The organism is Pseudomonas kilonensis, from assembly GCF_001269885.1.
In the GTDB taxonomy this organism is placed as follows: Bacteria; Pseudomonadota; Gammaproteobacteria; order Pseudomonadales; family Pseudomonadaceae; genus Aquipseudomonas; species Aquipseudomonas kilonensis.
Genome location: NZ_LHVH01000024.1, coordinates 569,304 through 624,201, shown reverse-complemented (window position 1 = coordinate 624,201; position 54,898 = coordinate 569,304). Strand labels below are relative to the sequence as shown.

Below are 54,898 nucleotides of genomic sequence, written 5' to 3'. Positions count from 1 at the left end.
ATCAGTACAACGACAGTTATGGCGCTCGCTCAAGACGCAATTGATGCCATCAGAGCTTCCGTAGATCTATCTAGAGTCGAAGCTCGATCCGCGTAGCTGACATCGACAAAGGCAGACCCCGTAGCCTACGGGGATCAGGAAAATGTGTTGGCCGGACGGTTACGTCCAGGCAGCAGCAAGGAGACGTTTTAACGAAAATTCTCTCGGAGTGGATCGGTAACATGGAAGCCTCTGCGGAAGCGCTCGAAGCTCTTCGTATGGCGGCACCTCGACACTTGCCTGCCGATTATTACCAGCTATTAGCGTTCAGCGATGGAGGAGAGTGCCCGTGTTCGGCCCCTCCCTTCAATTTCTGCCTTGATTCGGCGGACACTGCCTCGGACGCTGAGCTGATAGCTATTCTTGATAGAATCGCGCCTAGTCTATTTGTTTTTGGAAGCGATGGCGGAGGACAATTGTTCGCGTTCGATCTGCGTGGGTCGTTGCCCTGGCCGATAGTTACGTTTGATGGCGTGGATCCAGATGCAAGCATAGAAATCGTGGCAAGCAACTTTGCTGAGTTTCTGAAATGGGTCGACTAAGTGAACCCTCACGCGCATTATGGGCCAAGTCCTATAAGTTAACGCTCTGTGAGTGATAACCTACGAGCTCTTCTATAAATGATATTGGATACAGTTATGACAGGCTGTTTGAGGACGCTCGGAGCTAGCCTCGCTAACAGAGTAGTGATCCCCGCCGCTTGGGTATCGGGGCTTGCGACGATAGGATTCTTGTGGGGCATGATAGAGTTTTCGTCCGGTAAGCTTACAGTCGAAGGACGTCAGCTCTTCCTGGCTTCTGTTTCTATTTTTTGCCTCGCCATATGGCACTTGATACGGCGCAAGAGACGAGCAAAAGCACTTGTAGCATCCATCAACCTAAAAGAAGGCCTGAGCCTTGACGATACTCAGTTGCTCGGCTATCCAAGCCCCATATTTCTTGCCTTTGACCTCTCCAACAAGAAACTCGCTCAATGCCAAAGCGCCACCGGCGACTATCAAATTCGAGACTTCACGTGGGTAACAGGCTGGCAGTGTGAGTGGCAACGGATTGACAGCAGGGTGTCGGGCGGGGTTCTTCAAATAGTCGATGGGGCGGGCATGAGCGTTCCAGCCGACGAGATTCGGCGTAGATTCATAGGATTCTCACTGGTTTTGACGGTTGCCGATACAAGTCATCCTCCCCTCCGTTTTCTAATGAACCGGAGCGCAGCTGAAGGGTGGTGTACCCGGTGCAATGTACTTTTTAAGTGCTAAACACGAAGCATCGCACCAGAAGATAATTATCTTTAGAGCTCGCGGCAGCGCTGATGATGACGGAATGAATGCAGGCGCCTGATGCGGAAGTAGCTGCTCAATCTCACCTGACGGAGCAGGCAAGGTCTGCATCCCGTCGATGCTGCGAAAAAGGGGAAAAACGGGGACAGACCACGATTATGATACGGATCGATTACAAGTGAGCCCAAATCGTGGTCTGTCTCCAGTTTCTCCAGTTTTTTCTTGGCCGCGAGAAAAATGAGAAGTGTAATCGAGTCAGCAACAAAAAACGCCAGCGGCGAACCGATCTGGCGGCTTACCAAGGGCTAGTTGCCTTTGTTTTCGAGCATTTTTTCGATGTATGAAACATCCTTCAAAATCACTTCAAGCGGCCATTCATAGGCGTCTTTAGCTTCGCCACCTTCACATCCGCCCGCCGGCACCTCTATGAAGAACTTTGCAGCACGTTTCAGCGCTTCCTCATTGAACCCCGGCGTTTGCTTAAGTGCATGGGTCAGCGAAAGCAGTGCCATGAGTACGCCTTGCTCAAACGGTTTAACTTGATAAGCCACATAGACCTCCTCGGTGATAGACGCGCCGAAATTGGCGCAATCCCAGTCCTTAGGCTTGCAGGCAAAGGACCGGGGCACTTGCCTTAGACGATCAAGCGATCTAGATGGCAATCCCACTAGCAAAATTCTCGATCAGTTGCGAAAACTCTGTGTCTGCAGTGGTGTTTTGAATGGTGAAAGCGAAGGTTGTTTTGTCTTTCTCGGAGTAATGGATGTTCAGCATCACCTCATTAACATTGTACTGAACGCCATATTGGATGGCCTTCTCGCTCTTGAAGTCTTTATGAGACTTGATGTAGTTCACGAGCTGTAGCTCGTGTTCTCGCTTGATACGCATTTTATTGATTACCCGTAAGAGACATACCAAGCGGGTGCCTGGTGGCTGTAGGCTACTACGATTGGATCCATTCATTCTACTGGTATTCCATCCACGCTGGATGCGTGGCCAGGGCGTTGGCCGCGGGGGAAAATGGGAACAGACCCTGAGGGATCCCCACAAATCTACTCCAATACCCGCGCCTCTTGATGTACCTCTGCTCGCAACGCGTGCTAAAGCCTCTCCAAGGTACTTCGAGTGAGAAAGCCGGGACTAGACACCGTTATGGAATCTCGATGTAGCTCACATCGGTGTAACCCGAGCCAATGCACAATGTCTTAAAAGTCTGCGGAGTTCTGTCGCCCAAAGGCTGATCCTTTAGTGGAATGTTGAATCTCTGCGCAACTAATAGCCATTCATCGTCTTCATAGAAGTGATCGGCTTGTTCTACGAAGGTCTTTCTTTCACCGTCTTTGGTGTAGCTAATTTCAAAATTACGTACATCTGGCATAACTCACTCCTTGGTAGAGTCTGGTCGGTGACACGACTGATCAATGTAGTTTGAAACCCGCGGAGGGCAGGGGAGCACTCCGATTTACCTTAGCAGGGGTAACCCTCGGGATGGCCTGGACCTTTTGCCTTTCTGCTTTCCCGCCTTTCCTTGAAATAGCAACCCACGTGCATAGTCTGATCTCTACTCGTCTGACTGACCGTTACCTACCAGCCGCCGGATCATTCCGAAACTGAAAGAATTCAGGCAGGCAAGGGTTCGCCGAAATTATTGTAGTGTCGACTGAGCTCTACTGCATCGGGATCCGTCTGGTGCGCCAGAATACACTCGACGCAATGGGGTGCGGCAAGAAGTGTAAGCCGCTTGAGCTGCTGGGGAGCTCATGCGGCCTATTTTCGGCCGAGAAGAAGTCTTTGTAGGTGCTTGACCATGATGGCCAATTGATCGTAAATTAACCTTATATCGATTTGCGCGCGATCGCGATGCAGGCGATTTCAAGCTTTTTGGGCTGATAGAATGCCCATCACTATTAGATAAATTTCGAGCGAACATGGAAGATAAAGACCAAGTGGTACTGGTAATTGGCTCGGAAGAAGATGCATTTCACTACTTGAAGCTCGCAAGTAATGGCGAATTTGCTGGGAGGGACGTCTCCTTCGAATTTAATAACTGGCCTCGCCTTGATATAAATATTAAGGGTGGTCGCTACAACAGCACCCTTCCTACCGGAGTGATGAAAGGTCTCATTGAGTATCAAGGAGTGCTTAATCGCGCTTTTGCTCTCTTGGGAGATCACCCAACAGCTAAGTCTATCTCGGAAAGTGAGCGTCAAAATCTCGAGGTTGTTTTTGAGGTGTCGGAGGGTAGTTCTGATATATCTAGTTTAATTCCCGATCAACTTTGGACAATAGCGGAGCAGGCAATGTTAACTATGTCGGGAACTGAGTTGGTTATAGCTGTGCTCGGTGTTGCCTTGATCATAGGGCTAACAAAGTTAGGGCTGTCAAAATTGAAGTGCAATGCGGAGCTTGCATCCGAAAAACTAAAATACGATTTCGCGAAAGATATAGTTGAGCAGAACGTTAAGCTGAGTCAGGTGAACTCTGACTTAAATAAAGCGATGCTCACAGTCGTCAAGGGCGCGCATGACGCTAATTTCATGCGTATCGGAGGTATAACGCTTGACGGTGCGGAAATTGAGAGTCTTACCAAAAGAAAACGCTCTTCGACGGAAAAGCGACGTATTGATGACTTGTTTCTCGTCAAAAAACTTCAAACCACCGATACCAAGTGGAAGATTCTTTTTCAGCATGATGCATATGGTTTTATCAAGGTTGATTTGTATAAGACCCAGGAGGCTGACAGAGTTTTTGACGATATACAGGATGCCTTCCGTAATAGCAGGGCCGTATCTCTTTATATGCTTGGGGCCTTTAAGGGCGATAATCTGGTTTCGGCGACTATCGTCGGCTCCCCGACTTTTGGGCTACTATTTCAGGACGAGAATTATTGATGATTGCTCATGAGCGTTGAGAGGTCCATTGTTGCGGTTCTTTGGGGGAATGGATCTTACCTAACCTCTGTGTGATAAGTGGGAACAGATTAGTTTATGCTGCTCTGAAAACTCTTATGGAAGAAGGCGTAGGATTCTGGTGGCGATTAGCAACTGATTTGTAAAAATAAATCTGTTCCCGTTCGTCGGTCCGGTCCGACCGCTCGGGCTCATTTAATGAGATACACCTTCGTGTCCTAGTCAAACTCTTTATCGGCTACTGGATCTAGCATCAGCCAACAACTTGTTGAGTTTTTTCCAATGGGAGCGCAACTGTTTCCTTATTGACTGGGAATCCATAATGTTCGCAGCCCTGAATCCGTAGGAAATGAAGTTCCTGCGCCCAAGGTAGCTATAACCCCGATAGATAGTACGCAGGAATAGCTCTCGGGGAATCTCCCCCCTTTCGGCTCGGAGTTTATTGCAACGATCCATTGCTTTCTTACTTGCCCAGATACGCTTGCGAAGTTTTTATAATATCTAGTTATAGAGGTTGAGCGAATATGTACCCCGTTGTCCATCAAACGAAAAGCCCAGGTAGTGAACCGGCTTATCAGCTTGAGGTTTACCATCGGCGTCAATTTTGAATTGCCGAATTTCGGTTTTTTTTCTCCTGTAGATTTAGTCCCAGCCTTCTAATCTCATCATACACAAACTCATAGATCTCATCTTCCTTTTCCAAATCACATATGATGAGTACGTCGTCGCAGTGGCGATAGAAAATTGCCTCTGTCAAGGATAATTTTTAAAGTAAGGCGAGGTCGAACTCCAGCATGTAAATGTTGGATAGGAGGGCGCTTATTGGAGACCCTTGCAGAATGCCTCGCGACTCAGGGTTGCTAGCAAGACACCCTCCACCTCTCACCTCTCACCTCTCACCTCTCACCTCTCACCTCTCACCTCTCACCTCTCACCTCATCACGGAAGCGCTTAGCCGAGCAGAGACGCTTATCTTTAACTCGTGGGTTATGGATCGACACACGGAGCTTGTTATAAAGGGCGATTTTATCGATGCGAGAGCTTTTGGTGATCGCCTTGAAAACCGCAAAATGATCAGCCGGAAGCTAAGCTTTTCGACTCCTAGTGGGAAAGCGGGGACAGACCACGATTACGGGGTGGGCTAATTACAGATGAACTCAGGTTGTGGTCTGTCCCTAGTTTTTCCGTGGATTATCCCCGATTTTTTTGACTTGTTTATCTCGTGCTCGATCCGCAGCAAGAGCCGATTTGCATGATTCAAGAACCTCTATTGCTGTTTCGAAAGTGTAGCTGGCAGTAATATAGGTTGCCGTCGTATCTGTATTGTTCGAGATATCTATGTTTAATTTGCCATTTTTTGCTGTTACGTTAAACGCTGAGTTGAGGAGTGGAAAGAATTCTGCAATGTACTCAAGAATGCTTTCTTTGATGAAATTGTCAAGAGGGGTTGTATCAATATTTTGGAGGGTGTTAAGGGTGTCGTTAGATTGTTTATTGGGTGTTTCTATTTTGATACGGGTTTCTTTTTTTACGCGTTGTTCGGGGTTTGTGTTATTGCTTGCTACGTCTGCTATTATTTCGGCTACGGAGATTTTTGAATCAATGTTGGTTGGGTTGTCGTCGAAGTCATTGCTTGGATTGTCGGTCAGTGTTTTTGTTGTGGTGGGGTTGTTGTTTTTTGGTTGTAGCTCTGAAATTATTTCTTTCAGTCTTGTGTTTTCTAGGGTTTTTGAATCAATCTCAGATTCGTATTTTAGTTGATTTTCAAGAGACTCTCTTCGAATTTTACGAGCTTGCTCTTTTGAAATAGGACTTTCATCATCGATAGATTGTTGGATTTCTTTTAGGCGGCGCTGTGTCGTTTTCACATGTCTATAAATGGACTCTGCTGGTATGGGGTATACAAATATCAAGAGGAGGCTCGTTATTAGTGGGAGTGCAATGCCATGGATTACTATGCTTTGAGTGTTTGGAAATATATTTAAATCGATGTAGATTATTTTTTCGTGGGTCTGTAGGTTTGATATAAGTATAAGTAGGAATTTGTAGTTCCAGCCGCACCAGGAGATAATGAAAGAGCTCAAAAGTGGGCTGCTTACTCGCTCGTAAAGCTGTGCTTTGATAGTTGTAGTGAAATCTTCAATCAAGTCTGTTGCTCCATTCGGGATAAAACGGGTACGGATCACAATGTGAAGATGGGGTAGCAAATAGAATGTCTAGGCCTGCCCCCAAGTTTCTCGTATATTTTCCAGTCTTTGGTTTTTTAGGCAAAAGACTGGAGTCCATTATTTCAAGCCTGTCCTTGATAGAAGGTGATTGTCTCTTTGAGAGAGTCTGAGAATTCATAAATCTCATCGAGCGAATTGATAGGGTATCGAGTTTCGTTTTTTTCTTTATCAAAAATGCCTAGATATTTTTGGGTTCTATTAAAGTGGAGCCTTGCAATAGGCTTTCGATTATTATCGTCCAATAAAATCCCAAAGTAGCTCTGAGTGTCTCTGTGCGCGATTCGTTTCGAGTCGATTACTGTGCGCACTATCGCCTTTATGATATGGAAACCCTCCAGCTCCTCCATCGTAGTAAGGACTCTATCCTCAGGCGTATCATTTGTTTCGGGCTGACTCTCGGATACAACCCGCTCAGCTGGAGTCGGTAGCGGAACGCCTCTGATTGCGGACTTCAAACGATCGTTGATTTGATCGTTTAGGAACTGAGATGCGGCTTTTTTGGTAAGAAGCGCGAACTGCTCTCTTACTTTTTGAGTGATCACACCTTCATAGATTCGAGAAGCAAAGAAACGCACAAAATCGTCGTCGGGCTGGCTGAGCTGGGAGGCCATTTCCCTTTTTATCTGCCCTACGTACTTTAATTCACCTGCTGCGTTAATGATTGATTCAACGTCAAATGCTGATTTGGTGAGCTTTTGCAGCTCTGGTATCACGTGTTCGTCGATATCTAAAAGGTCTATCTCCAAAAATGGTTTTTCATCCATTTTGTTGGGCGCGTCTAAATCGGTGAAGAATCTGTAGAATCTGCCGTTCGTTAAGATTGATATTCTGGCGGTAGTGACATGGAAGTATCTGAACAACTGGCTCGCGTGATTTATGTTCAACGATTCGCCAACTTTTTTAGTCTCAATAAGAATCTGAATTTGGCCATTTTTTAGGATCGCGTAATCAATTTTCTCACCTTTTTTTGTACCAATGTCACATATATATTCGGGCACGACTTCAGATGGATCGAAAACGTCATAGCCAAGCACTGTGTGAATGAATGGCATTACAAAAGCGGTCTTAGTTGCTTCCTCAGTTTGGATTGTTGAGGCTAGCTGATTTACCTTCGCCGACATTGCGCTCAAGCGTTCTATAAATTCCATTTCTCAGCTCCGTAGCCATTTTCCCGAATGGGCCAATAGAGGCTTAACGCTACTACTTGTTAGGTTCGCTCGATACTGGATTTTTATCCAAGCTGGATGCCCAAACAGTTTAAGAGCGACAGAGACGGCCAGGAGGGAGCCAAGGTAGCGCTGAGCGCTCCGGCGCCAAGGAAAACGGGGACAGACCACGATTGTGGTACGGTCCGATTACAAGTGAACTCAAATCGTGCTCTGTCCCCGGTTTCCGTCCAATTCTGCTCAGATAGATTCCGCCCGGTTCTGAATCAGAAAGACCATCACCTTCAAATACCTTCAGGCACTGGTATAGCTCGGCAATCAGACTGTCCTGCCCCACGGGCTCTGGCCTACTGCCACTCCCTCATACCCAGTAAGGGCGCTGGCCTGTGCTATCTATCAAAAGCACGAATCTGGGCTACGCTGAGGTTCGGTCAATCGACCATACATCATGACGGGCGAATTCTAATGTCAGAAATTATAAATAAGGAAGATAAACCAGTTGATGGCGACCTTTTATGTGAGCAGGGAAAAGAAAAAATATTTAAAGGAGGGAGGTGGGTCGAGTCAGGTAGGCTTTGCGTTGATTCTGGCTCTGGGAATACCTATCAGACTATATCTGAAGACGGGCTATCTACAGGGCTATCTTCGGATATCGAGCTGCCCCAGCCGGATGGCGGAGGTGCCGGTAGGCTAACTTGCTGTAGGTACATCCTTGGTGCACCATTTGGTTCGGCACGGCTATATAATTCATGTGCAGGATGCAAAACTGTAACCATTTCATATGGTAATGGCGATATTAGGGATTATAGCGTCCAAGGTAATAGCCACTACGATATTGTTTTGGTGCATCCGAACTCGCAGTTGGCTGGCGAGCGAGACTGTTGAGAAAATCCGTCTCACTTTTCACCAATCTAGTGTTTTGAGGGGGGATGCGAGCTTCTCATCCCCTCTGAACCCCTTTTAAGCCACGGAGGAAACTCCTGCGGAGCTGGGTAATCCAGCCAGTCGCTGATGTAACTCTAGTGGTCCTCCTGACATGGTGGGCGCGTTGGTTCGCGTCCAATCGCGCCTACCAAATAAAATCCGCTCTGCTAGGCGGTCTAGAAGGGCTCACCGAAAGGTAGGCCCTTTTTGTTGTCTGCGATTTGCAAAGCTTTTGCAAAATCCACCTCAGAACGTCAATTCGGCGCCCTGTAAATGCCCTGCAATGAGCTGAGGGATCACATCAAAGTGGCTAGATATGCCTCCGCAATTTGTCGTCGCAGTTCTTGCCTTTGATTAAGATTGATCAAGTCGAGCTGAAATAGACGGTTGCTCCATATGTCGCACTCACGGAAGAAGCGATTTCTGGACCTGCGGTTTGCCACTTGGGCAATAGCGAGGATTGCTTCTGCAAACTTTCTCATAAAGTTTTCTCTGTCGGGTGGTTGAGCCCCCATGGTCAACGTATTGGACTGTCGGTTTCCCGACTATTTCTATCTGACGGTGTTCGAGGATTCGTGCGTTTCATGAAGGTGATCCAATGCGTCCTCGAGCATGCCCTAGAGATCGTTCGATAGGACTGCCTTCTCACTCACCCATGCAGGCAGTTTTCTCAGGGGCAGGCCAGTTTTTACGAAGATCAAAAATGAACACGAGCTAAGCAGTTGCTTCAGCTTTCGGCGAGACCGTCCCATGTACCAGTTGCGTAAGATGATCGCTCGTGCGCTCTAGGGATGGTCAGAAAACGGGGCAGACCATGGTTACGAAGCTGGCCGATCGTAAGTGAACTCAATATCGTGGCTGCTCTCAGTTTCCGCGAGAGGCATTGACGCAAATTCCTACACAAACCTCGGAAACCAGCGCATTGCAGCATCTGGAAAGGCAACTTATTGTCTCTCTGTCGCCCAGATGGCGATTCGGGTTTGGCGACTCGATTGAATGAAGCGCAGAAGCTCCTGCTACACTGCGGGGCTTTTTTGCAGTTGCAGACTGCTTTATGGCAGCTGTGTGCGGGAGACTTTCGAGTCTGCCGGTTCGCTTTCATTCCCGGTTCGCCAACCCGAGCACAGCTGCCACCCCATTCGTTTGGCGACGTTTGAGTGGTAGTCCTTATCAATTGAATGAAGGTACTACTCATGACCCGATACATGCCCATCACCGGCATCGACTGCATCCCCGCAACCCTGCTCATCGACACTGAGGCCCCTCTAGACGTCCTGTTCGAAACCGCCGATTACCGCATCCGCACGGTGACCCAAGTCTTGGAAAATATCGCGTTTCGCTCGGACATCAGCTCAGACACGGTAGTGCTGACTGATTTTTGTAAATTGCTGACCACATCGTTACGCGATGGCTGTGATGTCATGGATGTGATCGGGCGACGATTGCGGGCACAGGTGGCGGAATAATGAAAACGGGCGACTAATCAGTCGCCCGTTTCATAAAGCTTGGGAGAAAATTCAAGAGGGTAGGGCATGTGTGTCCCGATTGACTGCAGGGCATGGGTAAAGAAGAGGCCAAGTCAAAGACCGTGGAAAGGAACCCACACTCAGGCTGGTGAATGATCAGCCGCATGCCCAGGCTGCGCATGAAGATCAATGCCTAGCGCATGAATAACCTTGAGTACGGTATCGAATCTCGGCTTTGATCCGGGTGCGAACGCCTTGTACAAGCTTTCTCGCCCCATGCCAGAGTCCTTAGCGATCTGCGCCATGCCTCGGGCCTTGGCTACATAGCCGATCGCCCGGAGAAACTCCTCGCTATCACCATCAGCCAGCACTTGAGAAAGGTATTCGCTGATGGCTTCGTCGCTATCGAGCAGTGCCGCCATGTCAAATGTTGTCAGGTGTTGGCTCATGTTCAAATCTCCTTTGCCAATTTCTTCGCTCGCCGGATATCAGCATTCTGTGAAGACTTGTCACCACCAGCCAGTAGCACGATGACCACTCCACCGCGCAGGGTGAAATAGACCCGGTACCCAGCGCCTACATCCACACGCAACTCTGAAATACCATCACCGACAGGTTTCACATCACCCAGGCCCTTTTTGGGGCGGCTTCGCCACCCAGCGGGAGCAAGCTCCCTCGCCACGGGTTTTGTGGCGTCGCGGCTCAGGCAGCCAAAGGCCAACCAATGCGCGCTGCACGGCGCAGGCTCGCCTTAACAACCAAACGATGAAACGGGGCAATAACGAAGATGTAGGTCCGGCCCAGTCGGTTGTGGCACTGGACCACGGTTGAAAAAACCAGTTGGCGACTGCCTTCTGGCTCTGCCTCTTCAGAACACAGGATCGATATCCGGAAGTCGAGGTGCTTGTCGTCCTCTCCCAACACGATTTCAGTCTGGTTCGTGCTGTAGACCTTGAAGATTTGAATCCGATGAGCAAGTGTCGCCAGATGTCTGGCTGTCTTGAGACCAAAACAGGCAACGACAGTGTCTCGGACTTTCATGAGCCATCCGATCCAGGATGGCTGGTGGGAAAGGATGAATCGCGCAAGCAAGTCTGGGTCGCTGGATGTGCCCGCAGGGAGCTGAATCGCAAAAGCGTCCGCCAGGTTCGTCGACTTGTAAAGGTGGGTGACGCCGGACCTCGAGGGGACCGGCACGGACTTAATAAGCTCAAATTCTCGGGGCATCGGGGATCTCTCCTGAGTTCTAACTACCAATTAGACGACCTGCCATGTCGCGTTTCTTGTTGGGCGGCGCCAATGTCTCCTTGTCGGATACTGAGCCCGATCAAGACATCATAGAACGCTTGTTGCCCGGCGGGCAGAACAGGGAGCAACGTCGCACGGCGCTTGTCGGCATCGAACCAGGATTCAACCAACCATCCCACCAGATAGAGCGCCGAAAGGCATCCGCCAGCAGTTGCAACGTTGCCCTGGCATACGAGAGGCTGGTCCACGGGCTCAAGTCCCAGCGCTTGCAAGCCCGATCGTGCATCGGGGTGTGTCGTTGCTCGGCCGCTGAGCAGCCCAAGCCGTTGAAGGATGAAAGCGCCGGCGCATAGGGAGCCGATTCGCTGGCGTCTGGGGTCAAGTTCAAACGACGGCAGGAAATCCGGGGCGGCCAGTGCAGCGGGTACTCCTTCCTTGCCGCTGACGAACAATACCGCGTCGGCACTATTGGCCTCGGAAAGCGGACCGTGCACCGAAACAGGCAGGCCGTGGGCCGATCGTACGACAGGGCTGGAACCCAATATTCGGACGTGCCAGTCCTCCGTGTTGCGGCCTAAGATGTCCCACATCAGGAATAGGTCGATATCGGTGAATTGGTCGAAAGCAACCAGAACGATTTTCTTCAAGGCGAGCTCCATGAAAAGTGCTGGCGTGCAAAACGCAACGGCCATCTTTGCTGGTGTTCGCAGCGTATCGATCGGTTGCGCGCCATACACAGTCTGTATGGCGCAAAATAGGGAGCGAAATAACGGATGGAAAAACTAACGCGTCACCATTGGATCGCGGCTGGTTTTGAGGCCCTCGACCAGACAGGGCATATTGGCGTGTCAGCCGAGAGTCTATCGCGCCGATTGAATGTGACCCGCGGATCGTTCTATCACCATTTCCGCAATCGCGAAGATTTTGTCCGCACCTTGTTGGCCGCTTGGGAAGAAGACTACACGGAGCGCATGCTCGCTTTTGCGGCGCAGGGTCGTAGCGCGGGCGAAATCTTGAAACGCTACTTGAGTATTGCCGCTGAGAAACAACCCGGACGGGAAGTTTCCATCCGAGCCTGGTCGCTGCACGATCCGTTGGTAGGCGAGTTTCAGCAGCGTGTTGACACACGACGGTTGGACTTCGCGGTACGGACGTGCCGCCGCTTGGCCCATAGGCCAGGCGAAGCAGAAGTGATGGGGCAGGTGGCCCACCTGTGCCTGATTGGGGGGCAACAGGCAGGGCTGCGGCGTGATGCCGCTCGCTTCAACCGTTTCATGCATCGAGCCTTTTCGCTTTTCGAAGGGGCTCTTCCACCTTGGCGGTCTAGGTCATGAGAAGAAATGAGCATGGGGAGTCCTGACCTGATAGCGTTGTGGACGGGTCATGGGTGGGGGCCGCGAATGGCCAAACCATGTGTTCCGATGTCTATTCGGGATGAGGACCGTTAATGCCGTACAACTACACGAACGGCCGGTACTTGGTCTTCAAAGGCCGGGGCAGCGATGGGGCGCCCTTGGGCCGGATTCACCAGGACGGAATAGTTCGAAACCTCCTGGGTGAGCCGCTGTATTACATAAACATGGACGAACATGCGTTCAGTTCGGTCGATTTTATTTTTCAGGGCGGTATACAAAAATGTCGCGGCACGTTTTATGTGCTCAGCGACAAAGTTCTTTTCACATTTTCCGAGATGACGGTTAAGCCACTGGGAAACGAGACCGAGGAGCAGGCGCTTCACAGGGAGTTCAAAAAGAGGGCGCTAAGTTTGGCAGGGCAGATCGTCCAGGCGAAAAATGAGATGGTGCAGGCACGCTTGGATATGGCTTGGTCCAATTTAAATCTTTTCCGCCGTTTCCGTGCCTTCCTCACGAGCCGAGCCCGCAGGGAGCGAGCCTCACTAGGGTGGCGTTGCAGTGGGTTGGAAAGTGATCATGAGCTCAAATTGACGTCTGTCCCTGTGTCCTCCAGTGAGTTCAAAATCATAATCTGTCCCCAGTCTCAGCAAAGAGCGGCAATCAATGCCAAAGAAACTTCAGGAAAGCAAAGCAGCGACTGCTGCTGACATTGAGCGCTCTATCCAGGCACTGAACAAGATGGCAGAACGCCTCTGGGGCGACGGTCGAGAAGCTGAGGCGAAAGCCCTGCTCGACGCCTTGGATGCTTTAAACAGGGCGCTCGACAGGATCAGGATTGGGGAAAGTCGCAGGGTTCTTCATTGAGGTTTGAAGGAAAAGTGAGGAAAACGGAGTCGGCGAACCTTTGGCGCGCAAAGAAAAGCCCGACTGGGGAGGCCGGGCTAAAAGGGTTTCACTAGGAGCTGAGATGACCATAGGCGCTCGGCTGTGAAAGGGATGTGAAAGATTGCGTTCAGTACGAGTTTTAATATCGTGTCTGTCCCTGGTTTCATTAAAGAAATGTTGATCCAGCTGTCGACGCGGCGAGCGAGTGAGATCGAGCAATCGCTACCGCATAACCGGCGGCTGCCTACACTGGATAGCTCACTCATCGAAGGACATGGAATGCTCATCGTCTTCAGCGGCCTTCCCGGCACCGGAAAAACGACTATCGCCAATGATCTCGCCGCTACAACAGGCGCCGTGTACCTGCGGATCGATACGATTGAGCAGGCGATTCGAAACTCGGGCGCTCTTGCGCGAGACGTAGGGCGCAGTGGTTACATGGTCGCCAATGAGCTTGCGCGGAGTAATCTTCGTTTGGGCCGCACAGTCATCGTTGATTGTGTCAATCCCGTTCTCGAAAGCCGAATCGCGTGGAGCGAAATCGCCTCACAGGCTGGTATTCGATTGGCAAACATCCACGTGATTTGCTCCGATAAAGATGAACATCGGCGCCGGGTCGAAACAAGGATGGTTGATATTCCCGGGCTGACGCCACCCACCTGGCAGTCGGTACTGGATCACGAATATGAGCCGTGGGATGAAGCTACGTTTTGCATAGACACAGCTCTGATCTCTCCGGTGCAAGCGGTCGCGATGATCATCAATCGACACGGTGTGTGCTGACTGATTTTTGTAAATTGCTGACGACATCGTTACGCGATGGTGGTGATGTCATGGATGTGATTGGAAGACGACTGCGGGCGCAGGCGGCGGAATTTTTGGAATTGCTGTCAGCCGGGGGAAGCGGAAGGAAAGGGCGGGGCGATTTCCTCTGTTCTTCCGCGCTGAAGGCGTCACGGGGGGCGGTTATGCTCGGGACGGCCACAGATTCAAAAAAACGGAGGCAGATCACGTTTATGAGACGGGTCGATTACAGCTGAGCCTGGAATCGGGGTCCCCAGCTTTTCGATTCGTCCTTCAGCACGATCCGCTGAGCTTTGTGCTCCGCCGGTCGAGGATCGCGAGCTCAAGGCCGGATCACCGTACGTGTCCGGTAAGCCATCTGGCTTTTTCCGCGTTGTCGTTATGACAACCAACCGACAGGGCGGTCATCGAATATGCCTATCGGGAAAGTTCGCATGCCATTACTACCATTCCAATTTCAACCCGGTCAGTTTTGAAAGGGATTTCACCGATTTCTTGGAAACCGAAACCTTCATAGAATCGCCGCGCATTTGAGTTGGTCTTGAGTACGTCAAGCCACAGCAAGCGTTCTCCGCGCTCTATCGCTCGGCGGCAAATGAAGTGCAGGAGTTGTTTCCCATATCCTCGTCCTGCTTCGGACTTAAGAAAGTAGATTTTTTGAAGCTCCGCGCCCAATTCGCCAGTTAAAGGCGCAGGCGTTGACCAGTTAACTTTGGAAAATCCTACGACCCTACCGCTTTCGTCAGAGGCTATAAGCCACAAATGGCAAGCGGAGGATTCGAGTGATTTGCCGAGCGAGGTAGGAGAAAAGTCTTGATTAAGGAAGACCTGCATGCCAGAGAGGGACCAGATGTCCGAAAAGTGCTCTTGGTAGGTCTCACAGCCGATTTCACGTAGAACATCTAGGTCGGCTGTAGTTGCTTCACGAATATTAATCACATTTCTCACCAGATTATTTGTTCAATGGCCATCGCGATTGCGCTGCAGCCACTCATCGACGACTTCTCCGAGCGTTTTAGGTACGCCATTACCTATCCAGGCCATAAAGCCTCGGTCAAATTTAAACTTCGCGCCGCAGTGCTCCAGCATGAATCTGCGGACATTCTGTGTGTTTCGGTAATGTTTGCAAACGCTCGTATCTCTTGTGAGCGGCTCGCTGTGCCAATTAAAACTCATGGGGCGGGCTCCATGCTGGGTGGTCTGATTTATCAATTCATGGCATGGGAGGCTTGGCGTCTTGCAAGCGGTATCCACACGTCCACGTAGCCCTTCCCTCGGGAGGGTTCGAAATCAGGACTGTACTCTTCGAACTCAGGCGCGTCGGCAAGCTCGTATTCGGATTCAGGCAACCAGTGAGTGAAAATGGTGAAGAACGTCTGATGGATCGTCGAGATATGGCCTTGGTGTCGAAACACGGCATAGTTTTGCTGCGGCACCCTGAAATACCGAAAAGCCGGAGCAAGACCGTCGACGCTGGACACCTCGGTGCCGGCAATGTACTCAAAACTACCATCCGGTTCAGGATTACAGCACAGGCCATAGCTCCCGTTGTTGACCTGATTGGGTACCTGTCCCAGGTAGGGGGAGAACGCTTGCCACAAACCGACGATGCCTTCGTTCTTATCGAAGGTAAAGCGATCCCCCAGGCCCGCGATGACAAACTCTGCTCTAGTTTCAAAGCGAGGTTCAGAGAGTGTTATGAGCTTCCTTTCTTTCATACGTAAAGGCTCTACCAGCGAGAGATGTTCATCCTCGTGCCCACGCACCTGCTTCGGCGTGAACCCAAACAGATCGCAGAAGGCGCGTGTAAAGGCTTCATGGGAGCCGTAGCCAGCATCCAGCGCTACTTGCAGGATATCCGGCGCACCTCGACGCAAGGTCAATGCCGCTTGGCTCAAACGCCGTGCGCGGATGTAACGCATCACCGACCAGCCCGTCGACAGCGCAAACAAACGGGCCAAGGCAAAGGGAGACATGTTGCAATGGCGCGCGACACGTCCCAGATCGAGTTGGGATCCCAGCTCCAGCTCGATATACCACAGGGCCCTTTCGATACTCAGCATGACGAATCTCCATGAGTGCTGAAGCAACGTTATCAAATGGAGGGGGACAGGATTTGATCGTTCTTGCGGTTTCTGCTTTAGACTCCTTTCTGAAACCGCCGATTACCCCATCCGCACCGTGACCCAAGTCTTGAAAAATATTAGTCGCCAAATTTCTTGGCTAGTGGCAAATTGACGCTATTCGTTTTGTGAGGTTTGAGGTAGACGGTCTTTTTACTGAAAAAAATGTGGATTGCTTTCTGTTTTGGTGCTCGCGTTAAATAAAATCAAAGGATGGAAAAATAATGAAGTTTTCTTTGTTGGGTGGTATCTGGCTTCTATCATTCAGCGTGTTTTTTGCCGGGTGTGCATCTTCAGTTTCGTATCCGGCTCCAACTTACAGTTCTGAGCAGCTACCTTATCCCACCCCGGAATACAGGACTGAAGTTTTTGCGCCAGTGAAGGTCAGCTATGCAACAAATAGAAGAAAAGCGCCGGATGGCAGTCTATTACCTGAGTTGAATGTGTCCGGTGACCCCCTGTCTTATGGTCAGGAGACCGTTCTGATTCCTTTTAAACGGGATCTAGGAAGCTTTAAAGACTCACATAGCCCTGCATTTAAGATGTTAATGGAGTTTGGGCTCGTGGATGAGCAGGATGATCCAATTATCACCTTGCTTAATGACAGCTCGCTAACGTTGACTGAGGCTGACTTCTTTAAGCAGTTCAAACCAGCGAAAGGTTTTAAAAGCGGTGATGTATTGCTTTTCGTACATGGCTTTAATGTGAAGTTTGAAGACGCTGTGAAGCGTGCAGCTCAAGTTTCTTACGATATTAATCCTGATTTGCAACCGGTGGTGTTCAGCTGGCCTTCTATTGGGGATCCGTTAAAGTACAATCGCGATTTTGGTAGGGCGTTGGACTCCGTTGATGACTTCGAAAAATTCATGTTAAAGCTGGTGGCCTCTACGCAGGGAAAGAGAGTTCATGTCCTGGCTCATAGCATGGGGTCAAAAGTAGTCATTCCTGCACTGGCTAGACTCTATTCTACTCATCCAAAACTGTTTGATAAGAAACTGGGTAATATCATACTGGCTGCACCTGACTTTCCCAGGGAGACGTTTATTCTAAAATATAAGGCCGCGTTTAGTAAGTTTGGCCGTGCGACAATCTATATGTCGTCGGAGGATAAGGCGCTCAAAGCTTCCTCTAGCACCTATCTTGCTGATCGAGGAATGCTTGGCTTTAGTGGCCCTGAAGGATTTTTCTTTCCCGGAATTGACTCTGTTGATATAACTCGTGCGGGAGGTGTTGATGATCTTCTTGGGCATTCAAACTATGGTAGTTCGGCGCGTGTGCTAGTGGATATGCACGATATGATCGGAAGTAATTTGAGAGCTGACAAAAGAAAAGGCTTTATCATTGTGCCACCTTACAAGTATTTTTTTCTCCAGCCGTAGTGGTTTTGGGGGCTGGGAAGCGTGGGCAGAAACTTGCAGAGTCTAAACCACTAGCTAACAACGTACCCTAGGCTGCAAGCGTCCCGATTCGTCGGGACGTAGGCAGAACTCATTCAACCAATACTCCGCCCCAACAACCACTCACTAAACCCCCGCACCGCCGCCTGCCGCTCCCGCCCCGGTACACACACCAACGTATACCGCGCACCCGCCAAGCGAACCTCAGGGCGATAATCAACCAGCTCCCCACGCGCAACAGCCTCAGCAACCAGCACATTGCTGGCGAGTACCAGCCCGTGCCCGGCGATCGCCGCCTGCAGGGCATGTTGTTCCTCGTCATAACGCCGAAAACGCGCGTTCTCCAGCCAGCCCAGGGTCTCGGCCTTGGCGCACCATGCAGGCCAGTCGACCGCCACTTTTGCGCTGCTCAGCCACGGCACGTCGATCAGCTCGACGGGCGAGCCTGCTGCAGGCGGTTGCCAGCCGGGGTGGCAATAAACGCCAAAGTACTCGTCCAGCAAAGGCTGTTCGAACAGCTGAGGGTCAGGCGTGAAGAGGGCGCGGATCGCCAGGTCGATGCTGGCGTCACGCTGCAGGTCGACCACGTCGTTGCTGGTATGCAGCCTGACGTCGATATCCGGGTATAACCGATGAAAGTCCCCGAGCCGCGGTATCAGCCACAGGCTGGCGAATGCCGGCGTCGTGCTCACCACCAGCGATTGTGCAGCACAAGGCGGTGACAGCACCTGCAGACCCTGTTGGATATCAAGCAGGGCACGGTGCATGAAAGGCTGAAGGCGCTCGCCGTCGGCGCTCAGGCGCACGCTTTGGCTGGAGCGTTCGAACAGCCGCACGCCAAGGAAGGCTTCAAGGCTTTTGACCTGATGGGAGATCGCTGCCGGGCTGACATTCAGTTCCTGGGCCGCTGCCTTGAAGCTGCCCAGCCGTGCAGCGGACTCGAAGCCGCGCAAGGCGGTGAGGGGCAGTTTGGCGAACATGGGGGGAGGTTACTCAGGTTGAGCGTGGCTCAATTTAGCTCAATTGTGCGCGGTGGCTCAACTTGCCAGGCTGTGGTTTTCCAACCCCGCGAAGGAGTCCACCGATGCAAGGCACGCCCCGTAAAATCCTTCAGGCCATCCTCTACGAAGCCGGCGGTGTGCTGTTCGTGGCACCGGCGCTGGCGCTGACCTACGGCCAGGGTATGGGCTATTCAACCCTGCTGTCGCTGGTGATTTCCGCTGTCGCGCTGGCTTGGAACATGCTTTTCAATGGCCTGTTCGAGTGGTGGGAACGTCGCCAGCGCAGCCGCCATCGTAACTGGCTGCGACGACTGCTCCATTCGCTGGGATTTGAAGGCGGCTTGACGCTGATCCTGACTCCGGTGATTGGCGCGTGGCTGGGCATCAGCCTGTGGCTGGCGCTGGTGACCAACCTGGGGTTGTTCGTGTTTTTCTTTTTTTACGCGCTGGTTTTTCAATGGGGGTTTGATCGAGTGTTTGATGTTCCGCTTTCGGCGCAGGCCGATCAGGGGGCTGCCTCTAGCACCCGCTGAGTCATTGGCATGAACATGTACGGGCGGAACGTTAACGGGAATCCAGGTTGGCACCTGCCTGGCTGTCCCTTATTGTCTTTCGAGTCGCTAATAGCACCAGCCATAAAAAAGAGAGCAGCCATACATAGAATCCGTAGCTGTAGCCCGTGACAGTCACGCGTCCGTCTCCATCATTCCACATGTTCGTATACAGGTACGACGACAGACCGAGGAGTGTGGCGCACAAGGCGCTGATCAGGCGTCGTCTCGCCCTCTTGTCTGAGAAAAATGCCACGATGAAGAATAGATTGGCCAGCCAAGCGGCACTGCCATGCAATAGTGCTAGAAATCCGAAGCAGAGCGCTTCGTAGCCGTAGGTGACGCTCTCAAATTCCCATACTTCATTTCGAGTGTTGATGGCTGGCAGCATGAGGCTGACGGCAAAAAGGGCCAAGCTTAAGTCTCGAGCTTCTAATCGAAATGGGTGGAATTTCATCAGCTCTCCCTGCTGTAGAAAAGTCATCGTCCGACAAAGGCTACACCAAGAACGCCATTGCTCACATTTGAGCTAGGGGCAGCTCACCAGATGAGCCTTTCCTGGCCGAAAGTCGTTACAATTCGGCTCGACGCGGGGTATTCGCAACGCGCTGCATTTCAGTTGAATAAGGAAGTCCTACGTGAAACGGAGTTTCTCCCTGGCTCTTGTCGTCCTGGCTATAACGCTAGGTGGCTGCGCCGCCAACAAGCCGGCCAACGACCCATCCTTGGTGGGTTCATGGAAAGGCCTGCGGGCAGAAAACGGCAAATGCCAGTTCCTTTCCTGGAAAAATGACTTCAAGCCCGACGGTCGTTTCACCATCACCTTTTTCCGGGATGCCCAGCAGACTCAGCCGATTCAAACCGAACATGGCACCTGGTCCGCTGCCAATGGCAAGAATGAATTGAGAACCGATGGCGTGCGTATGCCAGATGTCTACACGTACAAGTTGACCGATGTCGACACGGTGCGTTACGTAAGTTTGGCGTCAGACCCTTCCGGCGATTGTCAGGAAGATTATGACTTTATTGAGCGCCGCATTCGCGGTTGAACCCATTTGGGGCGCCTCGTTTAAATCAGCATTCTAGAGGGATCTCTTATGCACTCATTTTTCGCCAAGACTTTTGGCGGTCTTACGACCAGCTACTACATCCGCCAGTTTCTTTTTGGGTTGGTGTTCACCGTGATGATCATCTCCCTGGCGGCCAACAGCCCCGCAGGAATCGGTGCGAAGCCTGGGTTGATCGTGTTGGCGATCATCAACACGTTGCTTTATCCGTATTCTCGGTTCGTCTACGAAAGCGTTGTCGGCTACATCATGGGCAACAATGTTTTTTTCGTGAATGCACTGTTCATGCTGATGGTGAAGGCTTTCACCATGGCCATGTGCTGGTCGTTCGCGATTTTCGTAGCGCCGGTGGGGTTGGCGTACCTGTTCTGGCGCAACAGCCGTTCGGTCGTTGAATAGGTCAATAGCTCAACGCGTTTGCAGTTGAAAACTGGTGTGGGTAGGGCAAACGTGAACCGACCATGATTATGGGTAAATTCATAATCACGGTCGGTGCCCTGTTTCCCTAAGGGCTCGACACCTTTCACAGGGCTTGGATCGCGACTGTAGATAAAACTATGCAAAGGTTGTCATTCTTCGTCAGAGTGTTGTTTGCATGTTGCCTTCTTGTCGCCACGGCTAATCACATCTGTGCAGCTGCTTTACATGGTTTGCTCTGGGACTACGGATACGGACCTGGCGCTTATTTGGCGAGCCGTATTTTTTGGGGAGCACTTACATTTTTTGACCCGCTCGCAGCTCTGCTCCTGTTTCTCAAGCCAAGAGTCGGAATCGTGCTTACGGCTGCGATCATCTTGGTCGACGTAGCTCACAACACTTTATACGTCGCATTGAAGCAGCAGTGGCTGGAGCCGTTCTACCTGTCCCAGGTGGCGTTCCTTATCTTTGTATTCCTGCTGTCCCCCATCGCTTGGCGCGGCTTTATTCCAGACGCTGTAATCACCAGTCCAGCTTGAACGTAATTCACTCGTCCGCTGCGTCGACGGGCGCGCGAGAACCTCCTTCAGGTACACATACGGGTCGTGACCATTCAGTCGTCCATGCAGACTGGATCAAACTCATGGCCGCTGCCCATCTCCCGCAGTAAGCACCCAGCGAGGCGCCTCCCTGATGTGCATCAGGGGTGGTGTCCTTTTAGGCTTGCTAAATTATTCGAGGTGGTAAGCCAACCAGAGATGGTGCGTTCCGTCGGTGTCAATCGTGATCCCTCCTGACCCGGATATTCCTTCCAAACCATCCGTACCACTGCCTCCAACTATGCAGAAAAACTCGTCTGCACGATCAGTTCCGGTAGTGGAGGCGGAATGAATAAAGTTAAAGGAACCCTCTACGCCATTCACCGTGCCCTTGAAGCTCTCCAGTGCGATGTAGCTGCCCCTTCTTGACGCTTGGTCGAACGCCGCAGTAAAGGATGTTGAAGAAATACCATCGATAGCTCCCGTATAGGACTTTTCCATGAAGCTGATCGACACGGGTAAGCCTGTTGCAATGTTGGGCGTGGGCGTCAGGTCAGTGGGTTTGAAGTTCTTGGTGGAAAAAGTCGCTCGCGCTTCCATTCGGATCAGTCCTGTTCCATATGAGTTGAGCGGTCATTCTAATGCAAGGGCACCCTCACGTTGAGAGCGTCAGGCAGAGAGCCAGTTCTGTGGTAGCAGCTTCCCGGCCTTCATGAACAACGTGACATTGCGCCTGGTTGTTGCTGATCGTCAGTCACCAGCGGGCGCCGGTGCTAGAAGAACTCATCCAGAAGCCGATAAAAATAAATTCGATCCTGATCGGCTTCGAGCACTGCATATCGCCGCAGAAACGGCGCGACCCATTGTTCGCCCAACTCCTCGGCAATGTCCCGAGTTGCCAGCGCCAGGTCCTGATATCGATCCGCGACGCCCAGCCGACCGCAATCAATGAAACCCGTAAAACGACCGTTATCGACGATGATATTGGGCATGCACGCGTCGCCGTGGGTCACGACGAGATCTTGTTCGGCTGGTTGACGGTTTAGCAATTTTTCAAAGAGTAAGGCGGGGGCGAGTCCCTGGTGTTCTTCGTCCAATTCCTCCTGATCGACAAGCCCGGCTTCCATTCGGGCTCTGGCCTTGGCAATGCGATGGCGGGCGCTATGGTCGAAGGGGCAATCGGCCGGGTCGAGTTGATGGAGTTGGCGCAGGGCGTCGGCCATGACGTTGACCTTGGCCGCCTCGTCGATGGGGGCCGACAGCAGGTCCACCCCCGGCACGGCGCTTAACAACAGCCAGTCCCGATCTGTTTCGTGGGCTTCATCAAGGACATGGGCGCAAGGGGTGCCGGTAGAGGCCAGCCAACGCAGCCTTGCCGCTTCGTCGCGTAGTTCGCTTAGCGCTCCGGCAGGTTCCGTCTTGACGAACAGGGCGGGGGCGCCGGGGGCATCCAGGCGAAAGACCGCGGCATCCGAACAGCCGACGGTCATTGGGCGCCAGCTGTGATGTTTGAAGCGCTCCCGCCAGCCGCTCGGCAGTTTCGCGATCATCTCTTCGTGTAACGGGGTTGCGGTTGATTCGTCCTGGGTGTTCACCACTGCTCCTTGGAGGGTCTGGATCGACCGTTATGAAACCACACATGGGTCCGCCGGGGCAGGGTGTCATTGGTCGGCGACTTGTCTAGACCGGGGGTTTATGCTGGGCTAAGGGTTGCCACACAGATTGTTGGCGACTACCCTGAAAATGTTTGGATTGTTACGAGAAGTTTCAAGCGTGGCGATTTTTGGTCAACCCACTTAAGGATGAGGTGAACACAATGTTTTCTCATGAAGGTGCTGCAATAGAGGTATTGCTCTTCATTTTTGGCTTTGCCGGGTTTGCCATGGCACTGTGGTTTGTTCATGCCTATTTTGAGCGGAAGGCTGAAAGTAGTGTAAAAAAACAACATTCAGGTCGTTGAGGCAGTTGAGCTTCGGCTGATGTTTCTTCGTAGACGTCTGCCGAACCTGCCTTCCTGATGGCCACGCTCAGGGTGATGGAGTCCATCTATTGAGATGCACTCTCCCGTGGGGCAAACTCCTGTCGCTTCATTGGCCGATAACAGGAGTTTACGGATGCCATTTCCACTGATGGAACAGAATGCCTTGTTGGCCCTAAAAGGCGTAGGGCCGGCCGTTATCGCTCGCCTTGAGCAGATGGGCATTGATTCGCTCGCGGTGCTCGGCAAAGCGAATGTTTGTGACATCCTGGCTCAGGCATCGGCTGCAGTGGGTTCGACTTGTTGGAAGAATAGCCCCCAGGCTCGGGCTGCCATTAACGCGGCCATTGAGTTTGCAAAGAGCTCTCAGTTGAGCGCACCAGGTGCGTAAAGCTGATCGCTTATTTCAATTGGTGAATCTGATTCGTGTCCATCAGCCAATCTCTGCTGAACGACTGGCGAACCGAATTGGCGTTTCCGTTCGCTCGATCTATCGATACATCGATGACCTTTCCTTCAGTGGAATCCCAATCTATGGGACCGCCGGTGTGGGATATGCCTTGGATGCCGACTTCGAGATGCCGCCTTTAACGTTGAACAGGCTCGAGCTGGATGCGTTGATGCTCGGTATGGAAATGCTTTCAGCCTCCGCCGATAACGATCTGAGTGCTGCTGCAAGGATGTTGTTGAGCAAAATCTCAGCGTCTCTGGTCCATCACAAGGTTGACCCCAGCACGGCAAAAATCAGGGCACTTGGAACAACACCTTCCTCCACGCGTGGTCATCTGGCAACGCTTCGAAATGCCATCGAAAACACTCAGACACTGAAAATAACGTATACCCGTTTGGACGGTGCGGTTTCGCAACGCCTCATTTGCCCCCTTGGCCTTTTCTACTGGGGAGGAAAGTGGACAGTTGGAAGCTGGTGTTGCACCAGGGTGGCTTACCGCGATTTTCGGGTCGATCGCATCACCTCCATCGCTGTTGCCCAACAACCGCCACCCGACAATCCTGCCCTGGACCTCCAAGCGTATATGAAGCACCAGGCAAGTCAGTGGAAAGCGATCATCGCTACTGACACTACGCTGTCAGTATGAGCCACTAATAATGGGGACTCCTTAACACGCGGAAGGTCATTCCTATGCAGCACTCGTCTCATGTACTCGAACTTGCCATTTTCAAGGTCAAACAGGAATGCGTTGCGCAAATGCCTGGGCTCCGTGCAGGGCTTCGTGAAACGTTAAAGACCTTTCCTGGTTTGATCGAGTACCGTGCCTACTGCCCTATGGACGACGATCGAGTCTTCGTGGATTTAGCCGTGTGGGACAGTCTTGAGAACGCACAAAAAGCGGCAAAGGCGTTCAACGATGGAGATCCGAGATTCTCTGGGTATATGTACGCCATTGAAAACCTGACGTTCATGAGTCACCTCGTTCCAGAGATGAGTTGACCCTCGACGGACTGCCAGAGCGGGGTTCATGGAAAGGCCTACGGGCAGAAAACGGCAAATGCCAGTTCCTCTCCTGGAAAAATGACTTCAAGCCCGACGGTCGTTTCACCATCACCTTTTTCCGGGATGCCCAGCAGACTCAGCCGATTCAAACCGAACATGGCACCTGGTCCGCTGCCAATGGCAAGAATGAATTGAGAACCGATGGCGTGCGTATGCCAGATGTCTACACGTACAAGTTGACCGATGTCGACACGGTGCGTTACGTAAGTTTGGCGTCAGACCCTTCCGGCGATTGTCAGGAAGATTATGACTTCATTGAGCGCCGCATTCGCGGTTGAACCCATTTGGGGCGCCTCGTTTAAATCAGCATTCTAGAGGGATCTCTTATGCACTCATTTTTCGCCAAGACTTTTGGCGGTCTTGCGACCAGCGACTACATCCGCCAGTTTCTTTTTGGGCTGGTGTTCACCGTGATGATCAGCAACTGAAAAATGGTGAGAGTAGTCGATGCCTTGGATGCTTTAGGCAGGGCACTCGATAGAATCAGGATTGGGGAGGGCCGCAGGCATTTACTCAGTTTCTAGTGGTCTGTGCCCAGTTTCCCAGATGCCTGGCTGTGGAGAGGAGTAGAGGGTGGATTGGACAGACTCATGGCAAAACAGTAGCTTTTAATCCCAACTCAAAAACTCCACCATCAGGGATGGCTATGTCGCTCAGACTTGTTTCGCTAATGGCAGCCGTCTCCCCGTTGCTTGTGGGCTGTATCTTTCTGCCCATGGGAGCAGAGGAAAAGGCGAAGTATGCCGAATATCATCGTGCTACCGAGTCTCCTGCGACCTATGAGGCGATGGACTGCAATACGTTGTTGATTACTCGGGACAGCTATGACCAGTACCCCACGCCTCGAACAGAAAAAATCAGGCAAGTGATTCATCAAGTGGTCGCTCAGCGAGACTGCTCCCGCAGCAGCGCAACCCAGCCAAGCATCGCCGCCAGTCCTGCTCCCACTGCGACGGCCGCGCCTGCCCCGATACCTGCCAAAAGCATTGCCGCTCCCGTGCCCGTTGCGGCTGGACATTTAGGGGCGCATCTCGGCGTGGTCACACCTGCTGTTGTAAAAAGCTTCGGTTTGCCTTCCGAGAAAGGGGTGCTGGTGTTTGGCCCGGAAGCAGGTGCCGATACCGCGAAAATGGGGCTCTTGGCGGGGGATATCATTTTGGAGATCGCCGGTGCGGCGGTGAACAGTCCTTCCGAGGTCACAGCCATCATCGGTCGCATGACGCCAAGTGACAGTGCCTTGATAAAGGTCTGGCGCTACCGGGCCGTGACTGACGTTCGGGTCGTTGTTTCTGACGGGAGTACGGCGCACTGATGCAAGACATGTAACTTATGTCGCCCGTTTCACAGGGCTTGGAGTAGAGTGCGGATCGCTCTTCTTCCGGCCCGTATTCGTGAGTGAACGCATGAAATTGTTCCCAGGCATATTGGCCGTTGTGCTGCTGGCAGGTTGTTCGACGCTCTCTGAAACCTTCGATGATCGTCCACGTTGTGGTCCCCATCCGTATTGCGGGTCCTCCACCGATATTGAAGTGATCAAGGCCGCAACGGATGAAAACGCCGGAGTGCTTCGTGCCTTGGTGCCATTGGCATTGATTGACCTGCCGTTCAGCTTGGTCGCCGATACGCTAATACTGCCGTATACCGTGTTTGCTGAAGAACCGACTCGGAACTAATCGGACCCGCCCGAAGACTTCGCAGGTCCGTAGGCTGGGTTATCCAAATTCCCACGACTCAGAAACAACAAACCCGCACACTCATGACGAGGTGCGGGCTGTTGATGACCCAAGCCTGCAATCAGAGACGCATGCCTTTGAACGGGTTCCAGCCTTGCTCGCCTTTCACTTCCTTGAGGTAGTAGGCGTAGTTGGTCATGAGCGCGTACATCATCGACAGGGCGATGCTCAGGCCTGTACTCAACGGCCGGGGAAACTCCATGCCGATGATTGCGAAAATTACGCTCAATGCGATATTGATCGCCAGGAAAATACCCAGCAGGGCAAGGTTCTTCTTCCAGAGGCCCAGGACGAACAGGTAGATAGGGCCGAAGAAAAACGCGATCACGTTGGCGTTGATGAGGATTTTCTTCTTGGCGCCAGGCAGCGTCTTGACGGCTTCCTTGTAGCGCGGGTCGTTTGGCGCGCCATAGGTTTCAAAGAAATCAAAGCGTTCCTGCCACTTGGCGCTGTATTTACCCGTGCTTTGTACTTGTTCAGTTGTGCTCATTTTGCAAGGCTCCTGCTTTCCATTAGTAATTTTTCTTTCTTCCAAGAAATCCTGTGCTCTATTTCTAGCGCATTGATTGCTTTGATCTTTGACGAAGGGCGCGAGTGAATCGCCTGAGGTGCTTATTTTGCCGTTTTATGGCCCTTGGTGTGGAACATTCCGCACTGGCCGCTTGAGCGGTCGCCTGGTCTGTGACGTGTTTCACTCTATTTGTCTTTCAAGAGCGCTCACGACATCCATCTATGCTGTGATGGCAATATGATGCTATTTCGGGTTGAATGACGCCGTTTTGAATAGGGAAATGGGGCAAGGTACGCGTTTGGCGAGGGCTTTACGACTGTTTACCTTTGCAGGTGAGTGGTTGACTTTTATTCAGGGAGTGAAGTGTTGTGTATAAAACCACGGTTGTTGTGTCGAGTCTGACTGAGTACATCGACGCAGTTAAGAAACTCAATAAAGAATCCGGTACGGTCCACGGCTCGGTTTATCGAGGCCAAGGCAACGCGAACTGGGAATTAATGACTTCTCTGGCCCGCAGCCCCAAAACCAGATCAGGGGATTTGATCTCCAGGGCTACCAAGGCCTTCAGAAAATTCAACGCCGAACGTCACGCCTACCATCAACTGTCCTCCCACAATGATTGGGATGTGCTCGCGCTTGCGCAGCACTACGGTATGCCCACTCGCTTACTGGATTGGTCGTTGTCGCCCTTGGTTGCGCTTTTTTTCGCACTGGACGGCGTGAGGTACAAACGGATTCCTCTGATCGAAAGTGCTGGCTTGATGGCTGATTACAATGAAAACGATACGATTCCTGTCGATATGGATAACAGGGTTGGCGTCGTTGAAAATGACGCGGCGGTGTATGTGGTGACACCTCGCGGACAAGGAGGTGACCACACGTGGGTGGAAACCAACGCCTTGCCGGAAGACGTTTTTTCGAACGTCCCCGATGCTCGTGAGGACGGCTTCTGTTTTTACACACCGAACTATATGAATGACCGGCTCAGGTCTCAAAGCGGGTTGTTTAGCATCGGCTATGAGGTAGAGGACAGTTTTCCAGCGTCTGAGGCGCACAAAATCATCATAAAGAAACAGAGCGTGGCAACGCTGTTTTCCGAGCTGTTGCTGATGAACGTCGGTTCAAAGCTGGTTTATGGCGATCTGGAAGGGTTGTGCAAGGATTTGACGTTTTCCTGTTTTGGCGGTTTTGCCACGCGCAATCTCTAAGGCTCGGCGGGTTGAGTTGCCCTTTGATCCGCCAAAAAGTTTTCGACATGGAGATTCAGCCCCATACTCTCGGTTTTTGCACCGCTGATACCCAGAAGAGGCCCAGTTTTGTCGAATGTTGAACCCCACCTGCACGCGCTGACGTTGAATCACATCTACGACGGTTTCAAACAGCTGATCCCCATCTCTCTTTTCGTCGTCGTGTTCGGCGTTGCTTTCGGCCTGGCGGCTGCGCAAACGGGCTTGAGTGATACGTCTGCCGTGCTCATGAGCACGCTGGTCTTTGCCGGCGCTTCTCAATTTGCCGCGCTGGATCTGTGGGGGCAGCAAGTGCCGGTCGTTCCGCTGATGATCACCGTCTTCGCCATCAACGCCCGGCACTTGTTGATGGGCGCGACGCTTTACCCGTGGCTGCGGGAGCTGCCCGTTGCCAAACGCTACGGTGTCATGCTGGTTGTTTCGGACGCGAACTGGGCCATGGCGATGCAGGCGTTCAGTCGGGGCAAGCCGGGGCTCGGGCTTTTATTCGGCGGCGGCATTGCACTCTGGGTCGCGTGGATCCTGGGCAGTTGGCTGGGGCTTCATTTTGGCAGCGCCATTGAGAACCCGGTCAGTTTCGGGCTCGATATGGTGATGGGCTGTTTCTTGTTGGCGATGGTCGTGGGCGGGAAGAAAAACCTGCGCATGTTCATCATCTGGACCGTGGCGGCCTGCTCATCGCTGTTGGCCTACTGGTACTTGCCGGCGAACAGTCATGTCGTGGTCGGCGCTTTGGCGGGGGGCATTCTGGGCGCGCTGTGGATGGAGAAAAAACAATGAGTATTGAAACGGCGGGTTATGGCACCTTGGTTGTCATATTGATAATGGCTGCGGTGACATTGGCGACTCGCTGGGGCGGTGTTTTCGTGATGTCGTTCGTGCCGATCAACTATCGGGTGCAGCAGTTCATCACGGCCATGTCCGGTTCGGTGTTGGTGGCGGTGTTGGCTCCGCTGGCGGTTAAAGGTGACAACGGCGCACGCCTGGCTTTGCTGACCACGGCAATCGTTATGCTGACACTGAAAAAACCGTTGCCGGCAATTGCGGCCGGCATACTTGCAGCGGCTTTAGCCAGGCAGTTCTGAAAGGTCGAGTCGCCCGCGAACAAGCGAGCGACGAAACCCCATCAACACCCAGGTCAAAAACTCAGCGCCGCCGCTTCCCCAAACGAGTGATCCTGTACCCCTGCCATAAAGTGCAGCGACATCTCCTGTGGTGCCTCGATGGGTGGAATTTCAAAACTCCCCACCACCTGACCCTGAAGCGCACTCAGCCGCATCGACTCTTCTTCCTTTAACTTTGCCATTCTCGCGTGATTCGCTGCGATTTCGTTGAGAGTTGACACGGTACATCTCCGTTTGCTGACCAAGCATTGATTAATTTGCCGCCGCGTCAGAATTACGTCGTTCTTGGCTGCTGAGACAGGCCAGTGCAAACCCTGAGCCAGACGTGGCCGCTTGTTGGCCCCGACACTCGACAGGTGACGAATGGCGGGGCAGACGTGTATTGACGCCGGCAACGTTGCAACCATGCCTCAACAATAAGTCACTGATAATACAAACCGCTCCCCGGCAGGGTCAGTCGGTCTCGGCGCTGTAGGCGCTTGACCGGTGTGTCGAATGCCTGTGCACCACAACCACCCCGGCTCCGATCAGGCTGGTGACAACCGCCAACAACAGAATCACCTGCTGCGTTCCAACCGGCGCGGCGAGCACCGCGACCAGCAGGCCCGCGAGCGGTTGCGACAGGTTGTTGAGCAGCGTGATGACGCCGACGGTCTTGCCGAAGTCCTGGGGCGGAATCACTTGCTGGCGGAGGGTGCGGAAGTAGACGTTGAACATTTTGTCGAAACCGGCGATCAGCAAGAAACCGACGACGTAGCCCCCTGTGTTCGGGCTGAGGGCGGTGATGAAGGCGCCGACGGCAATCAGCGTGTAGGAGAGGGCGCCCAGTAGTTTCAAGGGCAAGGTCACCCGGGCCAGGAGAAACAGGATGAGGATGGTGGTCACGGCACCGGCGGCCTGCAAGCCTGCGTAGTCATCCTTGCCGGCGCCGTAATGGCCGATGACCATGGCCGCTGAGGTGGCGAGGGTGACGCCGATGATCAGGTTGACGCCCACCGCCAGGCTGATGATCTTTTTCAGTTCCGCCAGGTTGCGAATGTGGCCGAAGGCGATGCGCAGCGGGTTCAGCCAGAGGTCGTGATGCTGCTCGAAGGTTTCCAGGGTGACCGAACTGATGCGTTGCCAATACAGCATCGCCAGGTCCGCGAGCAGGAACAGCCCGGCAATCGCCAGCACCACCCAGTGCCACGCCCACACCTCAAGCAGCAGCGCAGCGATCAGCGGGCCCAGCACCAAGCCGGTCTGGTCGGCGATTTGCGAGTAGGACAGGGTCTTGGTGTAGGTGTAGTGCTTGAAGATGTACGGCATCACCACTTCGCGGGCCATGATGCCCTGGGTGGTCAGCACGCCGCACAGGGCCGAGAGCGCGACGATCCAATAGATCCCGCCGAAGACGCCATAAAGCACGACCGCCACCCCGCAGGCCACGGCGCGATAGACCTGGCTGATGTGCAGGATGCGAATCGGCGAGAACTTGTCGCACAGCGCGCCGCAGATGGGGAACGCCAGATAGCGTGGCAAGGATTCGACGAAGAAGGCCAGGCCTGCCCAGGAGACGCTGTTGGTGGTCTGGAAAACAATCAGCGGGACGATGAACAGCAAAATCTGGTCGGCCAACCGGGAAAGGAACATAGAGACGAAAAAAGCCAGGTAATCCTTGCGCATGAAACTCCTTGATTGCTGTGTTCAGGTGTATCCGGTCCAGGCAAGCGGCGCGCAGTGTGATATGGAACTAATATCACCGTTAGTCTCTATATCTTTACAGGGGTCACCCCTTTTTTGAGAGAACTGCCATGTTCAAATCGCGCTCGTTGATTGCTGCAGTGACCTGTTTCGCCCTGGCGGCTGGCCCTGGCATTGTTGTCGCGGACCCGGGCAACGGCAAGGGAAATGCTCAATTCGATCAAGGTCCCGGTCAAGGGCAGGGAGGCAAAGGCGGACAGGGCAACAAGGGCGGTCAAGGAAATCCCGGTAACAAGGGCAACCAGGGCGGCAAAGGCAACCAAGGCGGTGGCGGTGGCGATTGGCATAACGGCCCGAGCCTTGACCGCGGCGGCATCCTCGGTGTGATTGGCGGTTATCGCGATTACTGGAGCCCCGGCCCGGCGTTGCCGCCAGGCATCCAGAAAAATCTTGCACGGGGCAAGCCGTTGCCACCCGGTATCGCCAAGAAGCTTGATGGGCGACTGCTGGGGCGGTTGCCGCACTATGACGGTTATGAGTGGCAACAGGTCGGCACGGACCTGATCCTGGTGGCGATCGCCACTGGCATCATCTATGAAGTGCTCAATGGCGCGTTCGACTAAGTCGGAGTAATGCCAATCAGTTAAGCAAAACACCTGTGGGAGCGAGCTTGCTCGCGAAAGCGGTGGGTCAGCTTGCGATGCTGTTGGCTGTGCCGCCGCCTTCGCGAGCAAGCCCGCTCCCACAGTTTTTCCGGGTTGTTCTCGGGTATCGCATTCAGCACAAATCCCCTGTGGGAGCGAGCTTGCTCGCGAAAGCGGTGGGTCAGCTTGCGATGATGTTGGTTGTGCCGCCGCCTTCGCGAGCAGGCTCGCTCCCACAGTTTTTCCGGGTTGTTCTCGGGTATCGCATTCAGCACAAATCCCCTGTGGGAGCGGGCTTGCTCGCGAAAGCGGTGGGTCAGCTTGCGATGCTGTTGGTTGTGCCGCCGCCTTCGCGAGCAGGCTCGCTCCCACAGTTTTTCCGGGTTGTTCTCGGGTATTACATTCAGCACAAATCCCCTGTGGGAGCGAGCTTGCTCGCGAAAGCGGTGGGTCAGCTTGCGATGCTGTTGGCTGTGCCGCCGCCTTCGCGAGCAGGCTCGCTCCCACAACTGGATCGGAGTACGACTGGGAGAACCAGGTCGGCTCAGTCAGGCCGCCTCGCGAGCAAGCTTTGCTCCCACAGGTCCTGCTCAAACAAGTCTGATGGCGGTACGACCGGGAGAACCAGGTCGGCTACTAGGCCGCCTCGCGGTGGACGTTGATCTCGGCGCCCCGTTAACCACGATGGCTGAACGCAGGTATTGCGTAGTGGGCATCCCGGCATGGATGCCGGGATAGCCGCGCTGGGCCATGGATGGCCCTTCGCGGCGGGTCCACGGAGCAATGCCGGAGTGAGGGCACACCGAGCCTAGGCGAGGTGCCGAGTGGTGGGGCAGAAGCGTTTTGCTTACTTTTGCGCTTCTCAAAAGTGAGCCGCCGTCAGGGCGGAACCCTAAGTGGCCGTTACCGCAGCAATGGATATGTACTCAATCAACAAGAGCAAGCCCACCCACCCCCACAGGTTTCGCATCAGCTTTCAAGTTGCCGCAGCCGTTTGTACAAGGTATTGCGGCTGACCCCCAGCCGTCGCGCCAGGTGTGAAATATTCCCGCCCACGGCCTGCAACTGACGGTTCAGGTCCTCGGCATCGTTGAGGTCCACCGTCAGCGGCTCAGGCGTTTCCACCGGTTCCATTTCAAGGTCGACAAAGAAATCGTCGGGCAGGTGTTCCGGGCGGATCGGCTGTTCCTCGGCCATCGCCAGGGCCACTTGCAGCACGCTGCTGACCTGTCGCAGGTTGCCCGGCCAGGGGTGGCGTTCGAACAGATCCAACACCTCGCGGCTCAGGCCGGCCCATTGGGTCGGTTCGCGGTGGTGTTCCCAGAGACGTTTGAACAGGGCCTGCTTGTCGCTGCGTTCGCGCAGGGGCGGCAGTTCCAGGGTCAGGCCGCCGATGCGGTAGTACAAGTCTTCGCGAAACCGCCCCAGTTGCACCTGTTCACGCAGCGAGCGGTTGGTGGCGGAGATGATGCGGATGTCCACCGGGAACAGCTCGGCGCTGCCCACCGGTTGCACGCAACGTTCCTGCAAGACCCGCAGCAGCCGGGCCTGGGTCGGCAGGGGCATGTCGCCGATCTCGTCGAGAAACAGCGTGCCGCGGTCGGCCTTGCGGATCAGGCCGATGCTGCCTTTCTGGTTGGCACCGGTGAAGGCGCCTTTTTCATAACCGAACAATTCCGACTCCACCAACTCGGCGGGGATCGCTGCGCAGTTGACGGCAATAAACGGCTGCTTGCAACGCGAACTGGCCTGGTGCAGGGCTTTGACGAAGACTTCCTTGCCGACGCCGGTCTCGCCATGGATCAGCAGCGGAATGTCCTTCTCCAGCAAACGCTCGGCCTGGCGCACGGCTTTCTCCACACGGCTGTCACCGAAGTGCAGGGTGTTGAGGCTGATAGCGTTGCTGGCGGAGGCTGGCGCAGGTGCTGTTTCGGTGAACACGCGAGCCTTGATCGACACCTGGCTCGGGCGCCTGAGCAAGCACTGGAAACGATTGCTGCCAGACGCTTGCAGGGCGAACGGCAGGCCGTCGGGCTGGTTCAGCAGTTCCAGCAGCGAGACCTTGAACAGGCTTTCGATGCTGACCCGTGACAGGCTCAGGCCCAGCAGGTTGTCGGCCCGGCGGTTGGCGGACAGGACCTGGCCGCTCTCATCGAAAATCAGCAGCCCGGCCCATTGGCTGTCGAGGTTGTTCAGGCCGGTGTTGAAGGTCAGTTGAAAGTGTTCACCGCGAAACAGGTTGAGGATCAGCCGGTTCTCCACGGTCTGGCTCATCATCTTGACCATGCCCAGGGTGTGGGACGGCGGCAGGTAGCTGTCGCTGGAGACGTCCAGCACGGCGATGACCTTGCGCTCGGCATCGAAGATCGGCGCGGCGGAGCCGGTCATGAAGCGATTGGCCTTGAGGAAGTGTTCATCGTGTTCGATGTGCACCGCCTGTTCGCAGGCCAGCGCGGTGCCAATGGCGTTGGTGCCGGTGCAGCGCTCCATCCAGCTCGCCCCGGCGCTGAAGCCATGGGCCAGTTTCGGCTCGATGAAACGCTGGGTGCCCCAGGAGGTCAGCACTTGGCCCTGGTTGTCGGCCAGCATGATCAGGCAGTTGGAGTTGCTCAGGATGTTCTCGTAATACGGCAGGACTTCCTGGTGGGTGGTCTGCACCAGCGAATGCTGGCTCTCCAGCAACTGGGCGATGCCTTGGGCGGGCAGCTGGTCGAAGGCCGGCACGCTTTGATGGTTCAGGCCGAAGGCGCGGCAACGGGACCAGGAGGCCTGGATGATGGCCTCGTGGGACAAGGCTGGGGCAGGTGCGGCCATGGGGCACTCTCGCAGGAGCTGTTTTTATTGTTGTGGCAAGTCTCGCACAGACTCCTTGTGCTGGGGCAGGCCTGAATACCACTTCATACACAAACCCTTGTGGGAGCGGGCTTGCTCGCGAAAGCGTCGTGACAGTCGATATTTGTACTGACTGACACACCGCCTTCGCGAGCAAGCCCGCTCCCACAGGATCGCAGTCAGGCTAGCCGAAAACGTTCTTTCAGTGTTGTTCAAAATTGTTCATTGTCAACCCGCGTGTTGTTCAGTTGTTCATTCATGGCTGTTCACTTGTGTTCATCAACGAACGTATTTTTTCAGCGGATCAATGGAAATATCAATCTGATCAAAGGCTTGTGATTTATGGCACGGCTTTCGCTTTCTAGCTCGGGTCGCTTGACTCCAATAATAAAAAGGCCGAGCCATGTCATTAAAGCTTGAGCACATCTGTCGCACCGTCGAAGGCCAGACCTGGATCGACGATGCCAATCTGAGTTTCGAACCCGGATCCTTCAACGTCCTGTTGGGCCGCACGCTGTCCGGCAAGACCAGCCTCATGCGCCTGATGGCCGGTCTGGACAAGCCCGACAGCGGCCGCATCCTGATGAACGGCGTCGACGTCACCAATCGCCCGGTGCGACTGCGCAACGTGTCGATGGTTTACCAGCAGTTCATCAACTACCCGACCATGACCGTTTTCGAAAACATCGCCTCGCCGTTGCGCCAGGCCGGTGTGTCCGAGGACGTCATCCAGGGCAAAGTCCTGGAAACCGCAAAAATGTTGCGGATCGAGAAGTTTCTCAAGCGCCATCCACTGGAATTGTCCGGCGGTCAGCAGCAGCGCACCGCCATGGCCCGGGCCTTGGTCAAGGACGCCGAGCTGATTCTGTTCGACGAGCCGCTGGTGAACCTGGACTACAAGCTGCGTGAAGAGCTTCGCCAGGAAATGCGCGAATTGTTCCAGGCCCGCCACACCATCGCTGTCTACGCCACCACCGAGCCCAACGAGGCGCTGGCCCTGGGCGGCACCACCACGATCCTGCATGAGGGCCGGGTGATCCAGAGCGGAAAATCCTCATCGGTGTATCACCAGCCGCAAACCGTGCTGGCCGCCGAATTGTTCTCCGAACCTCCGATCAACCTCATGCCAGGGCGCATCGTCGGTAACGAGGTGAGCTTCGCCAATTTCGTCCATTTCCCGCTGAACGTCGATCTGCGCCCGGTGGGCGAGGGTGAGTTCCGTTTCGGCGTGCGCCCCAGCCATATTTCCCTGGTGCCGAGCAACGACGACGACCTTGAACTGGCGGTGACTGTCGAGGTGGCCGAGATCAGCGGCTCGGAGACGTTTTTGCATGTGCGCAACGAACATTTCCTGCTGGTGCTGCACTTGCCAGGGGTGCATGAGTACGACGTGGACGCGCCGATCCGCATCTACATTCCGACCCATAAACTGTTTGTCTTCGATGCCCAGGGCAAGCTGGTCCAAGCCCCAGGGCAGCGTATCGCGAGGGTTGCCTGATGGCCGAAATTCGTTTGCAGAACCTCGCCCACAGCTACACCAGCACCCCGGCGGGCCCCGAGGACTACGCGATCCGCGAGATGAACCACATCTGGGAGCAGGGTGGCGCATATGCGTTGCTCGGGCCATCAGGTTGTGGCAAGTCCACCTTGCTCAACATCATCTCCGGCTTGCTCAGCCCTTCTGAAGGGCAGGTGATGTTCGACAGCAAAGTCGTCAACGACCTGACCCCGGAGCGCCGCAACATCGCCCAGGTGTTCCAGTTCCCGGTGGTGTACGACACCATGACGGTGTTCGATAACCTGGCGTTCCCGCTGCGCAACCAGGGCATGGCCGAGGCGAGGATCCACACCAAGGTGCAGGAAATCGCCGAGGTCCTGGACCTGCAGAACCTGCTGGACAAAAAGGCCCGCAACCTCACCGCCGACGAAAAACAGAAAGTCTCCATGGGCCGCGGGCTGGTGCGCGACGATGTGTCGGCGATCCTGTTCGACGAGCCGCTGACGGTGATCGACCCGCACCTGAAATGGAAACTGCGGCGCAAGCTCAAGCAGATCCACGAGCAGTTCAACATCACCATGGTCTACGTCACCCACGACCAGTTGGAAGCTTCGACTTTCGCCGACAAGATCGCTGTGATGTACGGCGGCCAGATCGTGCAGTTCGGCACACCCCGGGATTTGTTCGAGCGCCCGAGCCACACCTTTGTCGGCTACTTCATCGGCAGCCCGGGAATGAACCTGATCGAGGTCACCGCGCAGCCCGGTGGCGTCGGCTTCGGCTCGACCCACCTGCCTCTGTCCGAAACCCTGCAACAACGCGTTGCCGAGGCCCAGGGCAAAACCCTGAAGGTTGGTATCCGCCCCGAATTCGTTCATGTCTGGGACGGCCCCTATGACGACGCGATGCGGGCTGACGTGGTGCACGTCGAAGACCTGGGCACCTACAAGATCCTGACCCTCAACCTCGATGGCGCGCCGATCAAGGTCCGCCTGGCCGAAGACAAGCCTGTGCCCGAAGGCACCGCGTACATCAGTTTTCCGGCCCAATGGCTGATGGTCTATGCCGATGAGTATTTGCTGGAGCCGTTGAGCGAGGTGCAGCCATGAACAAGGTGCAGAACAACAAGGCCTGGTGGCTGGTGTTGCCGGTGTTCCTGCTGGTGGCTTTCAGCGCCGTGATCCCGATGATGACCGTGGTCAACTATTCGGTGCAGGACATTTTCGACCAGTCCAGCCGCTACTTCGTCGGCGCCGACTGGTACCGGCAGGTGCTGCTCGATCCACGGCTGCACGACTCGCTGCTGCGCCAGTTCATCTACTCGGCGTGCGTGTTGCTGATTGAAATTCCCCTGGGCATCGCCATCGCCCTGACCATGCCGACCAAGGGCAAATGGTCGTCCCTGGTGTTGATCATCCTCGCGATCCCTCTGCTGATTCCCTGGAACGTGGTGGGCACCATCTGGCAGATTTTCGGCCGCGCCGACATCGGCTTGCTGGGCTCCACCCTCAACGGCCTGGGCATCAACTACAACTATGCGGCCAACACCATGGACGCCTGGGTCACCGTGTTGGTGATGGATGTCTGGCACTGGACTTCGTTGGTGGCGCTGTTGTGCTATTCGGGGCTGCGGGCGATTCCCGATGTGTACTACCAGGCCGCGCGGATCGACCGGGCGTCGAACTGGGCAGTGTTCCGGCACATCCAGTTGCCGAAGATGAAAAGCGTGCTGTTGATCGCCGTGATGCTGCGCTTCATGGACAGCTTCATGATCTATACCGAGCCGTTCGTACTCACCGGCGGCGGGCCGGGCAACGCCACCACGTTCCTCAGCCAGACCCTGACGCAGATGGCCATCGGCCAATTCGACCTGGGCCCGGCGGCGGCGTTTTCCCTGGTGTACTTCCTGATCATTCTGTTGGTGTCGTGGCTGTTCTATACCGCCATGACGCACTCCGACGCCAACCGTTGAGGCCCGCACCATGAGCAAGAGAAAGCTGATACCCCTGCTGATCTACATCCTGTTCCTGCTGGTGCCCATCTACTGGCTGCTGAACATGTCGTTCAAGAGCAACACCGAGATCCTTGGTGGCTTGACCCTGTGGCCGCACGATTTCACCTTCCACAACTACAAGGTGATCTTCACCGACCCGAGCTGGTACACCGGTTACCTCAACTCGCTGTACTACGTGAGCCTGAACACGGTGATTTCCCTGGGTGTCGCGTTGCCGGCGGCCTATGCGTTTTCCCGCTACCGGTTCCTGGGGGACAAGCACCTGTTCTTCTGGCTGCTGACCAACCGCATGGCCCCACCGGCGGTGTTCCTGTTGCCGTTCTTCCAGCTGTACTCGTCCATCGGCTTGTTCGATACCCACATCGCCGTGGCCCTGGCCCACTGCCTGTTCAACGTGCCGCTGGCGGTGTGGATCCTCGAAGGGTTCATGTCCGGGGTACCGAAAGAAATTGACGAGACTGCCTACATTGACGGCTACAGTTTCCCCAAGTTCTTCGCCAAGATCTTCATCCCGTTGATCGGTTCCGGCATCGGTGTCACGGCATTTTTCTGCTTCATGTTTTCCTGGGTCGAACTGCTGCTGGCACGCACGCTCACTTCGGTGAATGCCAAGCCGATCGCGGCGGTCATGACCCGTACCGTGTCGGCGTCCGGTATTGACTGGGGCGTGCTAGCGGCGGCGGGGGTGTTGACCATCCTGCCGGGCATGCTGGTGATCTGGTTCGTTCGCAACCACGTGGCCAAGGGCTTTGCCCTGGGCCGGGTCTGAGGAGTCGATGATGGAATGGATGAACTGGACCGCCCCCACGGCGGCATTCTTTGGGGTCATCGCCTTGCTGCTGGCAGGCATGACCACGTGGGAACTGCGTTCGCCGAGCATCCCTCGGCGGGGTTTCCTGCCGATTGCCACCACCCGTGGCGATCGGTTGTTTATCGGTCTTCTCGGTAGCGCCTACCTGCACATGCTGGTGATCGGCGTTACCGACTGGAGCATCTGGATAGCGTTCGCGTTGTCTTTGGTGTGGCTGTTGGCAGTGATGCGGTGGGGCTAGTCGCGAAGGTTCGCCGATCAGGCTCTTAAACCCAAACAGGAGGTCTCTATGTTCAATAAAAACAATAAGCTGCGACATAGCGTTTCATTGGCAGCCATGCTGGCACTCAGCGGGTTGAGTGCTGCGGCCTGGGCCGACGCCTATGAAGACGCCGCGAAAAAATGGATCGGCAGTGAATTCAAGCCGTCGACCCTGACAGCCGAGCAGCAGCTCGAAGAACTCAAGTGGTTCATCAAGGCCGCCCAGCCGTTTCGCGGGATGAAAATCAACGTGGTGTCGGAAACCATCGCCACCCACGAATACGAGTCCAAGGTGCTGGCCAAGGCCTTTACCGAAATCACCGGGATTCAGCTGACCCACGACCTGCTCCAGGAAGGCGACGTGGTGGAGAAGCTGCAGACCCAGATGCAGTCGGACAAGAACATCTATGACGGCTGGGTCAACGACTCGGACCTGATCGGTACGCACTTTCGCTATGGCAAGACCGAATCGATCACCGACCTGATGGCCAACGAAGGCAAGGATTTCACCTCGCCGACCCTGGACATCAAGGACTTCATCGGCATCTCCTTCACCACGGCGCCGGACGGCAAGATCTATCAACTGCCCGACCAGCAATTCGCCAACTTGTACTGGTTCCGCGCCGACTGGTTCGAGCGTGCGGACCTGAAGGCCAAGTTCAAGGAGAAATACGGCTACGAGCTGGGCGTACCGGTGAACTGGTCGGCCTATGAGGACATTGCCAAGTTCTTCTCCGAAGACGTCAAGGAGATCGACGGCAAGCGCGTCTACGGCCACATGGACTACGGCAAGAAAGACCCGTCCCTGGGCTGGCGCTTCACCGATGCCTGGTTCTCCATGGCCGGTGGCGGCGACAAGGGCCTGCCCAACGGTTTGCCGGTGGACGAGTGGGGTATTCGCGTCGAAGACTGCCATCCGGTCGGCTCCAGCGTGACCCGCGGCGGCGATACCAACGGGCCGGCGGCGGTGTTCGCGACCACCAAATACGTGGACTGGATGAAGAAGTACGCGCCACCGGAAGCGGCGGGCATGACCTTCTCCGAATCCGGCCCGGTGCCGTCCCAAGGGAACATCGCCCAGCAGATTTTCTGGTACACCGCCTTCACCGCCGACATGACCAAGCCTGGCCTGCCGGTGATGAACGCCGACGGCACGCCGAAATGGCGCATGGCGCCGTCGCCGCGCGGTCCGTACTGGGAAGAGGGCATGAAGCTGGGGTATCAGGACGTGGGTTCCTGGACATTCATGAAGTCCACGCCGGAGAAACAGAAACTCGCCGCCTGGCTCTACGCGCAGTTCGTGACGTCCAAGACGGTGTCGCTGAAGAAGACCATCGTTGGCCTGACGCCAATTCGTGAGTCGGACATCAACTCCCAGGCCCTGACCGACCTGGCGCCGAAACTCGGTGGCCTGGTGGAGTTCTACCGCAGCCCAGCCCGCGTGCAATGGACCCCGACCGGGACCAACGTGCCGGACTACCCGCGCCTGGCGCAACTGTGGTGGAGCCACATCGCCGAAGCGGCCAGTGGCGAGAAGACCCCGCAACAGGCCCTCGATGGGTTGGCCAAGGACCAGGACGCGATCATGACGCGTCTGGAACGCTCCAAGGCCCAAGCCACCTGCGCACCTAAGATGAACCCTGAGCGCGATGCGCAATACTGGTTCGACCAACCGGGCGCACCGAAGCCGAAACTGGCGAACGAGAAGCCTAAAGGTGAAACAGTGAGCTACACCGAGCTGTTGAAATCATGGGAAGCGGCACGCAAGTAAAGCCCCAAGCGTGAAAACGAACGGCACCGAAAGGTGCCGTTTTTTTTGCGTGCGCTTGCACCGCCATCGCGAGCAGGCTCGCACCCACAATTTTTCCGCGTCGTTCACAGACCTCACATACGCCACAAATCCCCTGTGGGAGCGAGCTTGCTCGCGAAGGCGGTGGGTCAGTTGCAGCGAGGTTGACTGGGCTGACGCCATCGCGAGCAAGCTCGCTCCCACAGGGATCGGCTGTGAACGCTGATCTTGTAAACAATCAAAGAACTGTGTGGGGGAGATCTGTGGGAGCAAAGCTTGCTCGCGATAGCGGTGTGACAGTCAATGAAGGTGTTGGGTGTCAGCCGGGGACCTGTGCGTTAGCCGGCCTTGGCCGAGCTTACCTGGGAGTGTTCGGCCATGGGCGATGGCTTGTTTTTCATCAACGCGTCCAGCGCTTGCCGGTAAGTCTGGCCCGCCAGGCTCATGCTGTTGTTGTGTGTTGCCCCCGGCACCAGCAGCAGGCGTTTGGGCTCCCGGGCGGCGTTGAACAGTTGCTCGCTGAACCGGGGCGGGACGTAACGATCGGCAGCACCATGGACCACCAGCAGCGGCATGTTGATCTCGCCGATTTTGTCGATGGAGTCGAATTTCTGTGACAGCAACCAGCGCACGGGCAGGGAGGTATTCGCCATCGCGGTGGCGACATCGCCCAGGGAGGTGAAGGTGGATTCGATGACCAGGCCTCGGACCTGGGCATCGCCATTGCTGGCGGCCTCCTGACCCAACTGCGCAGCAAGGTCCACTGCGACGGCACCGCCCAGTGAATGACCGTAGATCAGCCGCAGGGCCGGGTCCGGTTGCAGGACCTTGAGGCGCTCCCAGGCGATGCGTGCATCTTCATAGACGCTGGCTTCCGACGGCAGATCCCCATGGCTTTTGCCAAAACCCCGGTAATCGATCGCCAACACCGAATAGCCCAGCGCCCTCAGTTGCTGGATACGAAACAACTGGCCAGTCAAATTCCAACGCACGCCGTGCAAGTACAGGATCGCCGGTGCGTTCTTGCGTTCGGCCGGCCACCACCAGGCGTGGATGTTTTCCCCGGCCTTGAAGCTCTTGGGCTTGAGATCGAATTCCTGCACACCGCTGGGCAGCCCGCGGAACCAGCTCGCTGTCCCCGGTTCGATGCGAAAGACCAGCTCGCGCTCCTTATGCTGCAACACACCACAGCCCACCGGCAGGCCGACCACCAATGCGCTCATGACAAGGAAGGCCAGCCAGCGCCGCCGAAGGCGAGAGAATAAAGGTAAAGGCATCGACGCAATTCGCTACTCGAAACTGAAGATGCCTTGTAGCAGATTCTCCGAAAGCGGCGCAGGGATTTCGGACGGCCGTGGCGAGGTAGCAAGCGCCCTCGCCACAGGTATGCACCGCGCCCCTGTCAGTGCACATCCCCGTACTCAACCAGCGTCAATACCTGCGTGGTCCGGCCGTACGCGACCTTGGGCACGCCCGCCAGGCGCTTGTGCAGTACGTGGGTCAACGACTCGCCAGGCCCCAGGCTGGCATCGCCAAAATCCCCGTCCAGTTGCATCGGATGCACGATGACCTCAAGCGAGCCATAGGCCGGTGGCGCGGCGTAGTCCAGGTCGGCTGGGGTGCAGACGTAGTCCGCTGTCGCACCGCACAGGCTGCGAATGCGCCGGTTGAACAGGGTTTTGAATAGGCGCTTGGGCGGGTTCAAGTTCGCCCCCAGGTTGCGCGCCAGGCGCATGGGCACGCCTTGCCTGGCGGCGAAGCGGGCAACCAGTTCGCCGATGGGCCAGATGTTGTGCACATGTTGATGGGAATCGAGATGGCTGGGTCGCAGGCCGTGGTCCAGGCAGTGTTGCCATTGCGCCTGCAGTTCATCTTCCACCGCCGCCAGATCCTTTGAACCCAGGCGCAGGCAATAACGCGACAGGTTCAGGTCGAACTGGCCATTGGCGTCGCAAAAAACCGGTCGCGAGGTGATCGCCTGGCCCAGCGGCGGGCCGTAGCTGAGGTTGAAATGCAGGCCAACGTGGCCGTTGAGCAGCGGTTGCCGGGCCATTTCACACGCCTGCTCGAAACCCGGCATGTTGGCCATGGCCGTGGCAGAACTGATCACTCCGGTCTCGAAGGCCCGCAGGATCAGCGCGTTTTCGCTGAGGCTGAGGCCGAAGTCGTCAGCGTTGACGATCACTTGGCGCGGCATCTGTCTTCTCCTGGTTTTTAGGGGGGGACGATGCCGTCGTCGCGGTCGGTTTGCTCCGGCGTTTGCCGAACCATGGCTTCAAGCTTTTCCATAGCCGCAAGGCAAACCCCAGGAGCAAGCCACCGGGCTGCCAGGAGTAAAAACTCCAGCGCCAGTGTTCCAGTTGGCCGGTCATGCGTTCGTGTAGCTGATGGCTGGAGTTCTCCAGGCTGACGCGCGAGGCATCGATCCAGCGCCAGTTTTCGTCCAGCCCCCAGCGAATCCACTCTTCGAGCAAGACTCGGCCGCTGCCCAGGTCGGCATGCTGCGGCAGGAACGCCAGGTTGTAGTCATACAGCCGTCCCTGATCCAGCAAGCCGAGGCGATAGCTGATGCATTCGCCGTTCAGCTCCAGCATCACCACCCGTACCAGGCCTTGGGCGGCGAGGGCAGTGAAGGCGTGGTTCATCCATTGCCGGCGCCTGGGGTCGGCGAAGATGCCGACGCCTTCCTCGCCTTTCCAACTGGCCGCCTCGACCTCGGCGAGGTTGCGCAACAACTGCCCCATGCTGATGGCGTCCGGTTTCACCCGGAGGATCTCGGCGCCACAGGCGGCGATCCGCTTGCGTGCGCGGCGCAATTTGTAGCGTGGGTCGCCAGAGATTTCCTGATGGTCGCTGTCGCTGATCAAATGCACCGGTACCCGGCAACTCAGGCGTCGTTCGCCGGTGGAACTCAGTGCCATCCAGGCACTGAGGACGCTTTGCTCACCGACCGGCTCGACCACCTCATTCAATTGCAGCAGCGCGTGGGGCAAGTGCTGACGGATTTGCATCAGTGCCTGCCCCATGCCCTCGGCGTCCAGGCGCACCAGCAAGGCGATGCGGTCGGCCAATGGGTAACCCAAGTGATGCAACACCCGGAACCGCAGCCCGCCGATACGCTCACGCCCCGATACCAGGGGCAGGCACAGGCACAGCGCCTGGTCCTCCCAGCCCAGCAACACCTGTAACTGCTGGTCCGGCAGCAGGGCGAACTCCGCCGCTTGCAACCAGGCCAGGGTGTTGAAGGGCGTAGCGTCGGGCACCTGGGTTCGCAGCTGGTCATAGGCCGTTATGGGAAAGTCCTCGGCGCCCAGGGAGCGGCACCATTGGAACCGGATCGCCATGGGCGTCAGGCCGCTGCAGTCGATGCAACCGGCTGGGCCGGTTTACGGAAGGCGTCCAGTGCCGAGCCGTTGTAAAGCGTGTCGCGGAAGAACCGCCAGCGACCGAACAGGCGATACATGTGGGTGATCTTGCCGCGTTCCTGGAAGCCCATGCGCAGGTGCATCTTGATCGCTGGGATGTTCTCTATGTCGCAGACATCGACCATGGTGTCGCACCCTTTGTCCGCCATGACTTTCCACATCTCCAACTGCATGTCCGCCGATATACTGGAACCCCAGTATTTACGAATCGCCTCGCCACCGAACTGAAAGTACTCGCCAGGCTTGATCGGGAAGTTGCATTGGTAGAAATGGCGGTCGAAATAGTCTCGCGTACTGCCCCAGGCGAACCCCACGGTGTCGCCTTGATCATCCAGGTACATCAAGCCTGCGTAGCCTTCGGCTGCCAGCTCGCGCATGGTTTCGACGCGGTCGCCAAAATGCCGGGAAAAAGCGTCGGCATTGCTGATCGTGATGGCCTCCAAGCGCATCGGCGGGTAGGGCTTGAGGTTATGCGGCGGCAGTGGGGTTCGCACATCGTGCTCCAGCCACACCAGTTGCGAGTGGAGAAACACGTAGCGTCTGAACAGCTGTTTGAGGACGGCGCGCAGGCCTTTTTTCTGGATGCGATCACGCAATTTCTGCAGAGCGTTCATGGTGCCTCCTGACGGGTGGCGGGTTGGGGGGAAGAGGGTGCGGTCCAGCTCAGGGCAAACAGGGTTTCTCCTGGCAGGAGAAAACGGATCTGCCCGGTCTCGCAGTTGAATGGGGCGCTGCGGCTATGGTTGTCGGGGCCGAAGTACACCAGCTCGGCTTTCACCTGGGGGCAGGGCACGCCGTCCAGGCTGACCTGTTGCGGGCGCGTGCTTTTGTTCACGCCCAGCAGGCTGCGCCTTGCGTCGGTGGCCATGGCCAGCACGTCGACTTCAAAGGCGTCGTTATCCAGGCGCAGCACTTGGTCCAGCCAATGCTGGTGGATGAACTGTTGGGCCAGGCCCACCGGTTTGAGTTCGAAGCGCTGGCTGTCCAGCACTCGAACCATGCCTTTTGGGTACTCCGGTTCGTCGGCGGACTGGAACCAGTTGAGCATGTCCAGCCAACCGTCCGCCGAGGCATTGATCGCCACGGACGTCCACCACAGGGCGGCGTAGTGGGTTTCCTGGTCGTAGGGGCTCAGGCTCGAGCCGCTGGACATGTTGGTCTGGTCCAGCAGCAAGGCCTTGCGCGGCCGGCCGTTGCTGTCCAGGCCCACCAGCTCGGCGGCCTGACGCACGCTGTTGCGATAGACCCGGGTCGCCAGCAGGTCGCGGATCATCCATTCATGCCAGGCCAGGGCGTCGATCTGGTCACTGGATTCGGCCAGCAAACGCCGCGCCCAGTCGATCCCGCGCCGGTCGGCGGCGTTTTCCGCCAGGGGGCCGTTGGTGAACCGGGAGCTGGCCGGTATGGCAATGCGCACCCCGGCGCGGGCGTTGTCGGGAACGGCGCGAACCTGGCTGGCCATGCTCTCGAACACCTGCTGGAAACTGGCGAAATCCGGGTAGTTGAGGTTTGGCTCATCGGCGAAACTGAGGTAATGGATGCCTTTGCCGCCCAAGGCTCGGGTCGACTTGAGCCAGGCCTGCAAGCCGCTGTTACTGACGCGGTCGGCTCGCAGGTCGGCTTTGCGTGCGCTACCGGCCAACAGGGTGATGTCCCGGGTGATGCCGAAGCGGTCCTGATACAGGCGCCGGAACGCATCTTCGTGGTCCGGCTTGGCCGCGGTGACGTCGACAAAACTGTAATAAGTGGCGGCCTGGGGCTTGAGGGCATCGATGACCGGGTAGGCCGAGGGCGGGGGCATGACGTAGGGCAGGGAAATGCCCAGTCTCGGAGTGGTTCCCAGGACATCGCCATAGAGTCTCAGGTGCGCTTGCCCCGGGTCCTGGCGCAGCGGTTGCAGATGCTCGGCGGCTTGTGCGAACAGGTTCGCCGTGCCGTCCAGCCAGAACGCCGCCTTGCCGTTGCCCTGCAATTGCAGGCGCCAGGTTTGCTCGACGTTGGCAACGGGCAGGGCGACTTGATCGAACTGCCAATAGGCCGGGTATGGCTTGAGGTTCAACTGCACCTGTTTGCCATCGGCAACACGCCGGGCTTGCAGACTGCGCACGCCGCCGTGGAACTTGCCCGCCAGCACGGCCTGCTCACCGGGTGCGACCTTGAAATACAGCTCATCGCCGTCGTGGGTTTCGGCGCTGAAATGCACCTTGGCCGGGGCAAACATCGCCCGGGTCCGGGCATCGTGTTCGATGTTGTAGCGGCGGAAGCTGTAGCCGGGAATTTCCAGTCGATAGCTGGCGGCCCCTGGCAGCAAGGGCCACTGCTGCTCGCCACGTTCCTGGGCCGCCTTGATCAAGCGCTCACCCACCAGTTGCCCCTGGCCGTTGAGCAGGTACAGGTGCTCACTATTGGCGTTGGCCTGCCACGCTGGTACCCAGCGCACGATCACATAATCCGGGCGGTCGGTCTGCAGGTACAGGCTGCCGTCGCGGATGCCGGTCCATTGCATCGCCGCGCCCTGGGCAAAAAAGGCCAGGCTCCAAAGGCACAGGCCAGCAGCCACTTTCCACCAGCGCTGCACCGGCCCCATCGCGAGCAAGCTCGCTCCCACAGGGGATCGATGGTGCTCGCGGATAGTGCGTTCGGCACCAGGCTTTTGTGGGAGCGGGCTTGCTCGCGAAGAGGGCGGCTCATTCAACCTTGATGCAAACTGACCCAGCGCTTTCGCGAGCAAGCCCGCTCCCACAGGGGGTTTGTGGTGGTTATGGATAGTGTGTTCGGCACCAGGCTTTTGTGGGAGCGGGCTTGCTCGCGAAGAGGGCGGCTCATTCAACCTTGATGCAAACTGACCCAGCGCTTTCGCGAGCAAGCCCGCTCCCACAGGGGGTTTGTGGTGGTTATGGATAGTGTGTTCGGCACCAGGCTTTTGTGGGAGCGAGCCTGCTCGCGAAGAGGGCGGCACATTCAACCTTGATGCAAGCTGACCCAGCGCTTTCGCGAGCAAGCCCGCTCCCACAGGGGGGGTGTGGTGGTTATGGATAGGGTGTTCGGCACCAGGCTTTTGTGGGAGCGGGCTTGCTCGCGAAGAGGGCGGCACATCCACCTTCACTGCAAGCTGATTCGGCGCTCTCACAAGGTCACCACCAACCCCTGTGGGAGCGAGCTTGCTCGCGATGGCGGTTTGGCTGGCAACCGCACTCATGCCGATTTCCCAAGCAGCATTTTGCGCATCGGCAGCAAGTCGCTGGGCAGGATGATCAGTGTCTGCCACAGCGCTACGCCGCTGAGGCGGCAGTACATGGCCAGCAGCGCCAGGGTCACGCCCAGGTAGGCGATTGACGACGCGGCGGCGGCCCCGACGATGCCGTAGCGGGGAATCAGGATCAGGTTCAGCGCCAGGTTCAGCAGCGCCCCCACGCCCATCAGCAGCGAAACCGTGCCAGGTCGGTCCTTGCCCAGCAGATCCAGGCGCAGGATGCTCGCGTAGCACAGCCCGAACAGCCCCGGCAGCAGCGCCAGCAAGGCGGGATACGCCGGCTGGTAGGCGGCGCCAAACAAGGTGACGATCAGCCATTGGCCGATCAGCGCCATGCTCAGGCAGGCGCCGAGCATCACCGTGGCGGTCAGGCGCAAGGCCAATGGCGTCAGGCGCTGCATGTCGCGGTCCTGCTGCAACAGGCGTTTCATCAGCGGCGTGGTGACGGCCTCCGGCACGATAAGCAGCAGTTCGGCGGCGGCGCTGGCCATGGCGTAGTGACCCAGGGCCGTGCTGCCCAGCAGGGCACCGATGAACAGGAAGTCCGAGCGCAGCAGCATTTGCTGGAACAACAAGTCCGGATGGCTGCGGGCGCCGTAGCGCAACAGTTCGTTCTGATGGGTGCGATCCCAGCGCAAGGTGACCACATGATCACGGCGCAACCACACCCAACCGGCCAGCACCACCAGGCTCAGGCCCGCCAGCCAACTGATCAGCGCCGCTTCCAGGGCCGCCTCTTTCCACATCCAGAACAAGGCCAGGAACAGCAGCAGCGGCGCCAGGGATTCCATCAGGCGCAAGGCATTGAAGGCACCCACGCCACCGGAGGCGTTGTGCAGTGTCAGCAGGCCGCTCTTGAGCACGGTCAACGGCACGGCCAGCAACAACAGCCAGGCGAGCAATCCCAATTGCGTGGCGATGTCCAGTTCGCCGCCGAACTCGCGCACCAGCGCCACCACCAGCAAGGTCAGCAGCCCGGCCAGCAGGCAGCCGAAGACCAGCACCTGGCTGAGCAACAGCCCCATCGAGCGCTGCTGCGCCGCCTGATAACCCACGGCGGAATTCAGGCCACCGCTGGTGGCGGCGCTGATCAGGTCCGGCAGGGTGCTGAGCAAGGCGAACAACCCACGTTCGCTGGGCCCGAGAATCCGCGCCAGCAGCACGTTGCGCAGCAGGCGCAGGCCGATCATCGCCAGGCGCGTGCCCATGCTCAGCGCCAGGTGCTTGAGGTAGTGAGCGCGGCTCATGGGCGTGCCCCTCGGCGAATGCGCCAGGCCAGTAATTCAGGGTGATGGGCATTGTGTTGGCTGACGCCGAAACGTGGCACGTTCAAGGGGTCGCCGTCGTTGCGATACAGCCCCGCCTCGGTGCCGAGGGCGAAGGCAAAACCGTGGGCCGCCACCTGTTGGCGCACGCGCTCATCGTTATCGCCGTTGGGGTAGCAATACACCGGCAAGGGGTGGGCGCAGCCGTTTTCCAGGGCGATCCAGCTGCGCGTCAGTTCTTCGTGCAGGCGCTGGTCGTCCAGCCCGGTCAGGATCGCGTGGCTGGCGCCATGGGGACCGAAGCGGATCAGGCCGGAGTCTTCGAGCATGCGCACCTGGGGCCAGTCCAGGGCCTGGGGCTGGGCGCCCTGTGGGCAGGCGTCGGTAAGGTCGCTCAACGTGTGTGTGTCGAGACTCTTGAGGCTTTGCAGGTAATGCAGCAGCGCCAGGCTGCGGCGCTCGTCGTCGATGTCATCGAGCAGCACCGGCAACGGTCGACCGATGTGCTGCAAGTGCTCGATCAATGCGCGTCGCGCCACCTGGCCATGGCTGCCCCAGAGGGTTTCGCCGATGCTTTCCCACCAGAAGTGCTGACGGCTGCCGATGAAATCGGTGGAGAGGAAAATACTCGCCGGCACCTGGTACTGGCGCAGCAACGGAAAGGCATTCATGGCGTTGTCGCGCCAACCGTCGTCGAAGGTCAGGGCGACCCGCGGGCGGTTCGGGACGTTTTCAGGATCGGCCAGCAACAAGCTCATCAGCGGCACGCACTCGAAATGCCGTTGCAGCCAGATCAGCAAATGTTCAAACGCTTCGGGCCCCACGCACAACTCGTTGCGATGGGGCAGTTCGGCGGCGCGGTCGTTATTCAACACACGATGAAGCATCAGGATCACGCCGGCGCCACGCAGGGGATGGCGACCCAGGGACGTGTTCAGGTAGAGCCAGCCGCCGGTGCGCTTGAAGACTTGTTTGATCGACATCGGCCCTTCTCCTCAGCGGTTCTGCTCGGGGTTCCATTGGCTGTAGCGCTGGCCCCGCAGGAACTGCCAGAGCCCGATGCTCATGCCCGCCAGCGTCACCAGTACGAATGCGGCCAGGCGAAAGGGCCGGGGCAAGCGGTGGCGCGCGTCCATCAAGCCGATCAGCGCCATGGCGTAACCGAGCAATTGCGCCACCAGGCTCAGGCGATAGAACGGATGGTCGTTCCACAGCCAGGCATTGCTCAGCAACAGTGGCAGCAGCAACACCGGCGCCAGGCGGCGGATCAACTTGTGGCTGATCAGCCCGATGGCGTAGAGCCCATGACGCAGCGGGTTGAGCAACGCCCGGCGCTGGGCCAGGCTCTGCAACCCGCCGACGGTGACTCGCTGGCGACGGCGAAACTGCTTGTCGGCTTCGTCCACGCCCTGGTCAGTCACCCGGGCCAGGGGGGCATAGACGATGGACTTGCCGGCGGCCGGCGCGCAGGTGCTGAGGAAAAAGTCATCGTTGACCTGGGCCGGTATCGGTTGGAACAGCCCCCGGCGCAGGGCCAACAGCGCGCCGTCGGCCGAGACCATGCAGCCGGTGCGGCTCTCCACCCGACGCAACCAGCCTTCGTAATGACGATACAGGCTGTCGCCCAGGCTCAGGCCCTTGCCCGGCACCGGGATTTCCATGTGCCCGGCACAGGCGCCGACTTCGGGATCGCCCAAGGGCGCCAGCAGATGGCCGAGGGTGTCGTTGGCCCATTGGTTATCGGCGTCGGTAAACACCAGGATCTGACCGCTGCTGTGGGCGACACCGGTATTGAGGGCGGCGGCCTTGCCCTGGCGCGGCAGGTCGAGCACGCTGATGCGCGGATCGATCACCTTGCGCGCGCAGGCCACCGTCTCGTCGGTGGAGCCGTCGCTGGCGAGGATGATTTGCAGCGAATGGGCCCGATAGTCCTGGGCCAGCAAGGTGCGCAACTTCTCTTCGATGTGCCGCGCCTCGTTGTGGGCGGCAATGACGATGCTCACGTCCATCGGCAACGCCTTGCCGTAGCGCCGCAGCGGAAACAGCGGCACCAGCAGGCTCAACATCAAGGGGTAACCGAGGTAGGCGTACACCGGCAGCAACAGGCACGACCAATAAATGAATTCAGCCACGGGCAGGTCTCCTGGCATTCCAATGACACAGGTTGAGCAGCAGGGCGGCGCCGGTCAGGTGCAGGCGCACGCCATGCAAGGCCCACAATTGCAAGGTCAGGCGCGGCTCGCGCCGGCTCTGGCGCAGGCTCAGGAACAAAGGCGGCAGGGCGGTGACCAGCAACAACGTCAACGCCAGGTGCAACTGCCCCTGGAGCAACGCGAGCACGGCCAGCAGGTCCAAGCCCCAGGCGCCCACTGACAGCGCCGGGAAACGCAGCAGGCGCAGGCTCGGGCCATGGCTGCGGAGCAATTGCAGATGGCTGCCCTGGCGCCACAGTTCCTTGCTCATCCACTCGCGCCAACTGCCCTCATAGCCCCAGTGCAGGGCCACGCTTTCGTTGACCAGCAGCAATTGCGCGTCGGCCTGGCGCAGGCGCCAGGAGAAGTCCTTGTCTTCGCCAGTGCGCAGGGTTTCGTCGAAGCCACCGACCCGTTCGAACCAGCTGCGACGCATCAACAGGTTGGCACTGGGCAGCCACTGCACCCGATGCAGGAGGCGTGACCCCGGGCGTTGGCTGCGGCGCTGCCAGGCTTCGGCGAACCACGGCGCCTGCCGGGGCGTGTCGAGGTCCAGGCCGAGTACGTCGCCCTGGTGACCTTCGAGCTCCAGCAGCAGCGTGAGCCAGTCGGCCGGCATTTCGATGTCGGCATCGATGAACGCCAGCCAGTCACCCTGGGCGGCGGCGGCACCGCGGTTGCGCAGGGCGCCGATGTGCACGCCTGGCACGATCAACACCCGTGCCCCCAACTCGTTGGCGATGCGCGGGCCGTGGTCGTCGGAGCCGTTGTCCACCACGATCAATTCACATGCCAGGCCTGCCTGGCGGGCGGCTTCCTGCGCCGCTTGCAGCGTACGGCCGATGTGCCGGGCCTCGTTGTACATCGGGATGACAATGCTGACGCAGCTCATGGACGAGCCTCCTGGGGCGCGGCCTGCTCGGCGTCGTAGCGCAACACACTGGTGAGGGCGAGCATGATCCACAGCAACTTGTGGTTCGGCGCACTGAGGAACATCAGGAACAACGCCAGCGAGAGGAAACTCATGCCCAGGTGCGTCAGCAGGTCCGCTTGCGCCCAGTCCCGCCGCTGCAGCCAGAGCCGACGGGCGTGCAGCAGGTTGTACAGGCCAAGGCCGATCATGGCGACGAACATCAGCCCGCCGGGGACGCCGATTTCGCTGAAGATTTCCAGGTAGGTGTTATGGGCCCGGCGATACAGGTCACTCAGTTTGCGGTTGGCTGAGAACGCCTTGGCATAGCCGGTGGGCGCGTAGTGCAGGGGAAAGGTCCCGGGGCCTGAGCCGAGCATCGGGTTCTCGCGGATCATCTGGCTGCCGACCAGGATGTACGAAGCACGGCGGCCCAGGGATTCGTCCTGGTGGGCGCTGGCGCCGGCACTGAGGATGCTCAATGACTGGATGCGCGCGACATAGCCGGCCGGCATCACGGCGATTGCCAAGGGAATCAGCAATGCCAGCCCAAGCATGGCGAAGCCCAGGTGCCGTGGACGGATACGCGGCAACTGCGCGCGGTAGTGATACAGGCCGATCATCAGGCTGAGCATCAACACCACCAGCCCCGAGCGCGATTCGGTCTTGGTCATGCCGCCCAGCAGCAGGATGAAACAGCCGCCCCAGAACAACCGGTGCAGCAAGCTTGGGCCGCGCACCACCAGCAGCAACGCCAGCGGTACGGTAAAGGCGATCAGCAGGGCGAAGGTGTTCGGGTCTTCCAGCAGGCCGGACGCGCGGCCCTGGTCCTGGTACTTGGCCGAAAACATCGCCAGCACGCAGGTGGTGGTGACGCTCAAGGTCATCAGTCGGCAGAACAGGTTCAGGTTCAATTCACGACCGATCAGCAAGGTGATCACGAACAGGATCAACCCCACCGTCAGCTCGCGAAAATGGGTCGTGGACAGGCCCATGTTTTCCGACAGCAACAGGCTCAGGCCGTACAGCAGCATGAAGCCGATCAGCGGCCGCCAGATATTGCTGCGCAGGCGCGTCCCCGGAATCTGGTGCAAGGCCAACTGCAACATCAGGATCATGATCAGCGCCAGGCCAAAGAATTTGCTGCCGGAAAAGGCGCTGTCCTTGAACAGGCCTTCGAACGGCACCAGGGCGGCAATGCCCAACAGGCCCCACATGGGCTTGCGGTACAGCACGGCAACGCCGACCAGACCGAACACTGCGCCCGGCGCCAGGAACGGATACGGGCTGGCCAGCAACGCCAGGCACACCAGGCCCAGCAGACTGATGATCGAGAGTGGGACAATCATGAGCGGGCCTCCCGTGCCGTGCGGATGTAAAGCTGCGACCAGCGTTCGGCCAGCGTGCGCAGGTCGTAGCGGTCCCGTTGGGTGCGGCGCGCGTTGTCGGCCAGGATCCGCGCCAGGGGCGGTTCGCTGAACAGCGTTTCGATCTGCGCCGCCAGTTCCGCGCTGTCGGCCGGTGCCGCGAGCAGGCCGTTATGGCGGTCCTGCAACACGTCGGGAATGCCGCCGACGCCGAACGCCACCACCGGCACGCCGGCCTGCATGGCTTCGAGCAGAATCATCGGCGTGCCTTCGGTGCGTGAGCTGATCACCAGGGCGTCGAGGCGACTCCACCAGGCGTTCATGTCGGTCTGGTAGCCGGGCAATTCGATGCGCGTGGGCAGTCCGGCATCGGTGATGCGCTTGAGCAGCGCCTGGCGTTCCGGGCCGTCGCCGAGCATCACCGCGTGCAGCGATGAATGCTTCTGGCACAGCGGGATCATGGCGTCGAGGAACAGGTCCGGGCCTTTCTCGCTGCTTAAGCGGCCGACGTAGCCGACCCGCCAGCGTTGCTTGTCGGCGCGATGGGCCAACGGCGTGCTGGCTGCTGGCAGGCCATTGGGGATGACATCGAGTTTTTCCGCCCGCACGCTGGCCCGGCGATGCAGCGTGGCGATGCTCTCGGCCACGCAAACGACCCGCTTGACCGAGGCGGTGCGGCACAGTTGCAGGCTCAGCCAGGTATAGAAACGCTGCTTGGGGCTGCGCGGCGTGAAGCCATGCTGGGTGATTACCAGCGGCAGGCGCAACAGCGTGGCCGCCGACCAGCCGAACAACAGCCCCTTGAAGTTGTGGGTGTTGATCAGTGGTCGCTCGTCCCGGCGCTGGCGCAGGTGCTGCAACAGCTCGGCCCAACTGGCGCAATGACGACAATCGACCCCGGCCTGGCGAAAACGCGTGATCAAGGTCGGTGGCGCCGCCAGGAACAGCACCTGGTGCTGGCCGGGCGTCGCCAGGCAATGATCGAGCAGCATCCGCTCGGCCCCGTAGAAGCCGCCGCTGTCGAGCAGATGAATGATCGACAGGGGGCTGCTGTGGCGGGTCGGGCCGAACGGCGCGTTCAATTTCGCACCCAATGGACAAGGCTGGGCAGGCTCCAGTTGCGGTGCGGGTTGACCCGGTCGGGGGACTGCTCGTTGATCACCAACAGCACCGGCACATCCAGTTGCTGGGTGATTTGCGCTGGGTGCTTGAAGCGATGGTCGAAGAACTCACGCACATAGACCAGGGCGATCGCCAGCAGCAGGCCGCTGAACATGCCGAAGGCAATGATCAGCATCGGCTTGGGAAAGGCCGGGGCGGTCGGTTCGAACGGTGGGCTCAGGACCCGCGCGTTGGACAGGTCGGTGTCCAGCGAGCGCGCGGTGCTGGCTTCGGCGAAACGCTGGGCATAGGTGGAGAACGCCGCATGCAGGGCGTTGATCTCGGTGTCCA

62 protein-coding genes and 1 pseudogene (2 of these 63 only partly in view) are annotated in these 54,898 nt (G+C 56.8%); 30 read left to right on the top strand and 33 right to left on the bottom strand.

The window, feature by feature from the left end:
• Both AD662_RS28745 and AD662_RS19175 read left to right on the top strand, forming a co-directional pair.
• A protein-coding gene (locus AD662_RS28745) for an NIPSNAP family protein (RefSeq protein WP_074849742.1) crosses the window boundary here: on the top strand, positions 1–96 show its 3' portion. The gene continues 270 nt to the left of window position 1, outside the view; only the last 96 of its 366 coding nucleotides appear in the window; its start codon lies beyond the left edge, outside the window; it ends in the stop codon at positions 94–96.
• Between the two features lie 125 nt (positions 97–221).
• The gene (locus AD662_RS19175) at positions 222–581 is read left to right on the top strand and encodes an SMI1/KNR4 family protein (RefSeq protein WP_053189447.1); all 360 of its coding nucleotides are present in this window, start codon (positions 222–224) and stop codon (positions 579–581) included.
• Positions 582–1,621: 1,040 nt separating this feature from the next.
• Here AD662_RS19175 and AD662_RS19165 read toward each other — a convergent pair.
• The 3 genes from AD662_RS19165 to AD662_RS19155 all read right to left on the bottom strand — a co-directional run bounded on the left by AD662_RS19165 (position 1,622) and on the right by AD662_RS19155 (position 2,694).
• On the bottom strand, positions 1,622–1,867 hold the full coding sequence (locus tag AD662_RS19165; protein ID WP_139213160.1) for a hypothetical protein: 246 nt from the start codon (positions 1,865–1,867) through the stop codon (positions 1,622–1,624).
• Between the two features lie 100 nt (positions 1,868–1,967).
• Positions 1,968–2,171 (bottom strand): hypothetical protein, encoded by a 204-nt coding sequence (locus AD662_RS19160; RefSeq protein ID WP_139213159.1) that lies wholly within the window; start codon positions 2,169–2,171, stop codon positions 1,968–1,970.
• A gap of 295 nt (positions 2,172–2,466) precedes the next feature.
• Positions 2,467–2,694: a hypothetical protein gene (locus AD662_RS19155; RefSeq protein WP_053189441.1), complete on the bottom strand. Its 228-nt coding sequence runs from the start codon at positions 2,692–2,694 to the stop codon at positions 2,467–2,469.
• Positions 2,695–3,244: 550 nt separating this feature from the next.
• Here AD662_RS19155 and AD662_RS19150 point away from each other — a divergent pair.
• On the top strand, positions 3,245–4,207 hold the full coding sequence (locus AD662_RS19150) for a hypothetical protein (RefSeq protein ID WP_053189440.1): 963 nt from the start codon (positions 3,245–3,247) through the stop codon (positions 4,205–4,207).
• Positions 4,208–5,400: 1,193 nt separating this feature from the next.
• On the opposite strand, the gene AD662_RS29355 is transcribed toward AD662_RS19150, so the two are convergent.
• Together AD662_RS29355 and AD662_RS19145 are read right to left on the bottom strand one after the other, a co-directional pair.
• Positions 5,401–6,372: a hypothetical protein gene (locus AD662_RS29355; protein ID WP_139213158.1), complete on the bottom strand. Its 972-nt coding sequence runs from the start codon at positions 6,370–6,372 to the stop codon at positions 5,401–5,403.
• A 143-nt stretch (positions 6,373–6,515) separates the two neighbouring features.
• Positions 6,516–7,601: a type I restriction endonuclease gene (locus AD662_RS19145; protein WP_053189439.1), complete on the bottom strand. Its 1,086-nt coding sequence runs from the start codon at positions 7,599–7,601 to the stop codon at positions 6,516–6,518.
• 2,135 nt (positions 7,602–9,736) lie between these two features.
• Here AD662_RS19145 and AD662_RS19135 point away from each other — a divergent pair.
• A complete protein-coding gene (locus AD662_RS19135; RefSeq protein WP_018610855.1) occupies positions 9,737–10,009 on the top strand; it encodes a hypothetical protein in 273 nt (90 codons plus the stop codon).
• A gap of 140 nt (positions 10,010–10,149) precedes the next feature.
• Here the strand turns inward: AD662_RS19135 and AD662_RS19130 are convergent, their stop codons facing one another.
• Genes AD662_RS19130 through AD662_RS19120 form a run of 4 tightly spaced genes read right to left on the bottom strand, consistent with a single transcriptional unit; the run spans position 10,150 to position 11,904 of the window.
• Positions 10,150–10,458 carry an addiction module antidote protein gene (locus AD662_RS19130; protein ID WP_053180647.1) on the bottom strand — a complete coding sequence of 103 codons (309 nt, stop codon included), beginning with the start codon at positions 10,456–10,458 and terminating at the stop codon, positions 10,150–10,152.
• Between the two features lie 2 nt (positions 10,459–10,460).
• A complete protein-coding gene (locus AD662_RS28740; protein ID WP_074849795.1) occupies positions 10,461–10,691 on the bottom strand; it encodes a type II toxin-antitoxin system RelE/ParE family toxin in 231 nt (76 codons plus the stop codon).
• A 20-nt stretch (positions 10,692–10,711) separates the two neighbouring features.
• Complete coding sequence (locus AD662_RS19125; protein WP_053189437.1) at positions 10,712–11,236, bottom strand: DUF2867 domain-containing protein; 525 nt, start codon at positions 11,234–11,236, stop codon at positions 10,712–10,714.
• A 23-nt stretch (positions 11,237–11,259) separates the two neighbouring features.
• Positions 11,260–11,904 (bottom strand): DJ-1/PfpI family protein, encoded by a 645-nt coding sequence (locus AD662_RS19120; protein WP_033062796.1) that lies wholly within the window; start codon positions 11,902–11,904, stop codon positions 11,260–11,262.
• A 126-nt stretch (positions 11,905–12,030) separates the two neighbouring features.
• Between AD662_RS19120 and AD662_RS19115 the strand changes: the two genes are divergently transcribed.
• The 4 genes from AD662_RS19115 (at position 12,031) to AD662_RS19100 (ending at position 14,280) form a co-directional block, all read left to right on the top strand.
• Positions 12,031–12,591 carry a TetR/AcrR family transcriptional regulator gene (locus AD662_RS19115; protein ID WP_053189436.1) on the top strand — a complete coding sequence of 187 codons (561 nt, stop codon included), beginning with the start codon at positions 12,031–12,033 and terminating at the stop codon, positions 12,589–12,591.
• A gap of 113 nt (positions 12,592–12,704) precedes the next feature.
• Positions 12,705–13,319 carry a hypothetical protein gene (locus AD662_RS19110; RefSeq protein WP_169788914.1) on the top strand — a complete coding sequence of 205 codons (615 nt, stop codon included), beginning with the start codon at positions 12,705–12,707 and terminating at the stop codon, positions 13,317–13,319.
• Positions 13,276–13,476: a hypothetical protein gene (locus AD662_RS29830; protein WP_013693816.1), complete on the top strand. Its 201-nt coding sequence runs from the start codon at positions 13,276–13,278 to the stop codon at positions 13,474–13,476. The genes AD662_RS19110 and AD662_RS29830 overlap by 44 nt, the downstream gene beginning before the upstream one ends.
• A gap of 300 nt (positions 13,477–13,776) precedes the next feature.
• Positions 13,777–14,280 carry a P-loop nucleotide/nucleoside kinase family protein gene (locus AD662_RS19100; RefSeq protein WP_053180725.1) on the top strand — a complete coding sequence of 168 codons (504 nt, stop codon included), beginning with the start codon at positions 13,777–13,779 and terminating at the stop codon, positions 14,278–14,280.
• 438 nt (positions 14,281–14,718) lie between these two features.
• Here the strand turns inward: AD662_RS19100 and AD662_RS28730 are convergent, their stop codons facing one another.
• From AD662_RS28730 to AD662_RS19090, 3 genes are read right to left on the bottom strand one after another with little or no spacing between them, the layout of a single operon-like run.
• A complete protein-coding gene (locus AD662_RS28730; protein WP_074849736.1) occupies positions 14,719–15,240 on the bottom strand; it encodes a GNAT family N-acetyltransferase in 522 nt (173 codons plus the stop codon).
• Positions 15,241–15,261: 21 nt separating this feature from the next.
• Complete coding sequence (locus AD662_RS19095) at positions 15,262–15,477, bottom strand: DUF6434 domain-containing protein (RefSeq protein WP_053189435.1); 216 nt, start codon at positions 15,475–15,477, stop codon at positions 15,262–15,264.
• 32 nt (positions 15,478–15,509) lie between these two features.
• Positions 15,510–16,364 carry an AraC family transcriptional regulator gene (locus AD662_RS19090; RefSeq protein ID WP_053189434.1) on the bottom strand — a complete coding sequence of 285 codons (855 nt, stop codon included), beginning with the start codon at positions 16,362–16,364 and terminating at the stop codon, positions 15,510–15,512.
• Positions 16,365–16,648: 284 nt separating this feature from the next.
• Here AD662_RS19090 and AD662_RS19085 point away from each other — a divergent pair, with 284 nt between their 5' ends.
• Positions 16,649–17,803: an alpha/beta hydrolase gene (locus AD662_RS19085; RefSeq protein WP_235862418.1), complete on the top strand. Its 1,155-nt coding sequence runs from the start codon at positions 16,649–16,651 to the stop codon at positions 17,801–17,803.
• Positions 17,804–17,916: 113 nt separating this feature from the next.
• On the opposite strand, the gene AD662_RS19080 is transcribed toward AD662_RS19085, so the two are convergent.
• On the bottom strand, positions 17,917–18,801 hold the full coding sequence (locus AD662_RS19080; protein ID WP_053189430.1) for a LysR substrate-binding domain-containing protein: 885 nt from the start codon (positions 18,799–18,801) through the stop codon (positions 17,917–17,919).
• Positions 18,802–18,905: 104 nt separating this feature from the next.
• Between AD662_RS19080 and AD662_RS19075 the strand changes: the two genes are divergently transcribed.
• Positions 18,906–19,355 (top strand): PACE efflux transporter, encoded by a 450-nt coding sequence (locus AD662_RS19075; protein ID WP_053189428.1) that lies wholly within the window; start codon positions 18,906–18,908, stop codon positions 19,353–19,355.
• Positions 19,356–19,386: 31 nt separating this feature from the next.
• Here the strand turns inward: AD662_RS19075 and AD662_RS19070 are convergent, their stop codons facing one another.
• On the bottom strand, positions 19,387–19,830 hold the full coding sequence (locus AD662_RS19070) for a hypothetical protein (RefSeq protein ID WP_053180632.1): 444 nt from the start codon (positions 19,828–19,830) through the stop codon (positions 19,387–19,389).
• Between the two features lie 181 nt (positions 19,831–20,011).
• On the opposite strand from AD662_RS19070, the gene AD662_RS19065 reads away from it, so the two are divergent.
• The 3 genes from AD662_RS19065 (at position 20,012) to AD662_RS19055 (ending at position 21,396) form a co-directional block, all read left to right on the top strand.
• Positions 20,012–20,422, top strand: a complete 411-nt coding sequence (locus tag AD662_RS19065) for a hypothetical protein (protein WP_053189426.1) — start codon at positions 20,012–20,014, stop codon at positions 20,420–20,422.
• 48 nt (positions 20,423–20,470) lie between these two features.
• Positions 20,471–20,839 carry a hypothetical protein gene (locus AD662_RS19060; RefSeq protein WP_018605221.1) on the top strand — a complete coding sequence of 123 codons (369 nt, stop codon included), beginning with the start codon at positions 20,471–20,473 and terminating at the stop codon, positions 20,837–20,839.
• A 158-nt stretch (positions 20,840–20,997) separates the two neighbouring features.
• The gene (locus AD662_RS19055; protein WP_018605223.1) at positions 20,998–21,396 is read left to right on the top strand and encodes a hypothetical protein; all 399 of its coding nucleotides are present in this window, start codon (positions 20,998–21,000) and stop codon (positions 21,394–21,396) included.
• 3 nt (positions 21,397–21,399) lie between these two features.
• Here AD662_RS19055 and AD662_RS29560 read toward each other — a convergent pair.
• From AD662_RS29560 to AD662_RS19045, 3 genes and pseudogenes are all read right to left on the bottom strand, one after another.
• Positions 21,400–21,517, bottom strand: a pseudogene (locus AD662_RS29560) (transposase domain-containing protein); the annotation flags it as partial.
• Positions 21,518–21,588: 71 nt separating this feature from the next.
• Positions 21,589–21,996: a DUF3224 domain-containing protein gene (locus AD662_RS19050; RefSeq protein ID WP_018605225.1), complete on the bottom strand. Its 408-nt coding sequence runs from the start codon at positions 21,994–21,996 to the stop codon at positions 21,589–21,591.
• 173 nt (positions 21,997–22,169) lie between these two features.
• A complete protein-coding gene (locus AD662_RS19045; RefSeq protein ID WP_033062581.1) occupies positions 22,170–22,946 on the bottom strand; it encodes an APH(3')-II family aminoglycoside O-phosphotransferase in 777 nt (258 codons plus the stop codon).
• Between the two features lie 266 nt (positions 22,947–23,212).
• On the opposite strand from AD662_RS19045, the gene AD662_RS29555 reads away from it, so the two are divergent.
• From AD662_RS29555 to AD662_RS19015, 7 genes are all read left to right on the top strand, one after another.
• Positions 23,213–23,356: a hypothetical protein gene (locus AD662_RS29555; RefSeq protein WP_162843738.1), complete on the top strand. Its 144-nt coding sequence runs from the start codon at positions 23,213–23,215 to the stop codon at positions 23,354–23,356.
• A gap of 154 nt (positions 23,357–23,510) precedes the next feature.
• Entirely contained in the window at positions 23,511–23,765 is a 255-nt protein-coding gene (locus tag AD662_RS19040; RefSeq protein ID WP_018605230.1) for a hypothetical protein, read from the top strand.
• Positions 23,758–24,471: a helix-turn-helix transcriptional regulator gene (locus tag AD662_RS19035; protein ID WP_018605232.1), complete on the top strand. Its 714-nt coding sequence runs from the start codon at positions 23,758–23,760 to the stop codon at positions 24,469–24,471. Before AD662_RS19040 ends, AD662_RS19035 begins: the two co-directional genes overlap by 8 nt.
• Positions 24,472–24,515: 44 nt before the next feature.
• On the top strand, positions 24,516–24,824 hold the full coding sequence (locus AD662_RS19030) for an antibiotic biosynthesis monooxygenase family protein (RefSeq protein ID WP_018605234.1): 309 nt from the start codon (positions 24,516–24,518) through the stop codon (positions 24,822–24,824).
• Complete coding sequence (locus tag AD662_RS19025; RefSeq protein ID WP_235862417.1) at positions 24,821–25,165, top strand: hypothetical protein; 345 nt, start codon at positions 24,821–24,823, stop codon at positions 25,163–25,165. The genes AD662_RS19030 and AD662_RS19025 overlap by 4 nt, the downstream gene beginning before the upstream one ends.
• A 368-nt stretch (positions 25,166–25,533) precedes the next feature.
• Positions 25,534–26,199 (top strand): PDZ domain-containing protein, encoded by a 666-nt coding sequence (locus tag AD662_RS19020; RefSeq protein ID WP_018610889.1) that lies wholly within the window; start codon positions 25,534–25,536, stop codon positions 26,197–26,199.
• A 91-nt stretch (positions 26,200–26,290) separates the two neighbouring features.
• A complete protein-coding gene (locus AD662_RS19015; protein ID WP_018610891.1) occupies positions 26,291–26,560 on the top strand; it encodes a YceK/YidQ family lipoprotein in 270 nt (89 codons plus the stop codon).
• A 121-nt stretch (positions 26,561–26,681) separates the two neighbouring features.
• Here AD662_RS19015 and AD662_RS19010 read toward each other — a convergent pair whose 3' ends face one another.
• Complete coding sequence (locus tag AD662_RS19010; protein ID WP_018610893.1) at positions 26,682–27,110, bottom strand: DUF2628 domain-containing protein; 429 nt, start codon at positions 27,108–27,110, stop codon at positions 26,682–26,684.
• A 389-nt stretch (positions 27,111–27,499) separates the two neighbouring features.
• Between AD662_RS19010 and AD662_RS19005 the strand changes: the two genes are divergently transcribed.
• The 3 genes from AD662_RS19005 to AD662_RS18995 all read left to right on the top strand — a co-directional run bounded on the left by AD662_RS19005 (position 27,500) and on the right by AD662_RS18995 (position 29,463).
• The gene (locus tag AD662_RS19005) at positions 27,500–28,339 is read left to right on the top strand and encodes an FRG domain-containing protein (RefSeq protein ID WP_074849732.1); all 840 of its coding nucleotides are present in this window, start codon (positions 27,500–27,502) and stop codon (positions 28,337–28,339) included.
• Between the two features lie 108 nt (positions 28,340–28,447).
• Positions 28,448–29,158 carry an AzlC family ABC transporter permease gene (locus tag AD662_RS19000; RefSeq protein ID WP_003203772.1) on the top strand — a complete coding sequence of 237 codons (711 nt, stop codon included), beginning with the start codon at positions 28,448–28,450 and terminating at the stop codon, positions 29,156–29,158.
• On the top strand, positions 29,155–29,463 hold the full coding sequence (locus AD662_RS18995; RefSeq protein ID WP_003203770.1) for an AzlD family protein: 309 nt from the start codon (positions 29,155–29,157) through the stop codon (positions 29,461–29,463). Before AD662_RS19000 ends, AD662_RS18995 begins: the two co-directional genes overlap by 4 nt.
• A 53-nt stretch (positions 29,464–29,516) precedes the next feature.
• On the opposite strand, the gene AD662_RS18990 is transcribed toward AD662_RS18995, so the two are convergent.
• The gene (locus tag AD662_RS18990) at positions 29,517–29,723 is read right to left on the bottom strand and encodes a hypothetical protein (RefSeq protein ID WP_018610898.1); all 207 of its coding nucleotides are present in this window, start codon (positions 29,721–29,723) and stop codon (positions 29,517–29,519) included.
• 232 nt (positions 29,724–29,955) lie between these two features.
• On the bottom strand, positions 29,956–31,167 hold the full coding sequence (locus AD662_RS18985) for an MFS transporter (RefSeq protein ID WP_053189424.1): 1,212 nt from the start codon (positions 31,165–31,167) through the stop codon (positions 29,956–29,958).
• A gap of 128 nt (positions 31,168–31,295) precedes the next feature.
• Between AD662_RS18985 and AD662_RS18980 the strand changes: the two genes are divergently transcribed.
• Positions 31,296–31,808, top strand: a complete 513-nt coding sequence (locus AD662_RS18980) for an anti-virulence regulator CigR family protein (protein ID WP_014337485.1) — start codon at positions 31,296–31,298, stop codon at positions 31,806–31,808.
• Between the two features lie 990 nt (positions 31,809–32,798).
• On the opposite strand, the gene AD662_RS18975 is transcribed toward AD662_RS18980, so the two are convergent.
• Positions 32,799–34,643, bottom strand: coding sequence for a sigma-54-dependent Fis family transcriptional regulator (locus tag AD662_RS18975; protein WP_053189422.1), 1,845 nt, complete (start codon positions 34,641–34,643; stop codon positions 32,799–32,801).
• A 421-nt stretch (positions 34,644–35,064) separates the two neighbouring features.
• Here AD662_RS18975 and AD662_RS18970 point away from each other — a divergent pair, with 421 nt between their 5' ends.
• From AD662_RS18970 to AD662_RS18945, 6 genes are read left to right on the top strand one after another with little or no spacing between them, the layout of a single operon-like run.
• Positions 35,065–36,159 (top strand): ABC transporter ATP-binding protein, encoded by a 1,095-nt coding sequence (locus tag AD662_RS18970; protein WP_024616559.1) that lies wholly within the window; start codon positions 35,065–35,067, stop codon positions 36,157–36,159.
• The gene (locus AD662_RS18965; RefSeq protein ID WP_053189420.1) at positions 36,159–37,268 is read left to right on the top strand and encodes an ABC transporter ATP-binding protein; all 1,110 of its coding nucleotides are present in this window, start codon (positions 36,159–36,161) and stop codon (positions 37,266–37,268) included. Before AD662_RS18970 ends, AD662_RS18965 begins: the two co-directional genes overlap by 1 nt.
• Positions 37,265–38,131: a carbohydrate ABC transporter permease gene (locus AD662_RS18960; protein WP_014337489.1), complete on the top strand. Its 867-nt coding sequence runs from the start codon at positions 37,265–37,267 to the stop codon at positions 38,129–38,131. The genes AD662_RS18965 and AD662_RS18960 overlap by 4 nt, the downstream gene beginning before the upstream one ends.
• Positions 38,132–38,141: 10 nt before the next feature.
• On the top strand, positions 38,142–38,942 hold the full coding sequence (locus tag AD662_RS18955; RefSeq protein WP_014337490.1) for a carbohydrate ABC transporter permease: 801 nt from the start codon (positions 38,142–38,144) through the stop codon (positions 38,940–38,942).
• Between the two features lie 10 nt (positions 38,943–38,952).
• The gene (locus AD662_RS18950; protein WP_014337491.1) at positions 38,953–39,225 is read left to right on the top strand and encodes a DUF2160 domain-containing protein; all 273 of its coding nucleotides are present in this window, start codon (positions 38,953–38,955) and stop codon (positions 39,223–39,225) included.
• A 48-nt stretch (positions 39,226–39,273) separates the two neighbouring features.
• Positions 39,274–41,016 (top strand): ABC transporter substrate-binding protein, encoded by a 1,743-nt coding sequence (locus tag AD662_RS18945; protein WP_053189418.1) that lies wholly within the window; start codon positions 39,274–39,276, stop codon positions 41,014–41,016.
• 356 nt (positions 41,017–41,372) lie between these two features.
• Here the strand turns inward: AD662_RS18945 and AD662_RS18940 are convergent, their stop codons facing one another.
• The 12 genes from AD662_RS18940 to AD662_RS18885 form a co-directional block, all read right to left on the bottom strand.
• A complete protein-coding gene (locus tag AD662_RS18940) occupies positions 41,373–42,311 on the bottom strand; it encodes an alpha/beta hydrolase (RefSeq protein WP_053189416.1) in 939 nt (312 codons plus the stop codon).
• Positions 42,312–42,436: 125 nt separating this feature from the next.
• The gene (locus tag AD662_RS18935) at positions 42,437–43,231 is read right to left on the bottom strand and encodes a ChbG/HpnK family deacetylase (protein WP_024616562.1); all 795 of its coding nucleotides are present in this window, start codon (positions 43,229–43,231) and stop codon (positions 42,437–42,439) included.
• Positions 43,203–44,378 (bottom strand): GNAT family N-acetyltransferase, encoded by a 1,176-nt coding sequence (locus AD662_RS18930; protein ID WP_024616563.1) that lies wholly within the window; start codon positions 44,376–44,378, stop codon positions 43,203–43,205. Before AD662_RS18930 ends, AD662_RS18935 begins: the two co-directional genes overlap by 29 nt.
• Positions 44,379–44,383: 5 nt before the next feature.
• Positions 44,384–45,073 (bottom strand): GNAT family N-acetyltransferase, encoded by a 690-nt coding sequence (locus AD662_RS18925; RefSeq protein WP_053189414.1) that lies wholly within the window; start codon positions 45,071–45,073, stop codon positions 44,384–44,386.
• Complete coding sequence (locus AD662_RS18920) at positions 45,070–47,046, bottom strand: hypothetical protein (RefSeq protein ID WP_082308761.1); 1,977 nt, start codon at positions 47,044–47,046, stop codon at positions 45,070–45,072. Before AD662_RS18920 ends, AD662_RS18925 begins: the two co-directional genes overlap by 4 nt.
• A 608-nt stretch (positions 47,047–47,654) precedes the next feature.
• Positions 47,655–48,959: a lipopolysaccharide biosynthesis protein gene (locus AD662_RS18915; protein WP_053180605.1), complete on the bottom strand. Its 1,305-nt coding sequence runs from the start codon at positions 48,957–48,959 to the stop codon at positions 47,655–47,657.
• Positions 48,956–49,960: a polysaccharide deacetylase family protein gene (locus AD662_RS18910; RefSeq protein ID WP_053189412.1), complete on the bottom strand. Its 1,005-nt coding sequence runs from the start codon at positions 49,958–49,960 to the stop codon at positions 48,956–48,958. Before AD662_RS18910 ends, AD662_RS18915 begins: the two co-directional genes overlap by 4 nt.
• Before the next feature lie 12 nt (positions 49,961–49,972).
• Positions 49,973–51,109, bottom strand: a complete 1,137-nt coding sequence (locus tag AD662_RS18905; protein ID WP_053189410.1) for a glycosyltransferase family 2 protein — start codon at positions 51,107–51,109, stop codon at positions 49,973–49,975.
• Positions 51,102–52,061: a glycosyltransferase gene (locus tag AD662_RS18900; RefSeq protein WP_053189408.1), complete on the bottom strand. Its 960-nt coding sequence runs from the start codon at positions 52,059–52,061 to the stop codon at positions 51,102–51,104. The genes AD662_RS18905 and AD662_RS18900 overlap by 8 nt, the downstream gene beginning before the upstream one ends.
• A complete protein-coding gene (locus AD662_RS18895; RefSeq protein ID WP_053189406.1) occupies positions 52,058–53,428 on the bottom strand; it encodes an O-antigen ligase family protein in 1,371 nt (456 codons plus the stop codon). The genes AD662_RS18900 and AD662_RS18895 overlap by 4 nt, the downstream gene beginning before the upstream one ends.
• Positions 53,425–54,528 (bottom strand): glycosyltransferase family 4 protein, encoded by a 1,104-nt coding sequence (locus AD662_RS18890; RefSeq protein ID WP_033062448.1) that lies wholly within the window; start codon positions 54,526–54,528, stop codon positions 53,425–53,427. Before AD662_RS18890 ends, AD662_RS18895 begins: the two co-directional genes overlap by 4 nt.
• Positions 54,525–54,898 carry the end of a GumC family protein gene (locus AD662_RS18885; protein WP_053189404.1) on the bottom strand. 1,219 nt of this gene lie beyond the right edge of the window, so 374 of the gene's 1,593 nt are visible here — the last part of the coding sequence; the start codon falls outside the window, past its right edge; its stop codon occupies positions 54,525–54,527. The genes AD662_RS18890 and AD662_RS18885 overlap by 4 nt, the downstream gene beginning before the upstream one ends.

Excerpts from the sequence above, each read along its gene's own strand:
- AD662_RS19175 (WP_053189447.1), top strand. The coding sequence starts at position 222 with ATGGAAGCCTCTGCGGAAGCGCTCGAAGCTCTTCGTATGGCGGCACCT.
- AD662_RS19155 (WP_053189441.1), bottom strand. The coding sequence starts at position 2,694 with ATGCCAGATGTACGTAATTTTGAAATTAGCTACACCAAAGACGGTGAA.
- AD662_RS19150 (WP_053189440.1), top strand. The coding sequence starts at position 3,245 with ATGGAAGATAAAGACCAAGTGGTACTGGTAATTGGCTCGGAAGAAGAT.
- AD662_RS19145 (WP_053189439.1), bottom strand. The coding sequence starts at position 7,601 with ATGGAATTTATAGAACGCTTGAGCGCAATGTCGGCGAAGGTAAATCAG.
- AD662_RS19135 (WP_018610855.1), top strand. The coding sequence starts at position 9,737 with ATGACCCGATACATGCCCATCACCGGCATCGACTGCATCCCCGCAACC.
- AD662_RS19130 (WP_053180647.1), bottom strand. The coding sequence starts at position 10,458 with ATGAGCCAACACCTGACAACATTTGACATGGCGGCACTGCTCGATAGC.
- AD662_RS19125 (WP_053189437.1), bottom strand. The coding sequence starts at position 11,236 with ATGCCCCGAGAATTTGAGCTTATTAAGTCCGTGCCGGTCCCCTCGAGG.
- AD662_RS19115 (WP_053189436.1), top strand. The coding sequence starts at position 12,031 with ATGGAAAAACTAACGCGTCACCATTGGATCGCGGCTGGTTTTGAGGCC.
- AD662_RS19110 (WP_169788914.1), top strand. The coding sequence starts at position 12,705 with ATGCCGTACAACTACACGAACGGCCGGTACTTGGTCTTCAAAGGCCGG.
- AD662_RS29830 (WP_013693816.1), top strand. The coding sequence starts at position 13,276 with ATGCCAAAGAAACTTCAGGAAAGCAAAGCAGCGACTGCTGCTGACATT.
- AD662_RS19100 (WP_053180725.1), top strand. The coding sequence starts at position 13,777 with ATGCTCATCGTCTTCAGCGGCCTTCCCGGCACCGGAAAAACGACTATC.
- AD662_RS19095 (WP_053189435.1), bottom strand. The coding sequence starts at position 15,477 with ATGAGTTTTAATTGGCACAGCGAGCCGCTCACAAGAGATACGAGCGTT.
- AD662_RS19090 (WP_053189434.1), bottom strand. The coding sequence starts at position 16,364 with ATGCTGAGTATCGAAAGGGCCCTGTGGTATATCGAGCTGGAGCTGGGA.
- AD662_RS19085 (WP_235862418.1), top strand. The coding sequence starts at position 16,649 with ATGAAGTTTTCTTTGTTGGGTGGTATCTGGCTTCTATCATTCAGCGTG.
- AD662_RS19080 (WP_053189430.1), bottom strand. The coding sequence starts at position 18,801 with ATGTTCGCCAAACTGCCCCTCACCGCCTTGCGCGGCTTCGAGTCCGCT.
- AD662_RS19075 (WP_053189428.1), top strand. The coding sequence starts at position 18,906 with ATGCAAGGCACGCCCCGTAAAATCCTTCAGGCCATCCTCTACGAAGCC.
- AD662_RS19070 (WP_053180632.1), bottom strand. The coding sequence starts at position 19,830 with ATGAAATTCCACCCATTTCGATTAGAAGCTCGAGACTTAAGCTTGGCC.
- AD662_RS19060 (WP_018605221.1), top strand. The coding sequence starts at position 20,471 with ATGCACTCATTTTTCGCCAAGACTTTTGGCGGTCTTACGACCAGCTAC.
- AD662_RS19055 (WP_018605223.1), top strand. The coding sequence starts at position 20,998 with ATGCAAAGGTTGTCATTCTTCGTCAGAGTGTTGTTTGCATGTTGCCTT.
- AD662_RS19050 (WP_018605225.1), bottom strand. The coding sequence starts at position 21,996 with ATGGAAGCGCGAGCGACTTTTTCCACCAAGAACTTCAAACCCACTGAC.
- AD662_RS19045 (WP_033062581.1), bottom strand. The coding sequence starts at position 22,946 with ATGATCGCGAAACTGCCGAGCGGCTGGCGGGAGCGCTTCAAACATCAC.
- AD662_RS29555 (WP_162843738.1), top strand. The coding sequence starts at position 23,213 with ATGTTTTCTCATGAAGGTGCTGCAATAGAGGTATTGCTCTTCATTTTT.
- AD662_RS19040 (WP_018605230.1), top strand. The coding sequence starts at position 23,511 with ATGCCATTTCCACTGATGGAACAGAATGCCTTGTTGGCCCTAAAAGGC.
- AD662_RS19030 (WP_018605234.1), top strand. The coding sequence starts at position 24,516 with ATGCAGCACTCGTCTCATGTACTCGAACTTGCCATTTTCAAGGTCAAA.
- AD662_RS19020 (WP_018610889.1), top strand. The coding sequence starts at position 25,534 with ATGTCGCTCAGACTTGTTTCGCTAATGGCAGCCGTCTCCCCGTTGCTT.
- AD662_RS19015 (WP_018610891.1), top strand. The coding sequence starts at position 26,291 with ATGAAATTGTTCCCAGGCATATTGGCCGTTGTGCTGCTGGCAGGTTGT.
- AD662_RS19010 (WP_018610893.1), bottom strand. The coding sequence starts at position 27,110 with ATGAGCACAACTGAACAAGTACAAAGCACGGGTAAATACAGCGCCAAG.
- AD662_RS18995 (WP_003203770.1), top strand. The coding sequence starts at position 29,155 with ATGAGTATTGAAACGGCGGGTTATGGCACCTTGGTTGTCATATTGATA.
- AD662_RS18985 (WP_053189424.1), bottom strand. The coding sequence starts at position 31,167 with ATGCGCAAGGATTACCTGGCTTTTTTCGTCTCTATGTTCCTTTCCCGG.
- AD662_RS18980 (WP_014337485.1), top strand. The coding sequence starts at position 31,296 with ATGTTCAAATCGCGCTCGTTGATTGCTGCAGTGACCTGTTTCGCCCTG.
- AD662_RS18975 (WP_053189422.1), bottom strand. The coding sequence starts at position 34,643 with ATGGCCGCACCTGCCCCAGCCTTGTCCCACGAGGCCATCATCCAGGCC.
- AD662_RS18970 (WP_024616559.1), top strand. The coding sequence starts at position 35,065 with ATGTCATTAAAGCTTGAGCACATCTGTCGCACCGTCGAAGGCCAGACC.
- AD662_RS18965 (WP_053189420.1), top strand. The coding sequence starts at position 36,159 with ATGGCCGAAATTCGTTTGCAGAACCTCGCCCACAGCTACACCAGCACC.
- AD662_RS18960 (WP_014337489.1), top strand. The coding sequence starts at position 37,265 with ATGAACAAGGTGCAGAACAACAAGGCCTGGTGGCTGGTGTTGCCGGTG.
- AD662_RS18955 (WP_014337490.1), top strand. The coding sequence starts at position 38,142 with ATGAGCAAGAGAAAGCTGATACCCCTGCTGATCTACATCCTGTTCCTG.
- AD662_RS18950 (WP_014337491.1), top strand. The coding sequence starts at position 38,953 with ATGGAATGGATGAACTGGACCGCCCCCACGGCGGCATTCTTTGGGGTC.
- AD662_RS18945 (WP_053189418.1), top strand. The coding sequence starts at position 39,274 with ATGTTCAATAAAAACAATAAGCTGCGACATAGCGTTTCATTGGCAGCC.
- AD662_RS18940 (WP_053189416.1), bottom strand. The coding sequence starts at position 42,311 with ATGCCTTTACCTTTATTCTCTCGCCTTCGGCGGCGCTGGCTGGCCTTC.
- AD662_RS18935 (WP_024616562.1), bottom strand. The coding sequence starts at position 43,231 with ATGCCGCGCCAAGTGATCGTCAACGCTGACGACTTCGGCCTCAGCCTC.
- AD662_RS18930 (WP_024616563.1), bottom strand. The coding sequence starts at position 44,378 with ATGGCGATCCGGTTCCAATGGTGCCGCTCCCTGGGCGCCGAGGACTTT.
- AD662_RS18925 (WP_053189414.1), bottom strand. The coding sequence starts at position 45,073 with ATGAACGCTCTGCAGAAATTGCGTGATCGCATCCAGAAAAAAGGCCTG.
- AD662_RS18920 (WP_082308761.1), bottom strand. The coding sequence starts at position 47,046 with ATGGGGCCGGTGCAGCGCTGGTGGAAAGTGGCTGCTGGCCTGTGCCTT.
- AD662_RS18915 (WP_053180605.1), bottom strand. The coding sequence starts at position 48,959 with ATGAGCCGCGCTCACTACCTCAAGCACCTGGCGCTGAGCATGGGCACG.
- AD662_RS18910 (WP_053189412.1), bottom strand. The coding sequence starts at position 49,960 with ATGTCGATCAAACAAGTCTTCAAGCGCACCGGCGGCTGGCTCTACCTG.
- AD662_RS18900 (WP_053189408.1), bottom strand. The coding sequence starts at position 52,061 with ATGAGCTGCGTCAGCATTGTCATCCCGATGTACAACGAGGCCCGGCAC.
- AD662_RS18895 (WP_053189406.1), bottom strand. The coding sequence starts at position 53,428 with ATGATTGTCCCACTCTCGATCATCAGTCTGCTGGGCCTGGTGTGCCTG.